The 53396-nt window shown below is 72.4% G+C and carries 52 protein-coding genes; 24 read left to right on the top strand and 28 right to left on the bottom strand.

Annotation, left to right across the window (positions count from 1 at the left end):
• Positions 1–133: 133 nt before the first annotated feature.
• The 3 genes from ACGFH8_RS33190 to ACGFH8_RS33180 form a co-directional block, all read right to left on the bottom strand.
• Complete coding sequence (locus ACGFH8_RS33190) at positions 134–3040, bottom strand: glycoside hydrolase family 9 protein (protein ID WP_393375144.1); 2907 nt, start codon at positions 3038–3040, stop codon at positions 134–136.
• Positions 3041–3347: 307 nt separating this feature from the next.
• The gene (locus tag ACGFH8_RS33185) at positions 3348–4400 is read right to left on the bottom strand and encodes a GNAT family N-acetyltransferase (protein ID WP_393375142.1); all 1053 of its coding nucleotides are present in this window, start codon (positions 4398–4400) and stop codon (positions 3348–3350) included.
• A gap of 89 nt (positions 4401–4489) precedes the next feature.
• Positions 4490–5191, bottom strand: coding sequence for an amino acid-binding protein (locus ACGFH8_RS33180; protein WP_393375140.1), 702 nt, complete (start codon positions 5189–5191; stop codon positions 4490–4492).
• A 150-nt stretch (positions 5192–5341) separates the two neighbouring features.
• Here ACGFH8_RS33180 and ACGFH8_RS33175 point away from each other — a divergent pair, with 150 nt between their 5' ends.
• Both ACGFH8_RS33175 and ACGFH8_RS33170 read left to right on the top strand, forming a co-directional pair.
• Positions 5342–6421 (top strand): phosphotransferase family protein, encoded by a 1080-nt coding sequence (locus tag ACGFH8_RS33175; protein WP_393375137.1) that lies wholly within the window; start codon positions 5342–5344, stop codon positions 6419–6421.
• Positions 6421–7632: an acyl-CoA dehydrogenase family protein gene (locus ACGFH8_RS33170; RefSeq protein WP_393375135.1), complete on the top strand. Its 1212-nt coding sequence runs from the start codon at positions 6421–6423 to the stop codon at positions 7630–7632. The genes ACGFH8_RS33175 and ACGFH8_RS33170 overlap by 1 nt, the downstream gene beginning before the upstream one ends.
• Before the next feature lie 91 nt (positions 7633–7723).
• Here the strand turns inward: ACGFH8_RS33170 and ACGFH8_RS33165 are convergent, their stop codons facing one another.
• From ACGFH8_RS33165 to ACGFH8_RS33140, 6 genes are all read right to left on the bottom strand, one after another.
• A complete protein-coding gene (locus tag ACGFH8_RS33165; RefSeq protein WP_393375132.1) occupies positions 7724–8770 on the bottom strand; it encodes a LacI family DNA-binding transcriptional regulator in 1047 nt (348 codons plus the stop codon).
• Positions 8771–8852: 82 nt separating this feature from the next.
• Positions 8853–10274 carry a GH1 family beta-glucosidase gene (locus ACGFH8_RS33160; RefSeq protein ID WP_393375129.1) on the bottom strand — a complete coding sequence of 474 codons (1422 nt, stop codon included), beginning with the start codon at positions 10272–10274 and terminating at the stop codon, positions 8853–8855.
• The gene (locus ACGFH8_RS33155) at positions 10271–11113 is read right to left on the bottom strand and encodes a carbohydrate ABC transporter permease (protein WP_393375126.1); all 843 of its coding nucleotides are present in this window, start codon (positions 11111–11113) and stop codon (positions 10271–10273) included. Before ACGFH8_RS33155 ends, ACGFH8_RS33160 begins: the two co-directional genes overlap by 4 nt.
• Positions 11114–11123: 10 nt before the next feature.
• Entirely contained in the window at positions 11124–12095 is a 972-nt protein-coding gene (locus ACGFH8_RS33150; RefSeq protein WP_393375124.1) for a carbohydrate ABC transporter permease, read from the bottom strand.
• A gap of 113 nt (positions 12096–12208) precedes the next feature.
• Positions 12209–13498 (bottom strand): ABC transporter substrate-binding protein, encoded by a 1290-nt coding sequence (locus tag ACGFH8_RS33145; RefSeq protein ID WP_393375122.1) that lies wholly within the window; start codon positions 13496–13498, stop codon positions 12209–12211.
• 214 nt (positions 13499–13712) lie between these two features.
• A complete protein-coding gene (locus ACGFH8_RS33140) occupies positions 13713–14276 on the bottom strand; it encodes a plasmid pRiA4b ORF-3 family protein (protein WP_393375119.1) in 564 nt (187 codons plus the stop codon).
• A 150-nt stretch (positions 14277–14426) separates the two neighbouring features.
• Between ACGFH8_RS33140 and ACGFH8_RS33135 the strand changes: the two genes are divergently transcribed.
• Positions 14427–15173, top strand: coding sequence for a pyrimidine reductase family protein (locus tag ACGFH8_RS33135; protein ID WP_393375118.1), 747 nt, complete (start codon positions 14427–14429; stop codon positions 15171–15173).
• 1 nt (position 15174) lies between these two features.
• On the opposite strand, the gene ACGFH8_RS33130 is transcribed toward ACGFH8_RS33135, so the two are convergent.
• Both ACGFH8_RS33130 and ACGFH8_RS33125 read right to left on the bottom strand, forming a co-directional pair.
• Complete coding sequence (locus ACGFH8_RS33130; RefSeq protein ID WP_393375115.1) at positions 15175–15912, bottom strand: hypothetical protein; 738 nt, start codon at positions 15910–15912, stop codon at positions 15175–15177.
• Positions 15905–16417 carry a SigE family RNA polymerase sigma factor gene (locus ACGFH8_RS33125; protein WP_393375113.1) on the bottom strand — a complete coding sequence of 171 codons (513 nt, stop codon included), beginning with the start codon at positions 16415–16417 and terminating at the stop codon, positions 15905–15907. The genes ACGFH8_RS33130 and ACGFH8_RS33125 overlap by 8 nt, the downstream gene beginning before the upstream one ends.
• A 234-nt stretch (positions 16418–16651) precedes the next feature.
• On the opposite strand from ACGFH8_RS33125, the gene ACGFH8_RS33120 reads away from it, so the two are divergent.
• The 9 genes from ACGFH8_RS33120 (at position 16652) to ACGFH8_RS33080 (ending at position 27404) form a co-directional block, all read left to right on the top strand.
• Positions 16652–18406 (top strand): ATP-binding protein, encoded by a 1755-nt coding sequence (locus tag ACGFH8_RS33120; RefSeq protein WP_393375111.1) that lies wholly within the window; start codon positions 16652–16654, stop codon positions 18404–18406.
• Positions 18407–18424: 18 nt separating this feature from the next.
• A complete protein-coding gene (locus ACGFH8_RS33115) occupies positions 18425–19573 on the top strand; it encodes an exonuclease SbcCD subunit D (RefSeq protein ID WP_393375108.1) in 1149 nt (382 codons plus the stop codon).
• The gene (locus ACGFH8_RS33110; RefSeq protein ID WP_393375105.1) at positions 19573–22047 is read left to right on the top strand and encodes an AAA family ATPase; all 2475 of its coding nucleotides are present in this window, start codon (positions 19573–19575) and stop codon (positions 22045–22047) included. The genes ACGFH8_RS33115 and ACGFH8_RS33110 overlap by 1 nt, the downstream gene beginning before the upstream one ends.
• A 37-nt stretch (positions 22048–22084) precedes the next feature.
• Entirely contained in the window at positions 22085–23044 is a 960-nt protein-coding gene (locus ACGFH8_RS33105; RefSeq protein ID WP_393375103.1) for a hypothetical protein, read from the top strand.
• A gap of 18 nt (positions 23045–23062) precedes the next feature.
• The gene (locus tag ACGFH8_RS33100; RefSeq protein ID WP_393375101.1) at positions 23063–23920 is read left to right on the top strand and encodes a spermidine synthase; all 858 of its coding nucleotides are present in this window, start codon (positions 23063–23065) and stop codon (positions 23918–23920) included.
• A gap of 125 nt (positions 23921–24045) precedes the next feature.
• Complete coding sequence (locus ACGFH8_RS33095) at positions 24046–24738, top strand: sigma-70 family RNA polymerase sigma factor (RefSeq protein ID WP_393375162.1); 693 nt, start codon at positions 24046–24048, stop codon at positions 24736–24738.
• Positions 24735–25511: an anti-sigma factor family protein gene (locus ACGFH8_RS33090; protein WP_393375098.1), complete on the top strand. Its 777-nt coding sequence runs from the start codon at positions 24735–24737 to the stop codon at positions 25509–25511. Before ACGFH8_RS33095 ends, ACGFH8_RS33090 begins: the two co-directional genes overlap by 4 nt.
• A 203-nt stretch (positions 25512–25714) precedes the next feature.
• Entirely contained in the window at positions 25715–26368 is a 654-nt protein-coding gene (locus ACGFH8_RS33085; protein ID WP_393375095.1) for a hypothetical protein, read from the top strand.
• 115 nt (positions 26369–26483) lie between these two features.
• Positions 26484–27404, top strand: coding sequence for a DNA-3-methyladenine glycosylase family protein (locus ACGFH8_RS33080; RefSeq protein ID WP_393375093.1), 921 nt, complete (start codon positions 26484–26486; stop codon positions 27402–27404).
• A gap of 4 nt (positions 27405–27408) precedes the next feature.
• Here ACGFH8_RS33080 and ACGFH8_RS33075 read toward each other — a convergent pair whose 3' ends face one another.
• The 3 genes from ACGFH8_RS33075 to ACGFH8_RS33065 form a co-directional block, all read right to left on the bottom strand.
• Positions 27409–27909: a DUF1990 family protein gene (locus ACGFH8_RS33075; protein WP_393375090.1), complete on the bottom strand. Its 501-nt coding sequence runs from the start codon at positions 27907–27909 to the stop codon at positions 27409–27411.
• Positions 27897–28325, bottom strand: a complete 429-nt coding sequence (locus tag ACGFH8_RS33070; protein ID WP_393375160.1) for an SRPBCC family protein — start codon at positions 28323–28325, stop codon at positions 27897–27899. The genes ACGFH8_RS33075 and ACGFH8_RS33070 overlap by 13 nt, the downstream gene beginning before the upstream one ends.
• Positions 28326–28420: 95 nt before the next feature.
• Positions 28421–28633 carry a hypothetical protein gene (locus ACGFH8_RS33065; RefSeq protein WP_355029384.1) on the bottom strand — a complete coding sequence of 71 codons (213 nt, stop codon included), beginning with the start codon at positions 28631–28633 and terminating at the stop codon, positions 28421–28423.
• Positions 28634–28768: 135 nt separating this feature from the next.
• Between ACGFH8_RS33065 and ACGFH8_RS33060 the strand changes: the two genes are divergently transcribed.
• Together ACGFH8_RS33060 and ACGFH8_RS33055 are read left to right on the top strand one after the other, a co-directional pair.
• Complete coding sequence (locus ACGFH8_RS33060) at positions 28769–29884, top strand: ATP-dependent DNA ligase (protein ID WP_393375087.1); 1116 nt, start codon at positions 28769–28771, stop codon at positions 29882–29884.
• 88 nt (positions 29885–29972) lie between these two features.
• Positions 29973–31514, top strand: coding sequence for an alpha/beta hydrolase (locus tag ACGFH8_RS33055; protein ID WP_393375158.1), 1542 nt, complete (start codon positions 29973–29975; stop codon positions 31512–31514).
• On the opposite strand, the gene ACGFH8_RS33050 is transcribed toward ACGFH8_RS33055, so the two are convergent.
• Positions 31441–31953: a potassium channel family protein gene (locus ACGFH8_RS33050; RefSeq protein WP_393375085.1), complete on the bottom strand. Its 513-nt coding sequence runs from the start codon at positions 31951–31953 to the stop codon at positions 31441–31443. The genes ACGFH8_RS33055 and ACGFH8_RS33050 overlap by 74 nt on opposite strands.
• A gap of 91 nt (positions 31954–32044) precedes the next feature.
• Between ACGFH8_RS33050 and ACGFH8_RS33045 the strand changes: the two genes are divergently transcribed.
• Both ACGFH8_RS33045 and ACGFH8_RS33040 read left to right on the top strand, forming a co-directional pair.
• Entirely contained in the window at positions 32045–32497 is a 453-nt protein-coding gene (locus ACGFH8_RS33045) for a GNAT family N-acetyltransferase (RefSeq protein WP_393375084.1), read from the top strand.
• A 25-nt stretch (positions 32498–32522) separates the two neighbouring features.
• Positions 32523–33005, top strand: a complete 483-nt coding sequence (locus ACGFH8_RS33040; RefSeq protein ID WP_393375082.1) for a hypothetical protein — start codon at positions 32523–32525, stop codon at positions 33003–33005.
• Between the two features lie 268 nt (positions 33006–33273).
• Here ACGFH8_RS33040 and ACGFH8_RS33035 read toward each other — a convergent pair whose 3' ends face one another.
• The 8 genes from ACGFH8_RS33035 to ACGFH8_RS33000 form a co-directional block, all read right to left on the bottom strand.
• Entirely contained in the window at positions 33274–33999 is a 726-nt protein-coding gene (locus tag ACGFH8_RS33035; protein ID WP_393375156.1) for an ABC transporter ATP-binding protein, read from the bottom strand.
• A gap of 11 nt (positions 34000–34010) precedes the next feature.
• Positions 34011–35006, bottom strand: coding sequence for an ABC transporter ATP-binding protein (locus ACGFH8_RS33030; RefSeq protein ID WP_393375079.1), 996 nt, complete (start codon positions 35004–35006; stop codon positions 34011–34013).
• Between the two features lies 1 nt (position 35007).
• A complete protein-coding gene (locus tag ACGFH8_RS33025; RefSeq protein WP_393375077.1) occupies positions 35008–37716 on the bottom strand; it encodes an FtsX-like permease family protein in 2709 nt (902 codons plus the stop codon).
• A complete protein-coding gene (locus ACGFH8_RS33020; RefSeq protein ID WP_393375074.1) occupies positions 37713–40907 on the bottom strand; it encodes an FtsX-like permease family protein in 3195 nt (1064 codons plus the stop codon). The genes ACGFH8_RS33025 and ACGFH8_RS33020 overlap by 4 nt, the downstream gene beginning before the upstream one ends.
• 228 nt (positions 40908–41135) lie before the next feature.
• Positions 41136–41300 carry a hypothetical protein gene (locus tag ACGFH8_RS33015; RefSeq protein WP_393375072.1) on the bottom strand — a complete coding sequence of 55 codons (165 nt, stop codon included), beginning with the start codon at positions 41298–41300 and terminating at the stop codon, positions 41136–41138.
• Positions 41297–41512: a helix-turn-helix transcriptional regulator gene (locus tag ACGFH8_RS33010; protein WP_278138146.1), complete on the bottom strand. Its 216-nt coding sequence runs from the start codon at positions 41510–41512 to the stop codon at positions 41297–41299. Before ACGFH8_RS33010 ends, ACGFH8_RS33015 begins: the two co-directional genes overlap by 4 nt.
• Positions 41512–41991, bottom strand: coding sequence for a DUF2975 domain-containing protein (locus ACGFH8_RS33005; RefSeq protein ID WP_393375070.1), 480 nt, complete (start codon positions 41989–41991; stop codon positions 41512–41514). The genes ACGFH8_RS33010 and ACGFH8_RS33005 overlap by 1 nt, the downstream gene beginning before the upstream one ends.
• 31 nt (positions 41992–42022) lie before the next feature.
• A complete protein-coding gene (locus ACGFH8_RS33000) occupies positions 42023–42667 on the bottom strand; it encodes a YdeI family protein (protein WP_393375067.1) in 645 nt (214 codons plus the stop codon).
• A gap of 161 nt (positions 42668–42828) precedes the next feature.
• Between ACGFH8_RS33000 and ACGFH8_RS32995 the strand changes: the two genes are divergently transcribed.
• Positions 42829–43566 carry a VOC family protein gene (locus ACGFH8_RS32995; protein ID WP_393375064.1) on the top strand — a complete coding sequence of 246 codons (738 nt, stop codon included), beginning with the start codon at positions 42829–42831 and terminating at the stop codon, positions 43564–43566.
• A 258-nt stretch (positions 43567–43824) separates the two neighbouring features.
• On the opposite strand, the gene ACGFH8_RS32990 is transcribed toward ACGFH8_RS32995, so the two are convergent.
• Entirely contained in the window at positions 43825–45072 is a 1248-nt protein-coding gene (locus ACGFH8_RS32990) for a DUF222 domain-containing protein (protein WP_393375061.1), read from the bottom strand.
• Between the two features lie 85 nt (positions 45073–45157).
• On the opposite strand from ACGFH8_RS32990, the gene ACGFH8_RS32985 reads away from it, so the two are divergent.
• A complete protein-coding gene (locus ACGFH8_RS32985; protein WP_393375058.1) occupies positions 45158–46006 on the top strand; it encodes an MBL fold metallo-hydrolase in 849 nt (282 codons plus the stop codon).
• Positions 46003–46485: a MarR family winged helix-turn-helix transcriptional regulator gene (locus ACGFH8_RS32980; protein ID WP_393375056.1), complete on the top strand. Its 483-nt coding sequence runs from the start codon at positions 46003–46005 to the stop codon at positions 46483–46485. Before ACGFH8_RS32985 ends, ACGFH8_RS32980 begins: the two co-directional genes overlap by 4 nt.
• A 26-nt stretch (positions 46486–46511) precedes the next feature.
• Here ACGFH8_RS32980 and ligD read toward each other — a convergent pair whose 3' ends face one another.
• The gene (ligD, locus tag ACGFH8_RS32975) at positions 46512–47546 is read right to left on the bottom strand and encodes a non-homologous end-joining DNA ligase (protein ID WP_393375055.1); all 1035 of its coding nucleotides are present in this window, start codon (positions 47544–47546) and stop codon (positions 46512–46514) included.
• A gap of 47 nt (positions 47547–47593) precedes the next feature.
• Between ligD and msrB the strand changes: the two genes are divergently transcribed.
• A complete protein-coding gene (gene msrB, locus ACGFH8_RS32970; RefSeq protein WP_357247712.1) occupies positions 47594–47998 on the top strand; it encodes a peptide-methionine (R)-S-oxide reductase MsrB in 405 nt (134 codons plus the stop codon).
• Positions 47999–48068: 70 nt separating this feature from the next.
• Here msrB and ACGFH8_RS32965 read toward each other — a convergent pair whose 3' ends face one another.
• The 3 genes from ACGFH8_RS32965 to ACGFH8_RS32955 all read right to left on the bottom strand — a co-directional run bounded on the left by ACGFH8_RS32965 (position 48069) and on the right by ACGFH8_RS32955 (position 49943).
• Entirely contained in the window at positions 48069–48677 is a 609-nt protein-coding gene (locus ACGFH8_RS32965) for a DUF305 domain-containing protein (protein WP_393375052.1), read from the bottom strand.
• Between the two features lie 63 nt (positions 48678–48740).
• A complete protein-coding gene (locus ACGFH8_RS32960) occupies positions 48741–49478 on the bottom strand; it encodes a lytic polysaccharide monooxygenase (RefSeq protein ID WP_393375049.1) in 738 nt (245 codons plus the stop codon).
• A 189-nt stretch (positions 49479–49667) separates the two neighbouring features.
• Positions 49668–49943 (bottom strand): isoamylase early set domain-containing protein, encoded by a 276-nt coding sequence (locus ACGFH8_RS32955; protein ID WP_393375046.1) that lies wholly within the window; start codon positions 49941–49943, stop codon positions 49668–49670.
• Between the two features lie 156 nt (positions 49944–50099).
• Between ACGFH8_RS32955 and ACGFH8_RS32950 the strand changes: the two genes are divergently transcribed.
• The 4 genes from ACGFH8_RS32950 to ACGFH8_RS32935 all read left to right on the top strand — a co-directional run bounded on the left by ACGFH8_RS32950 (position 50100) and on the right by ACGFH8_RS32935 (position 53268).
• A complete protein-coding gene (locus tag ACGFH8_RS32950; protein ID WP_355051720.1) occupies positions 50100–50360 on the top strand; it encodes a Prokaryotic metallothionein in 261 nt (86 codons plus the stop codon).
• A 242-nt stretch (positions 50361–50602) separates the two neighbouring features.
• Positions 50603–51544: a DMT family transporter gene (locus tag ACGFH8_RS32945; RefSeq protein ID WP_393375044.1), complete on the top strand. Its 942-nt coding sequence runs from the start codon at positions 50603–50605 to the stop codon at positions 51542–51544.
• 19 nt (positions 51545–51563) lie between these two features.
• Positions 51564–52019, top strand: coding sequence for a GNAT family N-acetyltransferase (locus tag ACGFH8_RS32940; RefSeq protein WP_393375041.1), 456 nt, complete (start codon positions 51564–51566; stop codon positions 52017–52019).
• Between the two features lie 118 nt (positions 52020–52137).
• Positions 52138–53268 (top strand): lytic polysaccharide monooxygenase, encoded by a 1131-nt coding sequence (locus ACGFH8_RS32935; protein ID WP_393375038.1) that lies wholly within the window; start codon positions 52138–52140, stop codon positions 53266–53268.
• Positions 53269–53396 lie beyond the last annotated feature (128 nt).

Genomic DNA, 53396 nt, shown 5'->3' with positions numbered 1-53396 from the left:
TCAACGACCGCCCCCGCATGACCCTGGGCTGGGCCACCCCAGGTGAGAAGATGACCCAGCTCCTCGGTGTTGCAACCACCAGTTGAGCCCGCCGCAGAACGGAAACTGTCCAAGATCTCGAACGTTCGGCGCCTCAGGCGATGGCGCAGGTGACGTTGTTGACGGTGAACGCCGTCGGTTTCGGGTTGGTGCCCGTGTGGGTGCCGTTGAAGCCGAAGTTGACCGACGCCCCCGGCGCGATCGTGCCGTTGTAGGACAGGTTCGTGGCGGTGACCGCGGCCCCGGTCTGGCTGACCGTCGCCGACCAGCCCTGGCTGACGGTCTGCCCGGCGGGGAAGCTGTACCGCAGGGTCCAGCCGTTCATCGCACTGGTGCCGGTGTTGGTGATCGTCACGCTGGCGGTGAAGCCGCCGGTGCCCCAGTCGGTGGTGGCGTACGCCACCGCGCAGGCACCACCGATCGGCGGGGCCGCGGTGGTCACCGCAACCGGCGCGGACGCCGCGGAGGTGTTGCCCGCCGCGTCCACGGCCACCACGTAGAACTGGTACGCCGTCGACGCGGTCAGCCCGGACAGGGCCACCGTGCTGCCGGTCGGCGAGCCGACGAGCGCGTCGGTCGTGCCGGCCTCGCGGTAGACCCGGTAGCCGGTGACCCCGATGTTGTCGGTCGACGGGGTCCAGGCCAGGGTGAGCCCGGTGGCGGTGACCGCCGAGGCGACCGGGGTGCCGGGCGTGCTCGGCGCGGTGGTGTCGGCCGAGCCGGTCGGCGGTGTGGTCACGGTGAGCACCGGTGAGGCCGCCGACCTGTTGCCCGCGCCGTCGCGGGCGATGACCGCGAACTCGTACGTGTGCTCCGGCAGCAGCGTCGAGATGGTGAGCGTGGTGCCGGTGACGGGCCGGTTCAGCACCGTGTCGCCACCGACCTGGATCTCGCGGACGTCGTAGCCGGCCAGGCCGCTGCCACCACTGTCGGTGGACGCCGCCCAGGTCAGGGTGACCGAGCGGGGCGCGAGGCCGGACGCGACGGGCTTGCCCGGGACGCTCGGCGCGGTGGTGTCCGGCACGACCGGCCCCGGCTCCTCGCCCCAGACGCGGGTGCTGCCGGAGTAGAGCGGCACCTTGCGGTTGGGGCCGGCGGTGGCCTGGTACGACGGGTCGTTCGTCGGGTCCCAGGTGCCGCCCTCCGGCACACCGATCTTGAACTGGACCTCCATCCGGTGCGCCGACTGGCCGGCCGGGGCGATGGTGTAGCCGGTGCAGTCGACCTCCACGTACCAGATGTCGCCGCTGAACTGCTTGGCCGTGGTCGGGGACGGGCAGCCCTGGGTGTAGCCGGCGGTGACCTGCACCGGGCCGGTGCCGTCGGGCCGGAAGTAGTACCGGAACTTCCCGTTCGTCAGGGCCCGGGCCGGGAACGCGGACTTGTTGTAGACCATCACCTTGAGCCCGGTGGCCCGAGGTTCGGCCTGCGCCACGGTGGTCTCCACGGTCAGCTCGTCGATGTCCGGCGTCTCGGCGACCGGGAAGTTCGCCAGCGGCGTGCCACCGTACTCGGAGGTCAGCCGGACCAGCGCGGACGTGAAGCCGGCGTTGTAGTCGGTGGCCACCTCGTTCATCACGTAGTCCGACCGGCTGTCGCTGTACGCGTCGTTGGCCGCGGACGGGCCACCGACAAGCGCGCCGTAGAGGGTGTGCCGGGTCTCGACGGGGAGGGTCTGGCTGTCCCACCAGGAGCCGTGCGCGGTGCGGTGGTGCGGGTTCTTCGGCGCGTTGGCGCCGAACCCGATGACGTAGCTGGAGTTGCGCGGGTTGTCGCCGAGCGCGTAGTTGATCTGCCGGACGGCGAAGTCGTGGTAGCGCGCCTTGCGGGTGGTGTCGGTGGTCTTGTCGCTGTAGACGAGCGCGGCGAAGGACGTGTTCGCGGCGTAGCGCAGCGCGCCCCAGGAGTCGAGCACCGCCATCCCGCCTGGCGAATACGGAACCCGCTGCCCGTTCACGCCGACGGTCCAGTAGTCCAGCCACCGGTTGGCGTCGTCGACGTACTTCTGCTTGCCGGTCAGGTTGGCCAGCAGCACGTACGCCCCGAACTGCTTGTTGTCCCAGGCGATCGTCCACTTGTAGGAGCGGGTGGTGGTCTGGTTCTCGGTGTTGAGCTTGTCGTACTCACTCTCGGCCTTGGCCAGGTAGCTGGCCTCGCCGGTGGCCCGGTGCAGCCAGATCGCGGCCCAGACCAGCTCGTCCTGCCAGCCGCTCCACGAGCGGTAGAAGCTCGTCGCGTCGGTGATGCACTCGTGGTAGGACTTCCGCACCGTGTCGGCGAAGGTGTAGAGCTGCCGGGCGTGGCCCAGCAGCTTGTCCGCGTAGGCCGCGTCGGTGGGCCGGAACACCATCGAGGACGCGGCCATCGCGGCCGCCGTCTCCCCCGCCAGGTCCGCGCCGCCACAGCTCGCATCGATCTTGTACGCGGGACGCGCCATCTGCATCACCTCGGCCGGACCCCACCACTTGTGGTCGTCGTCGCCCTTGCCGACCTGCCCGTAGAGGACGTTTGCCGACGGGTGCGCCTTGATGAAGTAGTCGTTGACGAAGCGCAGGTTGTTGAGCAGGTGCGGCAGTTGCCCAGAGGAGGTGTAGCCGGCGCGGTACTCGACCGCTCCCCACGCGAGCATGGTGGCGCTGAACGCCATCGGGAAACCGAACTTCACGTGGTCGCCGGCGTCGTACCAACCGCCGGTGAGATCCAGACCCGAGCTGGCGCCGTCGGTGAGGGCGCTGTCGCCGCGCCAGGAAACCCGGTTCCAGTCCGGCAACTTGCCGGACTGCTGCGCCTCGTAGAAGAGCAGCGACTTCTGCAACGCCTCGGCGTAGTTGTAGGTCGCGGCCGGCGCGGCGGCGGCGGGCCCGGTCGGCGGTGCGGTCACCGCGAGGGACGCGCCGGTGAGCAGCGCGACGCCGACGGCCAGCAAGCGCCGGGGCCAAGGCTGGTCGGCGACCGGTGACCGACCGGGATGGCCGCTGGACGGCCGGGTCAGGTGGCGCATGCGGGCTCCTGTCGGAGGTGCCGCCGGCGGTCGCACCGACGCGGGACGGCGTACGGGCGGCACGGCCACCGGCGACAACGAGGTGGCGGTGTGACCACGAGAGCCGTGGAAGCGCTCCCATGGATAACCGACAATGTAATGCGCCCGTCATCGATTTGTGAAGGGGTCCCGTCGGTGGATGGCGATGATCGCGCAGCTCTCCCTGGGCGCGTCCGACGCCGAACGAGCGGGAGCGTTCTGGGCCGCCGCCCGCTGCCTCAGACGACGCACGCCGTGGGAGTCGGCCGGACGGACGGTCAGAGGTCGGTCAGCGCGGGCGGGTCAGGGCCGCGACGGCGAGCGGGACGGTGAGGGTGAGCAGCGCGCCGTCGCGCTCCACCGAGCTGGGCCGGTCCAGCCGCCGCAGTGTGCGCAGCATCGGGGTGTTCTCCGCCTGGACGTGCAGCACCAGCGCCGCGTAGCCGGCGGCGTCGGCGTGCCGGGCCAACCGGCGCAGCAACGCCGAGCCGAGCCCCCGCCGCTGCCAGTCGTCACGCACCAGCAGCGCCACCTCGGCCTCGTCGCCCTCGCCGAGCAGGTTCGCCATGGCCACCACCGACTCCGCCGCGCCGTCGGCACCGGTGGTCGTGGCGACGAGCGTCAACCCTCGCCCCGGCTCCAGCAGACGACGCAGTCGGGCTGGCCGCGGCAGCAGCGCACCGCCCAGGTAACGCCGGTGCCGGCTCCGCGCGGAGCACGTCTCGTGCAGTTCGACGACGCCGGACAGGTCGTGCGCGCAGCCCGGCCGGACGGCCACCTCGGCCCCGTCGGGCAGCACCAGGGTGACCTGTTCCGCGGCCCGACGCGTCACGGTGGCGGCCAACTCGACGAGGGCCTGCGCCCGGGCGTACTCCGCCGGGGTGAAGGCGGGCGCGGCCCGGCGCAGCGCGAACGAGCCGCCCGCCGGATCGGCCAACGTCATGGTGGCGCCGGCGATCCCCTGGTCGACGCCCGTCGACGCGGGTCGCCAGGTGACCGAGTCGGCGCCGAGCAGGGTCCGCAATGCCTCGCCCGTGGCGTCCGGGTCGCGCACCAGCCGGTTGGCCAGCCCGAGCACCCGGGTCGGCTGGTCGGCCAGGCCGCGCGCCTCGCTGCGCGCCACCCAGCAGTCCCGGCCCCGACCGCGCTCGACGGCGGCGATCAGGCCCGCCTCGTCGAGCGCGTCCGGAGCGTCGACCAGGAAGTCGTCCACCGCGCCCTGTTCGGTTGGTTGCACCTGCACGGTGAGGATGTTGACCCCGCGCAACGCGAGGCTCGCCGTGAGCACCGACAGGTAACCCGGTCGGTCGTCCACCGTCGCTCGAATCCGCCACAACGTCATGGTTGGCTCCCTTCCCACCGCAGAGCCTCGTCGCCGGCTGTTGCCGCCCGATTGCCCGGCGGTGTCGCGCCCGGGAACTCGCCGGCCGGTCAGGGGCCGGCGACCACCGGCGGCGCGCCGACCAGGTCCAGCCGGTCGCCGAGGATCACCGCACTGGCCCGGACCAGTTGGGTGAGCCGGTCGACCTCGGTGCTGTGGAAGTTGGCGGCGCAGAGGGTGTCGCTGTATTCCCGGGCGACAACGAGCACCAGGCCCGCCCGGCCGAACGGCGCGATCGCGTGGTGGGTGCCGTCGGGCGTGGTCATCGCCCGACCGCGCAGCGGGGTCACCTCCGGCAACCGCAGAGGCACCGGGGTACGCCAGCTCGCGTGCCCCACCGTCGCCCCGCCGCTGCCGGACCGGGAGGCCCAGTCGACAGGCACCACGGCGGCGACGGCCCAGTCGGCCGCCAGCAGCCCGGGGACCGCGTCGACGAGGGTGGCCAGCCCGTCGGCCGGGTTGGCGGCGACCTGGGCCAACAGCTCCGCGTCCTGGCCGGTGGTGGTGGGCGCGCCGATCGCCCGCCACACGCCGTCCACCCGCACGCCCGGAATCGCCGCGAGGCCAGCCAGCAGCCGCTCCACCCGGGCGGCGCCCGGCCAGACGACAGTGAAGTCGTCCACCGCGCGTCCGCCGAGTCGTTCGAGGACCACCACCTGGACGATGTCCGCACCGGAGACGCCCAGCGTGCGGGCGACCTGGCCGAGCGTGCCCGGACGGTCCGGCAGGGTGACCCGAACTCGCAGCAACATGTCTGTCCCTCCGCTCGGCGGGCCGGCGATAAGCGGCCGGCAGGCTGCGATACAGCCTGCCGGTTGACCATTTCGTCCCTGTTGCCGAGGCATGTCCCGAGGGGAAAATCTGACCTTGACAACGTGAGCGAGCTGCCATCAACTAGTCGGATGAGTGATCCGGCCGTGAATGCGTCGCGACCGGGCGCCGTTCCCGCCTCTCCCGCCGGGCTCTCCCTGGACCGGCTCGCCGGCTACCTCGCCGAGCACCGACCCGAGCTGGCGGTCGGGCCGCTGCGGGCCGACCTGATCGCGGGCGGCAAGTCCAACCTCACCTACCTGCTGCGCGCCGGCGACCGGGAGGTCGTGCTGCGCCGCCCTCCGCTCGGGCACGTGCTGGCGACCGCGCACGACATGGCCCGCGAGTTCCGGGTCATCTCGGCGCTGGCGCCGACCGAGGTGCCGGTCCCGGGCGCGCTGCTGCTCTGCGCCGACCCCGAGGTGATCGGCGCGCCCTTCTACCTGATGGAGCGGATGCCCGGCGAGGTGTTCCGCGCCCGCGCGCAGACCGACCCGCTCGGCGACGACCGACGTCGGGCCCTCGCCATGGCGATGATGGACACGCTCGCCGCACTGCACAGCGTCGAGCCGGCCGCGGTCGGGCTCGGCGACTTCGGCCGCCCGGAGGGCTACCTGGCCCGGCAGGTCCGCCGCTGGGGTGGGCAGCTCGACCGCTCGCGCAGCCGGGAGCTGCCCGGCATCGACGAGCTGCGTGACCTGCTGGCGGCGACCGCCCCGGAGGGCGCGAACGCCGGCCGGATCGTGCACGGCGACTACCGGTTGGACAATCTCCTCGCCTCGGCCGACCCGGTGGCCGTGCACGCCGTCCTCGACTGGGAGATGGCCACCCTCGGCGACCCGCTCGCCGACCTGGGGCTGCTCCTGACGTACTGGGACGTGCTCGGTGGCAGCGACACGGCCGAGGGCAACCCGGTCGCCGACGGGCTCGGCCCGCGCGCCGGCTTCCCTACCGGCGGCGAGCTGCTCGACAGGTACGCCGGGCGCAGCGACGTGGACGTCGGCCCGCTGCACTGGCACGTGGCGCTCGGCTGTTTCAAGCTCGCGGTCATCTGCGAGGGCATCCACTACCGCCACACGCTCGGGCAGACGCTCGGCGAGGGCTTCGACCGGATCGGCGAGATGGTGGCACCGCTGGTCGCGCACGGGCTGACCGCTGCCAGGGAGCGGTGATGGACTTCTCATTCGACAGCCGGACCGAGGAGCTGCGCGACGAGCTGGCCCGGTTCCTGACCGAGCACGTCTACCCGGCCGAGGCGGTGCACGCCGAGCAGGTGGCCGCCGGTGACCCGTGGTCGCGTACCCCGGTCCTGGCCGAGCTGAAGGCGGAGGCCCGCAAGCGCGGCCTGTGGAACCTGTTCCTGCCCGACCCGCGCTACGGCGCCGGGCTGACCAACCTCCAGTACGCTCCGCTCGCCGAGTTGACCGGGCGCAGCCCGCACCTGGCGCCCGAGGCGGTCAACTGCGCGGCGCCGGACACCGGCAACATGGAGCTGCTTGCCGAGTTCGGCTCGGAAGAGCAGCGGCAGCGCTGGCTGATGCCACTGTTGGAGGGCGAGATCCGTTCCGCGTTCTGCATGACCGAACCGGACGTGGCGTCCTCCGACGCCACGAACATCGCCACCCGGATCACCCGCGACGGCGACGAGTACGTGATCAACGGACGCAAGTGGTGGTCGTCCGGCGCGATGGACCCGCGCTGCGAGATCTTCATCGTGATGGGCAAGACCGACCCCGACGCCGACCGGCACCGCCAGCAGAGCATGGTGCTGGTCCCCCGGGACACCCCCGGGGTGCACGTGCGCCGGGGCATGACCGTCTTCGGCTACACCGACGGCTCACACGGCGGGCACGCCGAGATCGACTTCACCGACGTCCGGGTGCCCGCGGCGAACCTGATCGGCACCGAGGGCACCGGTTTCGCCATCGCACAGGCCCGGCTGGGTCCGGGCCGGATCCACCACTGCATGCGATTGATCGGAATGGCCGAACGGGCCCTGGAGTTGCTCTGCCGCCGGGCCAACGAGCGGGTCGCGTTCGGCCGGCCCCTCGCGGAGCAGGGCGTGGTCCGGGAGTGGATCGCCGAGTCGCGGGTGCGCATCGAGCAGGCCCGGTTGCTGGTGCTGAAGACGGCCTGGCTGATGGACACCGTCGGCAACAAGGGCGCACACACCGAGATCCAGGCCATCAAGATCGGCACCCCGGCGATGGCGGAGTGGGTGATCGACAAGGCCATCCAGGGGTACGGCGGCGCCGGCGTCAGCCAGGACACTCCGCTGGCCGCCCTCTGGGCGCAGACCCGCACACTACGCCTGGCCGACGGCCCCGACGAGGTCCACCGCAACTCCCTGGCCAAGCGCGAACTCCGCCGCTGGGCCGGGTAACCCCCCTCGTTGATCATGAGGTTATTGCCCGCCACATCGGCGTGTCACGGCAACAACTCCATGATCAACGGAGAAACCCCGGGGGTGGGGGTCAGGCGCTGGCGCGGTGGACCAGCTGGGTGTCCAGAAGGATGTGTGTGGCCGACAGGTCCTCGCCGCGGATCCGGGCCACCAGCAGGCGGGCCATCTGCCGGCCCATCTCCTCCACCGGCTGGAAGACAGTGGTCAGCGGCGGATCCGCCCGCAGGGCGATCGTCGCGTCGTCGAAGCCGATCACCGCGACGTCCTCCGGCACCCGCCGGCCAGCCTCACGCAGCGTACGCAGCGCGCCGAACGCCATCAGGTCGGACGCGACGAATACCGCGTCCAGGTCCGGGCAGACGTCCAACAGTCGGCGCATGGCGCTCGCGCCGCTGCCCTCGCTGAAGTCGCCGTACGCGATCAGGTCGGGGTTGACGCCGGCCCCGGTGGCCTTCACCGCCTCGGTGTAGCCGGCCAGGCGGGCCAGGCCGACGCCCATGTCCTGGGTGCCGGCGATGGTGGCGATGCGACGTCGCCCCTGCATCGCCAGGTACTCGACCGCCTGCCGGGCCCCGCCAACGTTGTCCACGTCGACGAACCAGGCCGGTTGGGCGCCCGGTTGGAGCATGCGGGCGGGCCGACCGCCGAGGACCGCGGGCAGGCCGCGCTCCTCCAGCAGCGTCGGCAGTGGGTCGGAGTCGTGCAGCGACAACAGCAGTACGCCGTCGACGTGCTGGTTGGTCAGGTGGTGCTCGACCCGCTCCCGCTCCACCGGCGACTGCGCCATGGCCAGCCAGAGCTGCATCGGCGTCTCCAGCAGGCCGGAGCTGATCCCCCGGACGATCGCGGCGAAGAACGGCTCGGTGAAGACCCGCTCACCGGACTCGGACACCACGAGCGCGACGGAGTCGGTCCGCTGGGTGACGAGCGCGCGGGCGGCTCGGTTCGGCACGTACCCCAGCTCGGCGATGGCCTGTTGGACCGCGGCCCGGGCCTCCGGACTGACCTGCGGCGAGCCGTTGACCACGCGGGAGACCGTGCCCCGACCGACACCGGCGCGCGCCGCGACCGCATCGAGGGTCGGGCGCCCGAGCGACCGGGTGCGCTGCGTTGTCATCGTCTGCTCCTCCGACGGCGGGCGGACCCGGCGCCACCTGCTAGAGGTGGACGCCAGGACCGTCCTGATGGCTGGCCCGAGCCTATTGTGCGGCCAGACCGTTGCGCCGGATCACCGAGGCGTACCACTTGGCGCTGGACTTGGGGGTGCGGACCTGGCTGTCGTAGTCGACGTGGATCATGCCGAACCGCTTGGTGTAACCCCAGGCCCATTCGAAATTATCCATCAACGACCAGGCGAAGTATCCCCGCAGGGGAACTCCGTCGTTGATCGCTTCGTGCGCGGCGCGCAGGTGGGCGTCGAAGTAGGCCAGCCGATCGACGTCGTCGACCTGCCCGTCGACCACCGAGTCGACGAACGCGGAGCCGTTCTCGGTGACGTACAGCGGCAGGTCGGTGTAATCGTGCACCCGACGCAGCGTCTCGGCCAGGCCCGGGGCGTCGATCTCCCAGCCCATGTCGGTCACCGGAACGCCACGGGTGACGAACCGGACGTCCTCGCTGCCCGGCCAGCAGGAGGGCGCCGGGTCGGTCGCGGCGCCCTCGGTCGCCGCGGCGACCACGTGCCGGCTGTAGTAGTTGACCCCGACGAGGTCCAGCGGCGTGGCGATGGTCGCCAGGTCGCCGTCGCGCACGTGGCCGAAGTCGGTCACCGTGCTCAGGTCGGCCACCAGGTCCTCCGGGTACGACCCCCGCAGCAGCGGGTCGAGGAAGAACCGGTTGGCCAACCCGTCGATCCGGCGGGCGGCGTCCACGTCCGCCGGGGCGTCGCTGGCCGGGTCGACCGGGTAGAGGTTCACCGTCACGCCCACCTCGGCGGTCGGCCGGGCCGCCCGCAGCGCCTGCACGGACAGGCCGTGACCGAGCATCAGGTGGTGCCCGGCGCGCACCGCGTCCGCGCCGTCGGTGCGGCCGGGTGCGTGCACACCGGAGCCGTAGCCGAGGAACGCCGAGCACCACGGCTCGTTCAGCGTGGTCCAGTAGCGCACCCGGTCACCGAGCGCGTCGGCCAGCAGCGTCGTGTAGTCGGCGAAGCGGGCCGCGGTGTCCCGGGCCGGCCAGCCGCCGGCGTCCTCCAGCGGCTGGGGCAGGTCCCAGTGGTAGAGGGTCAGCCACGGCTCGATGCCGTTGGCCAGCAACTCGTCGACCAGCCGGCGGTAGAAGTCCAACCCCTGTGGGTTGGCCGCGCCGGTGCCGCCGGGCTGCACCCGGGACCAGGAGACCGAGAAACGGTACGACTTGAGGCCCAGCTCCGCCATCAGGGCGACGTCGCCGCCGAGCCGGTGGTAGTGGTCGCACGCGACGTCGCCGGTGTGCCCGGCGACGACCCGACCGTCGGTGTGGCTGAAGGTGTCCCAGATCGACGGGGTACGGCCGTCCTCGGCCGCAGCCCCCTCGATCTGGTATGCCGCTGTCGCGGCCCCCCACAGGAATCCGGGTGGGAAGGTCAGCCCGGGACGGTCGTCGAGAACGTCGACGGCGTTGGGGCTGGCGGGGTTGCTCACGACTTGACGGCACCTTCCATGATCCCGCCGATGATCTGGCGGCCGAACACGAGAAATACGAGCACGAGGGGGATGGTCCCGATCGCGGTGGCGGCGAACACCTGGGAGTAGTCGGTGTAGTAGGCGTACGACAGGAAGGAGAGCGAGACCTGCAGGGTCGGGTTCTCCGGGGTGAGGATGGCGTACGGCCAGATGAACGAGTTCCAGGTCTCCATGAAGGTCAGCAGACCGAGGACGCCGGCGGCGGGGCGCAGCGCGGGCAGCACGATGCTCCAGTAGATCCGGAACGTGCTCGCCCCGTCGACCCGACCGGCCTCGATCAGCTCGTCGGAGATCGCCTGGGTGGCGTACTGCCGCATCATGAACACGCCGAAGCCGGTGACCAGGAACGGCACGGTGACCGCGTAGAGGGTGTCGTACCAGCCCAGGTCCTGCATCATGCTCCAGAGCGGGATGAGCCCCATCTGGGTCGGGATCATCATGGTGACGATGATCGTCAGCAGGAGGGCGTTGCTGCCCCGGAACCGCAGCTTGGCGAAGGCGAACCCGGCCAGCGAACCGGTGAGCACCACCGACAGGGTGACCACCGAGGAGACGATGACCGAGTTCATCATGCCGGTGAAGAAGTTGGCGGCGTCGTTGTCGAGCACCCGCTGGAAGTTGTCACCGAACGCGCCGGCCGGGGTGATCGGTGGCGGCACGTCGTTGATCTGGTCCAGGCTGCGAGTGGCGATCACCAGCATGTAGTAGAACGGGTAGATCGACAGCAGCGCCGCCAGGACGAGCGCGACGTAGGTCAGCGGACTTGTGCGCCACAGGCGCTGGGAGGCCGAGGTCATCGATCTCTCCTCACTTCGCCGAGCGGCGGACGAGTAGGAAGTTGAACAGCGACACCACGACGATGATCATGAAGATCGCCCAGGCGACAGCGGCTCCGTAACCGGCGGTGCTCAGGTTCTCGATGCCCATCTCGTACATGTACATGGCCAGCGTCTGGAACTCCCGCTGGTCGCCGCCGAGGATGTTGCCGTTGGCGAAGAGCAGGGGCTCGGTGAAGAGCTGCATGCCGCCGATCGTGGAGAGGATGACCACGAAGATGAAGGTGGGCTTGAGCATCGGCAGGGTGATCTGCCAGAACTGCCGCCACGGGCTCGCGCCGTCGATCGCCGCGGCCTCGTAGAGGTCCTTCGGGATCGCCTGCATGCCGGCGAGCAGGATCAGGGTGTTGTAACCGGTCCACCGCCAGTTGACCATCGTGGAGATGGCGAACCAGGAGCTCCACCGCTGCCCGTCCCAGTCGACCGCGTCGACACCGACGAGGCTGAGCAGCCAGTTGAACAGGCCGAACTCCTTCTGGAACAGCATTCCGAAGACGATCGCGACCGCGGCCACCGACACCACGTTCGGCACGAAGATGGCCATCCGGAAGAAGGTCTTGGCGCGCAGGAAGGTCCGGTTGAGCAGGTTCGCCAGGAAGAGGGCGAGCAACAACTGCGGGATCGTCGACAGGGCGAAGATGCCCAACGTGTTGACGAGGGCGTTCCAGAAGTACTCGTCGGACACGAGCCGGGTGTAGTTGTCGAAGCCGATGAACGAGTGGTCGCCGATCATGTCCCAGTCGTGCAGGGACATCCAGACGGTACGCAGCATCGGGTACAACCCGAACACGCCGAAGATCAGGAAGAACGGGGCGATGTAGAGGTACGGCGAGTACTTGACGTCGAGACGGTTGAGTAACCTTGCCCGGCTACGTCGGGAAGAGACGTCGGGAGAAGGCGGTGCTGCTGGCGACGGCGGTGCCGTCGTGGCCGACAGGCTCATGCGAATTTCCTTTTCCGGCGAGGCCCGGGGGCCCTCGCGCAGGGCGCTACGCGGAGGGGACCGGCCGGTGGCGTCCGGGAACCCCCGAACGCCACCGGCAGGGAATCACTCACTCAGAAGGCACCCTGAGTCTTGGCGTCCTTGGTGAACTGCTCCCAGGCCTTCGCCTTGTCGGCCCGCCCGTTCTCGAACGCCCGCAGGGCCGGCTCGAACGCGTTCTCCTTCACCGCCTGGTGCTTCGGACCCAGGTAGGTCGGCTGGATCTTGGCGACGCTCTCCCCGAAGATCTTGCCGGTCGGCGCGTTGCTGAAGTACTCGTTGGTGTAGCTGAGGAACGCGTCGTTCTTCAGCGCCTCCAGGTTCGTGGGCAGCGGGCCCTTGAGCTTGAAGGCGTCCACCTGGCTCTTCGCGTTGGTCAGGTACTCGGCGAGCTTCGCCGCCTCCTTCGGGTACTTGCTCTGCTCCGGAACCGCGAGCCACGAGCCACCCCAGTTGCCGCCGCCGCCCGGAACGGCCGCGACATCCCACTTGCCCTTGTTGGCCGCACCGGAGTTGTCCGACACGATGCCGAGCATCCAGGACGGGCAGAAGGTGACCGCGAAGGTGCCCTGCTTGAAGCCACCCGACCACTCCGGCGACCAGGTCTGCGCCTTGGCGGAGATGTCCGCCATCGAGGTGGCGGTGTCCCACGCGTTCTTCACCGCGGGGCTGGTGTCCGCGATGATGTTGTTTTCCTTGTCGTAGAACAGGTCACCGTTGCCCTGGAACATCACACCGTTGGAGACGGCGGTGATCGAGTCGACGAACGCCTTGCCACCGCTGCCCTGCTTGTACTTCAGGCCGGCGTCGTGGAAGCCCTTCCAGTCCGGCCAGAGCGCCGACACCTGGTCGCGCTCGGTGGGCAGACCGGCGGCCTGGAACAGGTCCTTGCGGTAGCAGACGGCGAGGCTGCCGACGTCGGTCGGAAGGCCGATCAGCCGACCGTCCTGCGCCTTGCCCAGCTCCCACTTCCAGGGCAGGAACTCCTTGGAGTGGTCGGCGATCAGGGGGTTGAGGTCGGCCCAGTTCTTCGGGTTGGTCTTGAACTCGTTGAGGATGCCCTCTTCCAGGGCGGTGACGTCCGCCGCGCCCTTGCCGGTGGCCAGGTAGCGGACCAGCTTCGGCCGGTACTCGCTGAGCTGCGCGGTCTTGCGCAGCTCGACCTTGATGCCGGTGTCCTTCTCGTACTGCTTGACGAGCTCGTCGTAGCCGAACTCGCTGAAGGTGTCGACGACCAGCTTGGTCGGCTTCTCGCCGGCCGCCGGCTTGTCGTCGTCGTTGCCGCAGGCTGCGAGACCGCTGACCGCGGTGATCGCGGCCAGGGCAGCGGCCGCCAGGCGGGTACGCCGCGTGGTGACACTCATTCGCTGACCCCTCTTTCCGGTGGTGAGGCTGATGTGTGTGGTGGGGGGGTGCTCATCGCGCCACGCCAGGGTGTGTGAGTGACCCATGCCACCTCCGGGAGCGCTCCCATGAGATTGCCGACAGGTAACGGGGGTGTCAATAGGGTGTTGGGAGCGTTCCCAGATCGTTACCGCTCCACCGGGGCCCCCAATCAAGCCTCGGCCTGCGTCGATTTCAGCAGAAGCGGCGGAGCAGGGTGGTGGTCCGATCCGGGTCAAACCGGGACGGGTCAAATGTGGACCCGGCCCAGTCGCGCAGCGTCGCGTGCCGGGGATCGACCGGGCCGGCCGCGGCGCCGTCGTCGGCCAACGCGACCAGGAGCGCCTGGTAGCCCGGCGGCCCGCCGACACCCTCCGGCGGGCAGGCCCGCTCACCGTCCAGACAGACCGGGTACCGCTCGTCGGGGTCCGCGGTCAGCGCGTCCTCCACGACCAGGTCGTGCTCCCACCAGTCGCCGAAGTCGTAGGTGTAGGAGAACCTGCTGCCCTTGCCAAGCACCGCGTCCAACCGCACGTCCATCTCGTCGTGCAGCGCCAACTCCCCGTCCGGGTCGGGCTCGCCGTACGGCATGGCGTCGATCTCGAACGAGTGCAGGTGGCAGTCGCGCCACCCCATCGCGTGCTGCACCACCCGGTGCAGCCGGTCCAGCGTGTAGCCGGCCGGCACGAGGACCCGTCGCCACACCGGCGGGCGGACGCCGGCGAGGGACATCTTCAGCTGGAAGATCTGACGCGGCATCCTGTCCTGTCCTCCCGCGGCTTAGGCTGCGAGCATGATCTGCCGAGCGTGCCGGGCCCGGCGGCACGACGAGTGCCCGGGCCGGAACTGGTGCGACTGTCAGCACCGTACCGCCGAACCGACCCCTCCGGTCACCGGTCCGGCCGGCGAATGACCGTCGGAATTCCGATCCGACGGCTCTGGCCCGAGCCGTCGACGCAACCACTCGACGACGCCGCGCTGACCGCCCTCTACCACCGGGCGGACGAGCCCCGCCTGCGGGTCAACTTCGTCACCAGCCTGGACGGCGCGGTCAGCGTGGACGACTACTCCGCGGGCCTCTCCGGCCAGCCGGACAAGCGGGTGTTCGCGCTGCTGCGGATGCTCTGCGACGCGCTGGTGGTGGCCGCGGGCACACTGCGCCACGAGGGATACCGCGCGATCCGCCTCGACGAGCGGCGCCGTGCCTGGCGACGCGAGCACGGGCTGGCCGAGTACCCCACGCTCGTGGTCGTCTCCGGCTCGCTGGACCTGGATCCGGCGCAGGCCGCGTTCGCCGACGCGCCGACCCGACCGATCGTGCTCACCCACGCCGACGCCGAGCCGCCGCCCGGCCTGACCGACGTCGCCGACCTGCTGCGCCGCGGCACCGAGCGGGTCGACCTGGCCGCCGGCCTCGCCGAACTGCACCGACGCGGGCTCACCCAACTGCTCTGCGAGGGCGGCCCGCACCTGTTCGGCGCGCTCACCGCCGCCGATCTGGTGGACGAGTTGTGCCTGACCGTCTCGCCCCTGCTCGCGGGGCCGGGGTCGGGCCGGATCACCGCCGGCGACACCGCGCCGCCCCGGCACCTGCCGTTGCGCCACGTGCTCGCCGCCGAGGACGGCGTGCTCATGCTCCGCCACGCCCGCCCGTGACTCAGCCCGTCAGCACGGCACCGGGCTCCCACACGATCCGGTACCGCCGGCCATCCGCCACGGTGGCCCACACCTGCACGTCGTCGTACGGTTCGTCGGCGACCACCTCGACCACCGCGCCGTGCGGCGCCGCGCCGACCGGATGGCGCACCCCGTCGGCGACCACCTCGATCGTGCGGCCCTCGGGCGCCTGTGCCAGGACGACGAACCGGTCGCCCGAGCGGTAGGCGACCGCCAGCCCCAGCCCGCCACCCGTGGACCGGACCTCCGCGCAGACCTGGTCACCGTCGAGGCAGCCCAGGTCGTACGAGAGGTAGTCGAGTGCCCGGCGCGGGTCGCCGCCATCGGGCGCGATCCACACCTCGGCCGCCTGTCCCCCCGCCGTCGACTCCTCCGCCCGCGCGCCACGGCGCAGCACCACGAGCGTCTCCGTGCCGGCCCGACCCACCGCGACCACCCGCTCCGCCGTGGCGGGCGTGCCGTCGGCGCCGACGATGCCGGCCAGGACCCCGGGCTCGACACGGGGATCCACGACGCTGGTCCCCCGGCCGGCCGGTCGGTTCGCTGGCACCAGCGGGGTCGCGAGCGCCACCAGGACGGCAAGCGCACCCCCGCCGAGCAGGAGTCGTCGCCGTCGCCGGTTCCGGCTGCCGGCGACGACCCGGGTGGTGAAGCCCGCCGGCAACTCGACGTCGGCGACGGCGCGATCGAGCAGTTCGGCGACCTCGTGGTCACGCATGGTTCCCCTCCGCGACGTCGATCGGGATCGCGCCGGCGCCTTCCAGACCAGCCCGCAGTCGGCGCAGGCCACGGGACGCCTGGCTCTTCACCGACCCGGCGGAGCAGCCCAGTTCGGCAGCCGTCTCCGCCTCGGTGCAACCGAGCCAGTACCGGAGCACGACGACGGCCCGCATCCGGGGTGGGAGTTGACGCAGCGCGTCCAGCAGCAGTTCGCGATCGTCCACCCGACCCGACTCGTCCGGGTGAGCGAGGTCATCCGGCAGCTCGGCGACCCGACGTCGACTCCACGGTGAGCGCCAGCGGCTGATCAGGCGATTGGTCATGGCGCGGCGCAGGTAGGCCTCCGGCTGTCGTTCCCGCACCGTCCGCCAGCGTGGGTACGCCTGCACCAGGACCTCCTGCAACAGGTCCTCGGCGTCCGCTCGTTGTCCGGTGATCAGAACGGCGAAACGCAGGAGCCGAGGACCACTTGTCGAAACGAAGACGTCGAAGTCGTCACTCATGCGGGCTCCATGTCTGGATAACGCGGCCGCCGGCCCCGAGGTTGAGTGTCGGGCATCGGCGACGTACCCGAGTCACGCGGATCGCGACACCGTGTTCGCGGCCGGGCACCCAGCGTCAGCGGCGGGACGGAGCAGGGTGTCGTCCGACGCGTCGCGTGGCGACCTGTCGTACTCCTCGGGCAGGATGCACAGCATGGTTCCCGACCGTGCTGCCCGACCGACCCGAAACGCCCGATGACCGACGCCGACCTCGACAGTCCTGGCGAGGCGGTCGGGCGGGTGCTGGGCACCGCCGACGCCACCCCGTTGCAGTTCTGGACGGCCGTGGCGCCCGGCAGTTATCTCCAGCTCGACGACGTGGTGGTCACCCGGCGCGAGTTGCCCAACCGGGAGCCGGTGACGATCGCCGGCGTCGTCACCCAGGTCCGTGCTCGGCACGAGGGCGCCCAGTTCGACTCCGACGTGTTCGCCATCGCGGACGGCACGCTGCCCGCGCAGGTGCAGGAGGCGGCCGAGATCACCACGACGCGTGTCGATCCGGAGCTGTACGTGCCGCCGACCCCGGGCGCCGTGGTGCACCGGGCCGAGGGTGACGCCCGGGCGCGGGCGCTGCACTTCGACCGGATGGAGCGGCGCATCCCGATGGGGATGGGTCGCGACGGCGTCCCGGTCTACCTCAACGCCGACTTCCTCGACGGCAGCCGGGGCGCGCACGTCTCCATCTCCGGCATCTCCGGGGTGGCCACCAAGACCAGCTTCGCGACCTTCCTGCTCTACTCGGTCTTCCGCTCCGGCGTGCTGGGCGGCGACGCGGTGAACGCCAAGGCGCTGATCTTCAACGTCAAGGGCGAGGACCTGCTCTTCCTCGACCACCCCAACACCCGTCTCGACGAGCCGACCCGCGCGGCGTACGCGAAGCTCGGGTTGAGCGCCGGCGCCTTCCCCGACGTGCGGGTGTACGCCCCGCCCCGCGTCGGTGACGCGGCCGGCACGCCGGATGTGAGCAGCCGCCTCACCGGGGTCGACTCGTTCTACTGGACGCTCAGCGAGTTCTGCGCCGACCGCCTGCTGCCCTACGTCTTCGCCGATGCCGACGACGAGCGCCAGCAGTACACGATGGTGGTCCACTCGGTGGCCGCGCACCTGGCGCGTTACGCCCAGCCGGCCGACGGCGGGGTGAGCATCGACGGGGTGCGGCTCGGCTCCTACGGCGACCTGGTGGACCACATCGTCGACGCGCTCAACGACGACGAGACCCGCTCCGACTGGGCCGGCAGCGCGGTGGGGCTGGGCACCGTCAACGCGTTCGCCCGACGGCTGATCGGCAGCAAGAAGGACCTGGCCCGGCTGATCCGTGGCGACCTGGCCACCCGCCGCCCCCACTCGATCAACACCAGCGAATCGGCCCAGGTCACGGTGGTCGACCTGCACAACCTTCCGGACCGCGCGCAGCGGTTCGTGGTGGGTGTGACGCTCAAGAGCGAGTTCGAGCGCAAGGAGAAGTCCGGCACCGCCAAGCCGCTGCTGTTCGTCGTCCTCGACGAGCTCAACAAGTACGCGCCCCGGGAGGGCTCCTCCCCGATCAAGGAGGTCCTGCTCGACATCGCCGAGCGGGGCCGCTCGCTCGGGGTGATCCTGATCGGCGCGCAGCAGACGGCGAGTGAGGTGGAGCGGCGCATCGTCACCAACTCGGCGATCCGGGTGGTCGGCCGGCTCGACCCGGCCGAGGCGTCCCGCCCGGAGTACGGCTTCCTCCCGCCGGCGCAGCGGCAGCGGGCGCTGCTGGCCAAGCCGGGCACGATGTTCGTCAACCAGCCGGACATCCCGGTGCCGCTCTGCCTGGAGTTCCCGTTCCCGGCCTGGGCGACCCGGGTCTCCGAGGCGGGCCGGGCGCCATCGGAGACGCTGCGCTCGATCACGCAGTCCGCCGACCCGTTCGCCGTGGTGGGCTCCGGCGGCGGCAGCACCGACGACGACATCCCGTTCTAGGTAGGGGCCGGCACAGCCATGAAGATCCTGCACACCTCCGACTGGCACGTGGGAAAGGTGCTCAAGGGGCAGTCCCGGGCCGACGAGCACAAGGCCGTGCTGGCCGGGGTGATCGAGATCGCCCGCGCCGAGCAGCCGGATCTGGTGATCGTCGCCGGTGACCTCTACGACACCGCAGCGCCCAGCTCGGAGGCGACCCGGCTGGTCACCCGGGCGTTGACGGCGCTGCGGCGCACCGGCGCGGACGTGGTCGCGATCGGCGGCAACCACGACAACGGCCCCGCGCTGGACGCGCTGCGTCCGTGGGCCGATGCCGCCGGCATCACCCTGCGCGGCGGGGTGCGAGAAGATCCCGACGAGCACGTGATCGACGGCACCACGGCCGGCGGTGAGCGGTGGCGGCTGGCCGCGCTGCCGTTCCTGTCCCAGCGGTACGCGGTGCGCGCGCTGGAGATGTACGAGCTGACCGCCGCGGAGACCAACCAGACGTACGCCGACCACCTGGGCCGGGTGCTGGGGCGGCTCACCGAGAGTTTCACCGAGCCGGACCGGGTGCACCTCGTCACCGCGCACCTGACGGTGACCGGCGCGGCCACCGGTGGCGGCGAACGCGACGCGCACACCGTGCTGGGCTACGCCGTCCCGGCCACCGTCTTCCCGTCCACCGCGCACTACGTGGCGCTGGGTCACCTGCACCGGGCGCAGCGGGTCATCGGTCCCTGCCCGGTGCGCTACAGCGGCAGCCCGCTCGCCGTCGACTTCGGTGAGCAGGAAAACGTTCCCTCGGTGACGATCGTCGAGGTGACGGCCAGCACCGCCGCCCGGGTGTGGGAGGTGCCGGTGACCGCGGCGAGCGCGCTGCGCACGGTGCGGGGCACCCTGGCCCAGCTCGCCGAGATCGAGGCGCCGGACGCCTGGCTGCGGGTGTACGTGCGCGAGCAACCCCGCGCCGGTCTGCGCGAGGAGGTGCAGGAGCTGCTCCCCCGGGCACTGGAGATCCGGATCGACCCGGAGCTGCTGACCGCCCCGGGCAGCGGCGCCCGCATCGCGCAACGCTCGGGGCGTTCGCCGCGGGAGTTGTTCGCCGACTACCTGGACAGCCGGGGCCACGCCGACGAGGGTGTCCGGGAGCTCTTCGACGAGCTTTTCGAGGAGGTCGATCACTGATGCGTCCGATGCGGTTGGACATGGCCGGGTTCACGGTCTTCCGGGACGAGACCACTGTCGACTTCACCGACGCCGACTTCTTCGCGCTGATCGGCCCCACCGGTTCGGGCAAGTCCACGGTGCTGGACGCCATCTGCTTCGCCCTCTACGGCATGGTGCCCCGCTGGGGTGGCGCGCGGGGGTTGGCGAACGCGCTCGCGCCGTCGGCGACCGAGGCGCGGGTGCGGTTGGTCTTCGAGTCCGGCGGCGCCCGGTACGTGGCGACCCGGGTGGTCCGCCGGGACGGCCGGGGCAACGTGAAGACCGCGAACGCCGGGTTGCAGCTCATGCCGGCCGGCTTCGACGTGACCAAACTGGACACCGGGTTGAGCCCGGACGATCTCGGTGAGGTGGTGGCCGGCACCCCCGCCGAGATGGAGCAGGCGGTGCTGGAGGCGGTCGGGCTGCCGTACGAGCAGTTCACCAGCTGTGTGGTGCTGCCGCAGGGGCAGTTCGCGGACTTCCTGCACGCCAAGCCGGCGACCCGGCAGCAGATCCTGGTCAACCTGCTCGGCCTCGGCGTCTACGAGGATGTGCAGAAGAAGGCGACGGCGCGCGCCGCGCAGGCGGAGGCCCGGCTGGAGGCGGTCGACCAGGTGCTCGCCGGTTTGACCGGCGTGGACGACGAGGCGTTGGCCGAGGCCGACGCGCGGGTCGACCGGATGGTCGAGCTGGCCGGCACGGTGGCCGAGGCGGTGCCGGAGCTGGCGGCTGCCCGGGTCACCGCACGGGAGGCCGAGGCGGCGCTCACCGCCCTCGACGACGAGCTGGCCGTCCTCACCGGCGTACGCGCGCCGCGTGGGGTGGCCGAGGTGGCCCGCGCGGTCACCGCGGCGCGGGCCGACGCCGAGGCGGCGGCGACCGCGGTGTCGTTGGCCGAGGAGCGGGAGGAGAAGCTGCGCGGCGAGCTGGCCGCCGCCGGCGACGAGAGCGCGGTGCGACTGCAACTGCGGGCGTACGACGATCGGGACCGCTTGTCCGGCGAGGCCGACACGGTCCGCGCGGCGGTGCGGGTGGCGCACGACGAGCACGCCACGGCGGTGGCCGCGCTGGCGGTGGCCCGCGCGGCGGCCGAGCGGGCCGACGCCGAGCTGGAGGCGGCCTTCCGGGCACACGAGGAGGCGAAGGCCACCGACCTGGCGGTCAGCCTGCGGGTGCACCTGCACGCCGGCGCGGCCTGCCCGGTCTGCGAGCAGCCAGTGGAGCGGGTGCCGGCGGTGCCTGCCGATTCGGCGGTGGCGGCAGCGACGGCGGCGGGCAAGGCGGCGCGGGCCGCGACCAAGGCCGCGCAGGCGACCGTGCAGCAGCGGGACGCGGCGGCGCGTGACCTGGAACGCCTGCTGGTGCAGGCGCGGGCCCGGCAGGAGCAGGTGGACGCCCGACTGGCCGAGTTGGACGGGCAGCTCGCCGGCGCGGCCGAGCCGGCCGTGTTGCGCCGGGAGTTGGCCGAGCACGCCCGGTTGCGGCGCGCGCTGGAGGAGGCGGCGACCGCGGTGCGGGCCGGCCGCGAGGCCGCGCGCCAGGCCCGGGCCGGGGTGGATGCCGCCGAGGAGCGACTGCGGGCGGCGTGGCGTGCCTTCGACACGTCCCGGGACGGGTTGGCGCGGTTCGGCCCACCGGCGACCGATCGGGACGACGTGGCCGCCGCCTGGGCAGCGCTCACCGGTTGGTCAACCACGGAGGCGGATCGCCGCCGCGCCGACCGGGCGAGCCGGGCCGTCGCGGTCGCCGAGGCCGAGGCGGTGGCCGACGCGGTGCGGCGGCGCATCGCCGGCATCTTCGCCGACGCCGACGTGCCGGTCGGCGACGATCCGGTGCACGCGGCGACCGTGGCGGTGGAGCGGGCCGACGCCGACCGACGCCGGCTGCGGGAGCGCCGGGAGCAGGCCGGCACGCTGCGCGAGCAGCGGGCCGGGCACGAGCGGGAGGCGCAGGTGGCGCGCGCGCTCGCCGGGCACCTGCGGGCCAACAACTTCGAACGGTGGTTGCTGGCCGAGGCGTTGGACCTGCTCGTCGACGGCGCGTCGGGGATCCTGCGGGAGCTGTCCTCCGGCCAGTACGAGCTGGTGCACGACAAGGGCGAGTTCGTGGTCGTCGACCACCACGACGCGGGGCTGCGCCGGGGTGTGCGCACCCTCTCCGGCGGTGAGACGTTCCAGGCGTCGCTGGCGTTGGCGTTGGCGCTCTCCGAGCAGCTCGCCGGGATGTCGACCACGGCGGCGAGCCTGGAGTCGATAGTCCTGGACGAGGGCTTCGGCACGCTCGACGCGGCGACCCTGGACACGGTCGCCGCCACGTTGGAAAACCTGGCCGCCCGGGGCGACCGGATGGTCGGCGTGGTCACCCACGTGCCGGCGTTGGCCGAACGCATCCCGGTCCGCTTCGAGGTGCGCAAGGACGCGCGGTCCGCGCGCGTGGAACGGACCGGCCGGTGAGCGCGAGGAGCGCGACGCGGATGGGACGGTCCGGCCGGTGAGCGACGCCGCGTTCTTCGTCGACTCGTGGGATCCGGCGTACGGGGCGTCGTTCGAGGCGTCGGCCGCCGGGCCGGCCGCGCCGAGCAGCGCGCAGGTCGACGCGGACGTGGAGCTGCCCGCGGTGGACTGGCGGGCGATCGGGACACGGCCGGGGGTGCGGGCGCCCGACGTGGTGTTGCTCGTCGACGGGGTCCGCCGGATCGACGCGAGCATCTGGACGGCGGAGGCCGACGGGGTGTCGTTCCCCGGTCTGGCCGCCTCGTACGCGGCCGGGGTGGTTCGGTGCGACCTGGGCCGGGGTGCGGCGCAGTTGGCCGGCACCCGGGTCGGTCGGGGTCTGTTCACGGCGAGCCCGTCGGCGCAGGACGTGGTGGCCGGCGCGATCCGCTACCCGGTGCACCGGGTGGGTGGCACCGGTGAGTTGGCGAAGCTGCCGGCCGCCGTGCAGGGCCCACTGACCGCGCTGGAGGTGGCGGTGTCCGACGCCGCCCGGGTCGACGGTGACCTGCTGGTGGTGGACGGCCCGTTGCGCAGTCGCCGGCAGTTGCCGCGCACCCTGGGCTACATCAAGACCCAGCACAGCCAGTATCTGGATGCCCGGCTGACGGCCGTGGTGACGGGTATGGCGTCGGGTGAGCGGTCCCCGGTGTTCCGGCTGGGCACCGCCTGGGGTGGCTGGTCGTGGTATTTGCGGTTGCCGGTGGCGATCGGCGCACCGTGGGCGGGCATCGTCCGGGTGGAGTGTTCGGCCGACCTGCCCGTCGAGGCGGCGATCGAGCTGGCGGACCTGTCGCTTGTCACGCTGCCCCGCTTCGCCTCCACCCCGTACAAGGACCCGCGGGCCCCACAGAATCTGATCCCGATCGCCGGGTTGGAGCGTCGACTGCGTGCCCTGCTCGGCGATTCCCGGCTGCTGCACCGCGCGTTGACCGCCGCGGCCCGTGCGGCCCGTTGACCGCGGATACTTGTCGGAATGGGACGTAGGCGGGCGGCTGACCGGGTGGTCGAGCAGGTCGACACCGGGCAGGCCGAGCTGGTGCCGGACCCGGACCGGGCCGGCTCGTGGACGCTGCTGCTGGACGGCGCGCCGCAGTCGCACGTCGACCTGACCGATCCGACGCACCTGGAGTTCGAGTACGTGCGGCGGTTGGCCGCCGCGGTGGACCTGGTCGCACCGGCGGGTGCGCCGCTGCGGGTGCTGCATCTGGGTGGTGGGGCCCTGACCCTGCCCCGCTACGTGTCGGTCACCCGGCCCGGCTCCACCCAGCGGGTGGCCGAGGTGGACGGCGCGCTTGTCGAGCTGGTCCGCAGGGTGCTGCCGTGGCCGTCCGACGCCCGGCTGCGGGTCCGGGTGGAGGATGCGCGGGCCGTGTTGACCGCCACCCGGGACGCCAGTTACGACGTGGTGGTCGCCGACGTGTTCGCCGGTGCCCGTACCCCGGCTCATCTCACCTCGGCGGAGTACGCGGCCGAGGTGGCCCGGGTGCTCCGCCCGGCGGGCTGGTATCTGGCGAACCTGGCCGACGGTCCGCCGCTGCGGCACGCGCGTGGGCAGGTCGCCACGGTCCGCTCGGTGTTGCCGCAGGCCTGCCTGGTCAGCGACGCGGCGGTGTTGCGGGGCCGCCGGTACGGAAATCTGGTGCTTGTCGCCGGGCGGTCCGCGCCGCCGGTGCCGGAGCTGACCCGGCGCGCCGCCGGCGACTGGTTCCCTGGTCGGGTGGTGGCCGGCGACGAGTTGGACCGCTTCGCCGGCGGGGCGCCCGTGGTGCGCGACGCCGACGCCACCGGCTCGGATCCACCGCCACCGGGCCTGTTCTCCGTCCGCCGCTGACCGTCCACTCAACGACGGCGGGGAAAAATTTCCGCCGTTCGTTGATCCGCTCGGGGCGCTGCTGCGTACCACCGGGCGGCCCGCTTCGTGGGCCGGCGATGGTCACGGATACCCCGGAGGTCTGCATGCACGCGGTGGCGGCCGGTTGGCATGGCGACGTGGTCGGCGCGGACTGGATGTCGGCGCGGTCCTCGTCACGGCCGACGTCGTCTGCCCGGGGGGTCGACGCGCATGCGACGTCTCGCCAGAATGGTCCGGTGACGCCGCGACCGGCGCCCGGACGCCATCAGGCGACGACAACCGAGGCCAGCCACTCCGACCAGTTGATCCGGTTGCTCTACGCCGAGCACGCCGGCCCGTTGCTGATGTTCGTCATGCGTCTCACCGGGGGGGACCGGCAGCGCGCGGAGGACATCGTCCAGGAGACGCTGCTGCGGGCCTGGCGCAACGCGCACCGCCTGGGTACGCAGGGGCAGGGGTCGCTGCGGCCGTGGCTGGTCACGGTGGCCCGTCGGATCGCCATCGACGAGCACCGCAGCCAGGAGGCCCGGCCGCCGGAGACGTACGACCGGGACCTCACCGCGTTCGCCGAGGCGGACAGCACCGACCGGGTGCTGCGGACCATGACGGTGGCGGACGCGCTGCGTACGCTCAGTCAGTCGCACCGGGAGATCCTGATCTCGACGTACTTCCGGGGGCGGACGGTGCCGGAGGCAGCCGAGGAGTTGGGGCTGCCACTGGGCACTGCCAAGTCGAGGGTCTACTACGCGCTGCGCGCGCTGCGCACGGCTCTGCAGGAGCGGGGGGTGACAGAATGAGCCGGCCGGACCACATGGACGTCGCGGCGTACGCGCTCGGGGTGCTCGACGAGCAGGACACCGAGCGGTTCGAGGAGCATCTCGCCACCTGCTGGGCGTGTGCGGCCGAGTTGGAGACGATGGTGCCGGTGGTCGGCCTGCTCTCCGACATCGACGGCGAGACGATGATGGCGCTGGAGCAGACGGCGACCGACCCGGCGTTGCTCAACCGGACGCTGGGCGCGGTGCGGGCCGACCGGCGGCGTACCCGGTTTCGTCAGATGCTCGCGACGGCCGCCGCGGTGGTGGTCTTCGGCGGTCTGACCGGTTACGGCTTCGTCAACGTGACCGACAGCGACCCGGCGCCGCTCGCCGGTTCGACGCCGAGCGCGCCGGCCGAGCCGACGACGAGCGCGCCGACGGCCCCGCCGAGCGGCCCGGGTGTCGGCGGCACCGAGGAGGAGGGCGACCAGGTCGAGGCCACCGACCCCACGACAGGTGTGCAGACGACCATGTTCCTGGTGAAACGGGAGTACGGGACTCGGATCAATTTCGTTCTGCGCAAGCTGCCCGGGCCGCGCGTCTGCCGGTTGGTGGTGGTGCGGAAGAACGCCAGCACCGAGGTCGTTTCGACCTGGTCGGTGCCGGACGGCGGTTACGGCACCAACACCCGACCGCAGGGTCTGGAGTTGAGCGCGTCGACGTCGGCTCCGGTGGATGACATCAAGCAACTCCAGGTGCAGTCGGTGGACGCCAACGGTGTGGCGAGTCCGCTGGTCACGCTACCGATGTAGTCTCGCGTACCGATCGGCGCCGGCCTTTGTGACAATGGCCGGCGCCGATCTGTCGTTGCCGGAGAAGCCCCGCATCGGGTGCGTACGCATTCCCGCTCGAATCGGTTCAACCAATCCACGTGAAATTGACCACTGTGGTTACTTCAACCTTGACAGCCTGCCTTCCGTACCTATGGGTGAAACGCCAAGAATGAGGAGGGCACGTGGCACAGATGAAGCGGACCGTCATCGTCGCGAGCGCGATGGTCGCACTAACGGCCTGCGCTCCCGCAGGTTACGACGGGGCGAACTCGAGCGCGGCCGAGCCGGTCGCCGTCGCCGCGGCCGAGCCCAGCGCGTCGGTTGAAGCCGAGGCATCGGCGTCCGCGGAGGCGCCACCGGCCGCCGCCGACGCGCCGCCCGCGAACGTCGACCTGACCGAGAAACTGGTCGGCAAGAGCGTCGCCCGGATGGGCAAGGTGGTCACCGACCAGGACGGCTGGATCCTCTACCGCTTCGACAAGGACACCGCCGACCCGCCGTCGTCGAACTGCGTCGACAAGTGCGCCGAGGTGTGGCCGCCGGCGCTGACCGACGGCAACCCGCAGCTCGCCGGCGTCTCCGACGACAAGGTCAGCAGCGTGACCCGCCAGGACGGCACCCGTCAGCTCACCATCGCCGGCTGGCCGGTCTACCGCTACATCGGCGACAAGAAGCCCGGCCAGTGGAAGGGCCAGGCGGTTGGCGGCACCTGGTTCGTGGTCCAGCCGGACGGCAAGAAGAACCTCAGCTGCCTGCCCACCTCCACGCCGAAGCCGGTCGCGCCGCCCGCGGACAGCGGCGCCAACGACGCCGGGGGCTCGGGCTACTCGTACTGATCGCCACGGGCACAACTGTGGCCGGTCGCAGCCGGGGAGGGCGCGGCCGGCCACAGTTGTGCCCGTCGGGGCCGGCGGTGGCCGTGACCACGCCGCGACCTGGCAAAGTAGTGGGGTGACCGACACCGAACCCGCCGCGACCCGGGTGCTGCGCCCGCCGGTCGGCTACCGGCTGGCGGCGTCGGTCCGTGCGCTGACGTTCACCCCGTACGACCCGTGCGCCCGCGTCGTCGGCGACACCTTCTGGTGGGCCACCCGCACCCCGGACGGGCCGGCCACCCTGGCGCTCCGAGCGTCCGCCGGTGACCTGGTCGCCGAGGGCTACGGGCCGGGCGCCGCGCACGTGGTGGCGCGGGCCGACGCGATCGCCGGGCTGCACGACGACCTGACCGGCTTCGCCGAACTGGCCGGGGCGCACCCGCTGGTGGCCCGGCTGGCGCGGGAACACCGGGGGCTGCGGATGCCCCGCACCGGGCAGGTCTTTCCCCGGCTGCTGCGCGTGGTCTTCGAGCAGAAGGTCACCGTCAAGGAGGCGTACCGGGCGTACGCGGCGACCGTGCGGCACTTCCGGGAGCCGGCGCCCGGGCCGTTGCCGTCGCTGCTGCTGCCGCCCGAGGCCGCCGCGGTGGCCGCCACCCCGTACTGGGTGTTCCACCCGTTCGGCGTGGAGCAACGCCGGGCCGACACACTGCGCCGCGCCGCCGCGCTCGCCGACCGGTTGGAGCGCAGCGCCGACGCCGCCGACGCCACCCGTCGACTCACCGCCATTGCCGGCATCGGGCCGTGGACGGCCGCCGAGGTGGTCCGGGTCGCGTACGGGGACCCGGACGCGGTGAGCGTCGGCGACTACCACGTCCCGAACACGGTGGCCTGGGCGCTCGCCGGCGAGCCGAGAGGCGACGACGCCCGGATGTTGGCCCTGCTGGAGCCGTTCCGGGGGCACCGGGGCCGCGTCTGCCTGCTGCTGGGCGCCGCCGGCATCGGGGCGCCGAAGTATGGCCCGCGCGCCCCGATCCGCTCGTTCGCCCGGTACTAGCGCCTCAGCGCGCGCAGAGCCGGCGCAGGGTGCGGCCGAGCCACCACGCGTACGCGTGCTGCACGCCCCGGACCGCCGGGCCACCGGCACGGGTGAACCAGCGGCTCGGGCGGCTGAACGCGCGTACCTCGAACCAAACCGCGCCGTCGTCGTCGCGGCCGACCACGAACGCCTCCTCGCCCCGCTCCGGGTGCCCGGCCAGGGTGCCGTAGCCGAAGCCCGCGAGCCCCGGCGACTCCTCGCTCCAGATCACCCGGCACGGCCCCCAGATGCGGGCCGGGCCGACGCCCAGGCCAGCGCTGACCAGCACGCCTTCGGTGGCGCGGGGGGCATCGGTGCGCATCCGGACGCCGGCGGCGCGGTGCAACCGCCAACTGAGCACCGCCTCGGCCGCCGTCTCGAAGCAGCCGGCCGGCAACGGATACCTGTGGCGCAGGTGGTGGTACCCGCCGGGGAGCGGCAGGTGCCGGGTCGCCCCCACCTCCGGGTACGTCAGCTCGGCCACCGCTCGCTCCGCTGCTTGAGACCGTCGGCCTCCAGGCGCAGGTAGCGCCGGAGCAGGCCGCCGTACAGCCGGCCGATCAGGCCGGCCAACGGGCCGGACTGGTCGATGGCCAGCTCGACCCGGGTACGCCCGTCCGGCAGCGGCACCAGCCGGTGCTCCCCCCGGGTACGCACCCCGGGCGTGTCGGAGACCCAGGTGAACTCCCGTCCCTCGGTCAGCTCGGTGACCCGCCACACCGCCGGCCGTAGCTTCGGCTGGGTCAACCGGGCGGTCGCGCCGACGGCGAACGGCCCCGACTCCCCCCGCTCGACCCGGGTCACCGAGGTCGTCCACTCCGGCCAGCGCTCCACGTCGACGAGCACGGCCCAGACCTGCTCGGCGTCGGCGGCGATCTCGGCCGTGGCTTCGAACCGCATCACGTCCCCTCCCCGGCGGTGCCGTAGCGCACCACCCACGGGTGCGGACGAGGCCGCCGGATGGATCGTGACACCCGCGCGCAACCCCGGTGGGATCAGGCGGCTTCGCGGAGGTCGGCCAGGCTCAGCGGGGTACGCAGCCGCAGCAGTTCCTCCAGCTCAGGCACCGAACCGACCTCGCCGAGCACGTTCCGGCCGCCACCGAACCGCTGCGGGTAGCGGCGGGTCAGCCGGTAGCGGTAGCGGCCCCGGATCAGCTCGACGCTCACCCGCCACCGCCCGCAGCAGTCACAGACCCACTCGGACACCTCGCGAAAGTAGCTCTGACCTGCGGTTATCCGATTCGCCCGGTCGGGACGAGCGGCGCGTGGGCGGACACGCCACCACGGCACCCAGGGTGATCTGCCTCACGACTGTCGGTGCCGTCTGATTGACTGGTCGCCGTGGACCTGCCGATCAATCCTCCGGTCGAGCCGATGCTTGCCAAGAGCGTCGCCAAGCTTCCCACGGCGTCCGGCCTGACCTACGAGCCCAAGTGGGACGGGTTCCGGTGCATCGTGTTCCGCGACGGTGACGAGGTCGAGCTGGCCAGCCGGGGCGGCAAGTCGATGACCCGCTATTTTCCCGAGGTGGTCGATCAGGCCCGCCGGCAGTTGCCCGAGCGCTGCGCGGTCGACGGGGAGTTGATCGTCATCCGGCGGGACGGGCCGAGCGGCCAACCCCGGTTGGATTTCGAGCTGCTGGCCCAGCGCATCCACCCGGCCGCGTCCCGGGTGAAGCTGCTGGCCGAGACCACACCTGCCGATTTCGTCGCGTTCGACCTGCTGGCCATCGGTGACGAGGCGCTGCTCGACCAGCCCTATCCGCTTCGCCGCGAGCGGTTGGTCGAGGCGCTGGCCGGAGTGCGCCCGCCGGTGCACGTCACCCAGGTCACCACCGATCCCGACACCGCCCGCCGCTGGTTCGACGTGTTCGAGGGCGCCGGGCTGGACGGGTTGATCGTCAAGCCGGCCGACCTGCCGTACGAGCCGGGCAAGCGCCTGATGTCCAAGGTCAAGCACGCCCGCACCGCCGACGCGGTGGTGGCCGGCTTCCGCTGGCACAAGTCCGGTCCCGTGGTGGGTTCGCTGCTGCTCGGCCTCTACGACGACGCCGGGGTCCTGCACCACGTGGGGGTGAGCGCGTCGTTCACCATGGCCCGTCGCGCCGAGCTGCTCGACGAGCTGGCCCCCTACCGGGACACCGGCGGCGAGCACCCGTGGGTACACGGCGACCACGAGCGCGGCCAGCGCATCCCCGGCGGGGTGAGCCGCTGGACCGGCACCAAGAACCTGGAGTGGGAGCCGGTGCGCCCGGAGCTGGTGGTCGAGGTGGGCTACGACGCCATGGAGGGCGAGCGGTTCCGGCACACCGCCAGGTTCGTCCGCTGGCGCCCGGACCGCGACCCCCGGTCGTGCCGTTACGACCAGCTCGACAGGCCGATCCGCTTCGACGTGGACCAGGTGCTGCGCGGTGACCCGGCGGCCACCGTGGACCGGGCCGCCAGTGGCTCGGCGTAGCCTGGCCGTCGACCCGACCACGGAGGAGCACGTGATCCGCACCGCCCATCAGCCTCGGCCGTCGACACGTCGCCGGGTCCGTCGCACGCTGGCCGCCTTCACCGTCACGGCGTTGCTCACCGCCGGTTGCACGCTGCCGGCGTTCGCGCCACGCACCGAGGTGGAGGGTGCGGCCGCGCCGACCGGCAGCGCGCCCACCTGGCGGCCCTGCCCGGACGTGCCCGAGGATCTGGTCGGGCGCGGCGCACCGGACATGCGCTACGAGTGCGCCCGGATCGCGGTGCCCCGCGACTGGGGCACCGGCGGCGGGGCGAGCGCCGGCCCGGGCGCCGGGCAGACCTTCGAGATCGCCCTGCTGCGGGCCCGCTCCACCAAACAGCGCGACCGGGTCGGCTCGCTTGTGATCAACCCGGGCGGCCCGGGCGGCTCCGGCGTCGACACCGCCGTCTACCTCTCCTTCGGTCCCCAGTTCGGCGGGCTGCCCACCTCGATCACCGAGCGCTTCGACATCGTCGGTTTCGACCCGCGCGGGGTCTCCCGGTCCAGCCCGGTGAAGTGCATCTCCGACGCCGACCTGGACACCAGTTTCGGTTTCGACCCCGACCCGGCGAGCCAGTCGGAGTTCGACGACTTCGTCGGCCTGAGCCAGCGGATCGGGCGCGGCTGCGGCGACCGGTACGGGGACCAGTTGCCGTTGTACGGCACCGAGCAGGCTGCCCGCGACATGGACGCGGTGCGCGCCGCGGTGGGCGACGACAAGCTCACCTACCTGGGCTACTCCTACGGCACGCTGCTCGGCGCCACGTACGCCCAGCTCTACCCACAGCGGGTGCGGGCGCTGGTGCTCGACGGCGCCGTCGACCCGCAGCAGCGGCTGGTCGAGGGCTCGGAGAGCCAGGCCCGCGGCTTCGAGCGGGCCTTCACCAACTTCACCCGCTGGTGCGCGGCGAACGCCGCCCGCTGCCCGATCGCCCCGGACGCCCGCGCCGCGGTCACCTCGGCCATCGACAAGGCCAAGGCCTCCCCGGTACGCGGGGCCCGCGGGCGGGAAGCCACCGCCGGCTGGGTGTTCTACGCGGTCATCTCGTCGCTCTACACCGAATCGGGCTGGCAGGAGCTGGCCCAGGCGATCGACAAGCTGGCCGAGGGCGATCCGAAGGACGTGTTCCGGCTCGCCGACGCGTACGCCGGCCGCGGCGACGACGGGCGTTACTCGAACCTGTTCGACGCCAACCTGGCCATCAACTGCGCGGACGAGACGGAGAAGCCGAGCCGGGAGCAGATCCGGCAGTTGCAGTCCGAGTGGCGGGGGAAATATCCGCTGTTCGGGCCGGCGCTGGCGGTCGGCATGCTGAGCTGCGTCGAGTGGCCGGGCGGGCGTGACCCGTACCCGACTGGAAAGGCCAACGGCGCGCCGCCGATCGTGGTGGTCGGCACCACCGGCGACCCCGCGACGCCGTACGAGCAGACGCCACGGCTCGCGTCCATGCTGGGCGTCGGTCGGGTGCTGACCTGGGAGGGCGAGGGGCACACCGCGTACCCGCAGACGTCCTGCATCACCGACGCGGTCGACGCCTACCTGATCGACCTGACGGTGCCGCCGGAAGGGAAGCGCTGCCCGCTCCGCTGACCGGCTGGGTCGGCGGCAGCGGGGGCAGGTCGATCCCCTGCCGGGTGGCCAACTCCTCCAACAGCGCCCGCATCCGGCGTACGTCGGCCTTGAGCTGCTCCTGCTCCTCATGCTCGAAGGCGTTGTCGTCGACGATGAGCCGGCTCGCGAAGTGCGCGGTGATCAGCGGGATGACCAGCAGCACCATTGTCGAGATGAGCAGCGCGGCCAACGTCCGGCCCGCCCAGGTGGTCGGCGAGATGTCGCCGTACCCGACGGTGGAGGCGGTCACCACCGCCCACCAGACGGCGTCGGCCGGGCTACGCTCCTCGACCTCGCCGTAGATGACACCGGCTACCACGATCATGAGCAGGTACGAGGTGATCAGCGTGCGGGGCGAGTTGGCGAACCACACCAAAGCCCGGTATATCCACCGGAACGGCAGTAGCAGGAGCTCCATGCCGCCCCATGTTGCCCGTCGCCAGCAAGTAGCGCCGGCCCACGCTCGCCAGTGCCGGTTCGATCCCCGCCGCTGTGCCAGGATCACCGGCATGAGCGACGTGATCTACCGGGAGGCGGTCCGGGCTGACCTGCCCGCCGTCATCGCCCTGCTCGCCGACGACGTGCTGGGCAAGGCCCGCGACCTCACCGAGGTCGACGAGGCCTACGAGAGGGCGTTCGCGGCCATCGACGCGGACCCGCGCAACCAGCTGATCGTGGCGGAGCAGGCCGGCGACCTGGTCGGCTGCCTGCAGATCACCTACATCCCGGGCCTGGGTCGGCACGGCGCGGAGCGGTCGCTGATCGAGTCGGTCCGGGTCCGCTCGGACCGGCGCGGCGAAGGGCTGGGCCGGGGCCTGATGACCTGGGCGGTCGACCAGGCTCGGCAGCGTGGTTGCGCGCTGGTGCAGCTCACCACCGACAAGGCCCGCACCGACGCCCACCGCTTCTACCTGGGCCTCGGCTTCGTGGCCAGTCACGAGGGCATGAAGCTCGCGCTCTGACCGGAGCCGGACTATGTTCGCTGCCATGAGTGCGCCGGCGACGACCGACGGTGGGCAGCCGCGCGCGTCGTGGAATTGGGCGGGCCGCGCGCTCCTGGTCGTCGGCGTCCTGCTGGTCGTCGTCGCGTTCCGGCTGCCCGCCTGGCGGAGTGTCTACCCCGGCTGGACGGATGTCACCCCGGGCACGAGGCTGATCCACTATTCGCTGCCGTTCGCGGTGATCGCCGCCGTGTTCGCGGTGCTGTCGCTCGCCAACGCCGGTCCGTCCCGCTGGGTGTGGCAGCAGACCAGCCTGGGGATGCTTGTTTCCAACGTGCTCGCCTGCGGCAGCCTCACCGGCGTGTTCTGGTACCTCCAGGCCAATGACCCCTACGTCGAGGAGGAACCGCTCGTCACCGGGCCGGGCGTCGGGACCCTGCTGGCCCTGCTGGGCTGCCTGCTGATCCCGCTCGCCGGCGCCCTCCCCAACGGCCGCAGGGGCGCCGGCCGGGCCGACCAAGCGACGTAGGGAGACGTAACGACCGCCGAAACGCCACGCGGACGACGCACCCACCCAGTCGCACCTCGGCACCTGTAGAGCTGCCCCGGATCTGGGGCAGCGAGTCGCGCCAACGCCAGGCCGGCGAAAGGCCACCGCCCGGCCTACCGCGTGGTCCAGATCTGGGGCAGCTCTACAGGGAGCGAGCACACCCCTTCAGTCGCCGCCGACCGAGTCCGCAGCCCACGACCCACAGCCCACGGCCTTTGGCCCGGAGCCACAGCCGAGGGCGCAGCGGTCAGTCGTCGACCAGGCGACCGTCGCGCAGCACGAGCACCCGGTCGGCGAGGTCGATCAGGGCCGGGTCGTGCGTGGCCACCAGCGCCGTCATGCCGCGCGCGTGCACCACCGCGCGCAGCAGGTCCATGATGGACCGGCCCGTCTCCGAGTCGAGCTGACCGGTGGGCTCGTCGGCGATGAGCAGATCCGGTTCGTTGGCCAGGGCTCGGGCGACCGCGACCCGCTGTTGCTGCCCACCGGAGAGCTCGTACGGGCGTTGGGCCGCGTGCCCGCCCAGGCCGACCATCTCCAGCAGCACCGCGACCCGCTGCTCCCGCTCGGCGGCCGGCACCTGCGCCAGCCGCAACGGCACACCCACGTTCTCGGCGGCGGAGAGGATCGGCACCAGCCCGAACGTCTGGAACACGAACCCGACGGTGCCCCGGCGCAGTCGCAGCAGCTCCGCCTCGCCGGCCGAGGTCACGTCGTGCCCGGCCACCACCACCTGACCGCTGTCCGGGCGGTCGAGACCGCCGATCAGGTTCAGCAGCGTGGTCTTGCCGGCCCCGGACCGGCCCCGGATGGCGACCAGCTCGCCCCGGTTGGCGCTGAACGAGACGTCCCGCACCGCGTGTACGGCGTGCTCGCCCCGGCCGAAGGTGCGGCTCACCCCGCTGACCCGGACCACCTCGGCCGGTTGCGCGGCGGGTCCACCGCCGAGCCCGGCCGCACCGGTCACCACCATGTCCCGACCACTCATGCCCGTGCCCCCCGCTCGTCCGCGGCCCGGTCGCCGGGCCGTACCTGCACGTGATCCGGCTCCAGATCGAGCCGGACCCGCTCCTTCAGCGCGAGCGCGTCGACGAATGCGGCCGGTAGCTGCATCCGGCCGTTGCGGTCCAGCACCGCGTACTCCTCGCTGACCAGCTCGGTGTTGCCGTCCGCGTCGGTGCGGGCGGTTCGGCGTACCTCGGAGGCGGTCCGGCCGTCGCGGATCGCGACGGTCCGGCGGACCTGCGTGGCCACGGCGTGGTCGTGGGTCACGACCACGATTGTCACGCCCAGCTCGGCGTTGATGGTGCGCAGCGCCGCGAAGACCTCGGCGCCGGTCGCCTCGTCCAGTTCACCTGTCGGCTCGTCGGCGAACAGCACCTCCGGATCGTTGGCCACCGCCACCGCGACCGCACACCGCTGCTGCTCGCCGCCGCTGAGTTGCCCCGGCCGGCGGTCCGCGCAGTAGCCCACGCCGACCATGTCGAGCAGCTCCCGGGCCCGCTCCCGGCGGGCCCTGCCGCCGCGTTTGCCGGCCAGCTGCATCGGCAGCTCGACGTTCTCCAGGGCGGTGAGGTACGGCAGCAGGTTGCGGCCGGTCTGCTGCCAGACGAAGCCGACAAGTTCCCGCCGGTAGCTCAGCCGCCGCTTGGTGGACAGTGAGAGCAGGTCGTAGTCGGCCACCCGGGCGATGCCGGCGGTCGGCGTGTCCAGGCCGGAGAGGATGTTGAGCAGTGTCGACTTGCCCGAGCCGGACGCGCCGACGATCGCCACCAGCTCCCCCCGGTCGATGACCAGGTCGAGCCCCTGCAGGGCGACCACCTCCACCCCCTCGGTCTTGAAGATGCGCACCAGACCGTCGCAGACGATGTGTCCGCGCAGTCGGTCCTGGCCGCCGGCCCGCTCGGCGGCACGAAGCGCAGCCCGCTGTTGCAGGGAGGCCAGGTCGGGCACCAGTGAAGTCTGGGCAGTAGCGGTCATCTCAGCTCTCCTCTCCGAGCCGAAGCACCTCACCGAGGCGCAACCGGCGGTTGTTCAGGGCCTCGACGGCGACCGCGAAGCCGAGGGCGACGACCCCGAGCGCGAGCACCGCCGCCACCAGGCCGGGCTCGAAGGCCACCCGGACCGGCATGCCGCTTGTGAACGCGGACAGGCCGAGCACCGGGTTGAGCAGCAGGGGCAGCACCGCACCGACAAGCGCGCCGGTCAGCACCGACACCCCGACCAGCGGGGCCAGCTCGACAAGCAGCAGCCCGCGCCACTGCCGGCGGGACAGCCCGAGGGTACGCAGCCGGGACAGCACCTGGCCGCGGGCCCGCGCGCCGGCCAGCACGGTGAACGCGATGGCCAGCAGCCCGAGCACGGAGCCACCGACGGCACCGGCCAGGAACCCGAAGGCCAGTACGCCGTTCGCGCCGCCCGCGCCGAGATCCCGGCGGACGTCGGCCCGGGTGTCGACGACGACCCCGAGCGGGCGTGCCTCCCCGGTGACGGCGCCCTGCTGCTGGTACCTCAACTGTCCCTGGTCACCGACGCGGCGAAGCGCCTCGGCGTCCAGCCGATCACCGGCGACGAGCAGGCTGGTGGCCACGGGCGTGGTGGTGTGCGTGGGCAGCGCCTGCCACGGCAGGATGACGAACCGGTCGGTGTCCCCGGACAGCAGCGGGAAGCTCTCCTCGCTGCCGGCGACCCGGAACTCGTAGCGCTGGCCCTGCACCGAGATGAAGGCGGAACTGTCGAGTCCGGCCTTGGCGAGATCGGCGGCGACCTCCGGCGAGACGATCGCCGGCACCGGCCCCGGCTCGGACCGGGCGGTGCGCAGCGTGGCCGGTAGCGGCAGATCCACGGCCGATGCCCGGGCCACCGTGGCCAGTTCCGGGCCGTCGATCAGCAGCACGGCCGTCTCGCCGAGCCGTGCGTCGGTGCCGAGTTCGTCGGCCGCCAGCCGCTCGTCGGACGCGAACAGCACTCCGGTGGCGTCCGAGACCCCCGGCAGGCGACCCAGCTCGTCGATCGTGTCGGGGGCGAAGCGCTCACCTCGGATCACCGCGTCGGCGGGCACGATCCGTTCGGCCGCCCGGTCCCGGCTCGCGTCGACGCCGGCGGCGACGACCGCGCAGAACGCCGCGGTGCCGATCGCGAGCACCACGACGACAAGCGGGGCCGCGACCGCCGACCGGCCGGCCCGCGCCGTGCCGAGGAAGGCGACGCTGCCCCTCCTCCGCGCGGCCAGCCGGCTGACCAGCAACAACGGCCAGGGGTACGCCCGCAGCGCGAGCACCGCCGCGGCGATCGCGAGCAGCACCGGCACCGACACCAGCAGGGGGTCCACCTCACCGAGGGTGAGGCCACGTCGACGCAGCAGCACCGCGGCGAGCACGGCGAGCAGCAGCACGGACACCTCGACGGTGAGCCGGCGGGTCGACGGGCGCATCCGGACCAGGTCGCGGCGGGACGACCCGCCGGTCGGCACGGCCAGCGTGGCAAGCGGCAGGGCCAGGGTGACCAGGACGGTCGCGGCGATCGCGTACGGCGTGCTCGGGTCCGGGGCGCCCGGGAACAGGGTGCCCAGCCACCAGCCGAGCGCGGCGGCGACCGGCACCACGAGCAGCGACTCGGCGAGGCTTCGCCGGGCACCGGCCGTGGTTCCGCCGCCGCGCGCCCGGATCAGCACGAACTCCGTCCGGCGCCGCCGGGTGGCGAGGGTGGCGGCGAGCACGATCAACCCGGCAAGCGTCGCCAGTACGCCGGCCTCGATCACCGCCAGCAGGGTCCGCGCGGCGTTCACCTGGGCGGCGAACGCGCGCAACGGAATGTCGATGCCCTGGGCCAGCGACAGGTCTGCCGGTTTGCTCCGCTGCGCTTCCTGGAGACCGTCGATCAGCTTGTCCAACTGCCGCACATCGATCTTGTCGGCGTCCAACCGGTACCGCCAGCTGGACCGGATCGGCCACCCCGCCGCGGCCCGCTTGTCGAGTGCCGACTGGGCGACGAACCCGGAGGCGACGAACGGCTGACCGTCCCCCTGCGGCGGGATGATCTGCAGCATCGGCGGCAACCCGTCCCAGCTGCCACCCGTTCGGTCGACGGGGCGGAACAGCCCGACCACTGTCAGCGGGACGGCGTCGCGGAGCCGGTTCTGCGCATCGACCCGGCCGATGCGCAGTTGGCTGCCGGTGCGCAGGTTGAGTTTGCCGGCCACGTCGACGTCGAGCGCCACCTCGATCGGCCGGTCGGGAAGGTACGTCTCGCTCGGCCACGCCCCCTCGACGAGGGTGCTGGCGTCCTGGGCGTCGGGCATGCCCCGCAGACCCAGGTCGACGAGCAGGTTGCGGGCCGCGAGGTCCGGCCCGACCACCCGGCCCGGTTCCGCGTCCACGGTGTACCACCGCTGGGCCACCGCCGAACGCACCTGCGGCGGCAGGTCCGCGGCCAGCGCGTCGAACCGCTCGCGGGCGTAGGCAATCGCCGGCTTCAGGGCGGGGGCGGTCCCCACGCCCGTGGTGTACGAGAGATCCCGGCGTGCCGGCAGCTCGCTGGTGAGCTGAGCCCGAAGCCCCTCTTCGGCGAGCTGGTTGACCAGCCGGGGCACGCCGCTGATCAGCAGCGTGACCACGAGGGTCAGCACCGCCAGCAGCAGGAACTGCCCGCCGTACGCCCGGACCCGCCGGACCGCCGCGCCGACGCTCATCGTTCTCCCCCGATTCGCAGTTGCACCGCCGCCACCCGTTGACGGATGCCGGCGGCGATGAACGCGCTGAAGGCGAGCGCCGCCAGCAGCAGACCGACCGCGGTGAGACCGATCGGCACCCAGGGCAGCGCGAACGTCGCCGGGGGGATCGGCCGGCCAGCGGCCGGGGTGAGGATGACAAGGGGGGCCATGGTGGCTCCGACCGCGGCGCCGAGCAGCAGACCGACACCCACGCCGATGCCGGCGAGGAAGGCCTGTTCGGCCAGCAGCGCCCGAGCCAGCAGTCGGGGCGTCGCGCCGAGGGTGTTCAGGACCGCGAACTCGCTGAGCCGGCGTCGGGCGGTTGCCCACACGTCCACCATCAGGCCGACGATGGCGAGCAGCACCGCGCCGAGCGCCGCGGCGAGCATTCCGGTACGCGAACCCTGCCAGTACGGGTCGTCCGCCGCGGCGGTGATCTCCGCTTCGCGGTTGAGGACCGTGACTCCCGGCAGCTCGTCGGCCGCTCCGGCGGCGGCCGTCGCGTCGGTGGCGCCGATCCACCACTCCGGTGTCGGGCGGACCGTCCCACCGGAACCGAGAAGCACGTCGACCGCCGCCGGCAGGTCGAGCAGGACGCCCTCGCCGGTGGTGGTCGGCACGGATTCGAGTTCACCGACCAGGTGGGCCCGCAGCGTCACCCCGGAGAGCACCAGCTCGACGGTGTCGCCCACGCGAATGCCCAGCGCGTCGCGTACCCCGGGGGTCATCAGCACCGGGACGGCGGCGGCGGGTCCGCCCGCCACTCCCGGCACGACGACGAACCGGCTCGCCGGCCGATCCATCCGAGCCCCCTCGGTGAGCAGCTGGACGGGGCGGTCGGTGACGAGCCCGGCGCCGCTCGCCTGCACCAGCGTGCGCGGCCCACCGGGCCACGTCGCCGTCCAGTCACCGGGCAGCTCGGCCGGCCGGGCCGTGCCGCCGGCATCGACAAACGCCAACCCTTCCACCTGGAACCCGTAGGACATGCCGCCCGCGTTCCCGGTGTCGGCTTCGAAGCCCGCCAGCCGCAGCCGTGCTCCGCCCACGTCCGGCAGCGTGACCCTGAACCGGCTGGCCTGCCCGGTGCTCGGCGCGTCGACCGCCGGCAGCCGGAGGGCGAGGCCGTCGGCGGTGGTGAACAGCAGCGCCACCGCGATCCGGTGCGGCTCGGCGGTTTGCGTGAACGGCGTACGGACGGAGCCGGTGACGGCCCAGGTGCCCGCCGGCAGTTCGACTCCCCCGATGGCGGCGCGCGCCTGGATCATGCGCTGGTACTGCTCCGACACCGGATCGTCGCTGAGCCGGTCGGCGAGTCGGACGACCCCGGGGGCGCTGGCCGGGTCGATACCGATCACGGTCACCGGCAGGTCGTCCCGGCCGACCCGGATGTCGTCCCGCCACGCCGGCAGCACCCGGTTGACGCTCGGCAGCGCGGCGAGTTCCCCGGCCCGGGTGAGCGGGGCCGCCCCGGCTCGCTCGGTGACCCGCAGGTCGGCGCCGACCGTGTGCCCGGCCTGCTCGACCTGGGACCGCTCCCCCGTGCTGATCAGGGACCAGGCCAGAGTGCTGCCACCGACGGCGAGGGCGAGCAGCAGCACCGGGCCGGCGTGCGGGCGCCGACCGGCCTGCCACATGCCGAACATGGTGGCCGTCCAGGGCCGCCGGTCGACGAAGCGCTCGGCGAACCGGGTGACCGGTGGCAGCACCCGCAGTGCCAACACGGCGCCCGCCAGCACCCCGAGCGTCGGGGCGGCGATCAGCAGCGGGTCGAGTCCGAGCCGGCCGCCCGAGCCGGCCAGCGGCGAGGCGTACCGGCGTAGCTGCACCCAGGCGAGCACGGCGAGCGCGACGAGCACCAGGTCGACGCTGGCCCGCTGAACGCTCGCCGACCGGTTCGGGCGGGACCGGGCGGCCATGTCGGCCACATACGTGCCGGCGCCGCGCAACGTCGGCGCGACCATGGCCACCAGGCAGCCGGCCGCCGCGGCCGCGGCGGCAGCCCAGACCAGCGTGGCGTTGCCGCCGGCGGCGGACAACTGCTCGGCACCGCCGGGTCGGACGAATCGCAGTGCCACGGTGGCGATCACGGGCGCGAGCAGGACCGCGGGGGCGACCACAAGTGTCGCCTCGCGGGCGGCCAGGCCGGCCAACTGTCGGCGGGCGGCGCCGCGGGCACGCAGCAGCGCGGTCTGCGCGCGCCGGTCCTCGTGCAGCAGCGCGGCGACGAGCACCAGCGCGTACCCGCCGAGCACAAGGATGAGCAGCAGCGGGGTGGCCAGCGCGGAACGGCCGACCAGGTCGGCGCGACCGATCCGGTCCAGCAACTGCGGCATCTTGGTCACCGCCTGGGCGGAGGTGCCCATTTGGGCGGCTTCGGGCACCCCCGTGGACGCCTCGGTGAGGGCTTTCCGCACGGCGGGAAGATCGGCCACGTCGAGGCTGCCGAGTTCCGGTTCGACGAGCCAGGACGCCGACACCGAGCCGGGGAAGATGGTCGCGAAGTCAGCCGGGTCGAGGACGAACGGCCCGTACGACGTGCCGGACCCGGCGCTGCCCGTCCCCACCCCGGGGGCCAACAGCCAGTACGCCTCGGCCGGGTCGCGGGGCCGCCAGGTGCCGGCGAGCACCAGTTCGCTGCGCCGTTCGGTGGCCCGGTCACGCACCGGGATGCGTTGGCCGACGCTGAGACCCAGCGCACCCGCGGCCCGTTCCGGGAGGCTCACCTGGGTGGGGTTCGCCCCGGGGGTGGGCCACGCGCCGCCGGTCAGCTCCGCGTGCTCGGCGAGGCCGTCGAGGGTGGCCAGGTTGGCGAAGACGGGTTCGTCGCCGGTACGCGGCACGGATCCGAGCGAGCCGGTCAGCTCCCGCCCGGTGCCGTACCGGGCGACCGAGACGCTCACCGGGACGCCGGCCAGCCCGTCGGTGAACTCGGCGCGGACCGCCCCGTCGCGGGTGGCGAACTCGGCCGCGTCGCGCCCGCCCGACCCACTGACCAGGAGGCCGCGTTCCTCGGCCGGCGAGGCGGCCACCAGCGCCCGCTGCCCGGCATCCACCGCCCGACGGTTGTAGTCGGACAGCCCGGTGACCAACGCGACGGCGACCAGGGCCGCGATCACCGCGGCGACCAGCAACCCCCGCGCCTCTCGGGCACGCCTCCACACCAGCTTCATCCGACGCCTCCCCTGGCCCTGACGGGCCGACGACCATCAAGACAGGCCACCCACCGGGAAAGGTTCGCGCCCGTTACATGATCGTTATTACGGGAGGGATCGGCGCAGGCTGCCCGCGCCTCGGAAGACTGCCGGCTCGCGCCTCGGGACGGCTGTCGGCTCGTGCCTCGGGACGGCTGTCGGCTCGTGCCTCGGAAGGCTGCGGGCCCGCGCCTCGGGGACGGCTGGTTAGTTGCCGCCTCGCACGGTACGGATGCCGAACGCCACCGCTCCGAGGACGAGCACGACGCCCAGAAGCTGGAGACCCGGCGAGTCGTCGGCCTCCCCGAGCACGATGCCGGCGATGCCGACGGCGACCGCGAGAATGACGCCGACGGTCAGGACGTACCTCATGGGGTTTCCTCCTCGACCCACTCGAGCAGGTCTCCGGGCTGGCAGCCGAGGACCCGGCACATCGCCTCCAGGGTGCTGAAGCGGACGGCCTTGGCGCGGCCGTTCTTGAGCACCGCCACGTTGGCCGGCGTGAGCCCGACCCGCTCGGCGAACTCGCCGACGCTCATCTTGCGCTTGGCCAACTCGACGTCGATGCGGACGACGATGGGCATCAGATCACCGCCTCCATGTCGGTCCGCAGCGTGGTTGCCTGCCGCAGCAGCGCACGCATCACCACCATGAGGAGCCCGAGCACCGTGACACCCATCGTGAGCAGGAACAGCAGGATCGGCACGCCCGGGTCGTCCGCGTTGAAGCCGACGTAGAGGAAGACGCCCACGAGCACCACCCACGCGGCGCCGACGGCCCACACGATCAGGTCGACCCACCGCAGGGACGCTTCGGTGAAGATGCGGTCGTTCTTGACCAGGCTGAGCAACTTCCACGTCGACACGATGACCACCTGGACGCACAGCACCCAGAACACCGTGATGGCGGTCAACGGCCACCTGAGGTACGCGTCCTCCGGCGACTCCTGGGCCATGTGCGCGAACTGCCCGGGCAGCGAGAACGTCTGGAACCCGATCAGGACCACGAACAGCACCCCGAGGAAGACTCTGAGAGCGGCTACCGCTCGATGCTCTGTAACCATGCATCGAGTTTCGCTCGTTACCTATCGAAAGTCAATCGCCCTGCCGACTGTCGGCCTCGGTCTGCGGCGGCGTCGGACCGGGGGCCGGCCTGGCCTTCTGGGGGTGGACGGTCTCGTGGCGAGCCAGCATGGCGACGAACTCGGCGATCTTCCGCGCGCGGGTCTCCGCCCGCTTCACGGCGTTGAGCCGGTGGATGAGAGTGAACCGGTTGGTCTTGGTGAGGACGTCGAACATGGCCTGCGCCGCGGGCTCGGCGGCGATGGCGGCGAGAAGGTCGGCCGGCACCTCCGCTTCCGACGACGGAGCGTAGGCAGCCGACCATCGCCCGTCCGCCTTCGCGGCTTCCACCACGGTGCGACCCGCGGGCTGCATGCGCCCGTCCGCCTCCAGCCGGGCCACGTGGGCGACGTTGCGTTGGGACCAGGAACTGCGGGACCGGCGCGGGGTGTACCGGATCCAGGAACTCTCCTCATCCCGCTTCCGGGCCTGCCCGTCGATCCAGCCGAAGCACAGGGCCTCGTCCACCGCCTGCTGCCAGGTCACCGTCGTGACCGTGCCGCCCTTCTTGGTCAGGGCGAGCCAGACACCCGGTGACGTGGAGTGGTTAGCCGACAACCACGCGCGCAGGGCGTCGGCGTCCGCGACGATCAACTCATCCAACTCAGCGCTCACCATGCCGGCAGGCTAACCACCACGACCGACACCGACGCCACGGCCGACGCCACGGTCACGGCACGGCCACAGTCACGGCCGACGCCACGGTCACGGCCGACGCCGGCCGGCCCACCCGCTGGCCGCGTCCGCAGCCCTCTGACCGAGCACCTAGCATCGTCGCCATGGCAACGCGGCTCGTGCAGATCAACATGAAGGCTCGGAACGACTCCGCCCTCGGCGGTTTCTGGGCGGAGGCGCTCGGCTGGGGAATCTCCAGCGAGGGACCAGGCGTGACAAACCTCGAACCCGAGGGCTTCACCTACCCCGATCCTGTCGCCGTCTGCGTCGACCTCGTCGTCTCGGCGGAACCCAAGACGGTGAAGAACCGGGTACACGTCGACCTCGCCACCACCTCGGCGGCCCACCAGACGGAGCTGGTCACGCGCCTGCGGGATCTCGGCGCGACACCCGCCGACATCGGCCAGGGCGACGTGCCATGGACGGTCCTGGCAGACCCGGAGGGCAACGAGTTCTGCGTGCTGGAACCCCGACCGCGCTACCGGGACACCGGGCCGATCGCCGCCGTGGTGGTCGACTGCGCGGACCCGCGAGCCATGGCCAGCTTCTGGGACAGGGCCACGGACTGGACCCTGCACGAGGTGACCGACGACAGCGCGGTGCTGCGCTCCGCCCAGGGCGTCGGCCCCTATCTGGAGTTCATCCGTACGCCTGACGTGAAGTCCGGGTGGAACCGCGTCCATCTCGACGTCCGCCCGTACCCGGGTGACGACCTGACGGTCGAGGCGGCCAGGCTGCGGACTCTCGGCGCCACCGCCGTCGACCTGGGTCCGAACGAGGTCCCGTGGACGGTCCTCGCCGACCCGGAGGGCAACGAGTTCTGCCTCCTCACCCCGGCCTGACCCGAACCCGGCCACCCGCACCCGAACCCGGCCACCCGCGCGGCGCGGCCACCATTCATCCCCGCAACCCGAACCCGGCCACCCGCGCGGCGCGGCCACCGATCATCCCCGCAGCGCGGCCACCGGCCCCGCCCGGACGCTGCGACGCACCCGGGGGCGGCAGCGACGGATGGCCGCGTGGAAGGCCGGCGCGTCCGGGTCGCCGGATCCCCGCGCGGCCTCGCACCTCGCTGCCGGCTTCGGGCCGCTGGGCATCGGCTACGTCCACCGGTGGTAGTGGTTGCGGCGCGGGATCCGGTCGGGGTCGAGCCAGGCCGGCGGCACGAACTCCGGATGGCCGTCGCCCCCGAGCCGGACCGTCCACTCGGCGCGGTGCAGGTGCCGGTGGTGGTGGCCGCAGAGGAGCACGGAGTTGTCGAGACTGGTCGGACCGCCGTCGGCCCAGTGTCGAATGTGGTGGGCGGCGCACCACCGGGGTGGCCGGTCGCAGCCGGGAAAGGCGCAGCCGCGGTCGCGCAGCGCCAGCGCCCGTCGCAGCGGGCCGGTGACGAGGCGCCGTTGCCGGCCCACGTCGAGGACCTGGCCGGCGCCGCCGAGCACGGCGGGCAGGATGGCGGCGTCGCAGGCGAGCCGACGCACGGCCTCCGGGGTGAGGTGCGAACCGATGTCGAGGGCGCCGGCACCCAACTGCCGCGTCAGCCCGTCGTAGTCGGTGGTGACGACGAGCTGGGCCGCGTCGCCGCCGTGCTCGGGCAGGTCGCCGGTACGCAGCGCCGGCCGGCACACCTCGGCGAGGGCGTCGTGCCGGCGCTGGCCGGCGGTGCGGGTGTCGTCGGGCCCGCAGGGAGCGCTGAGCGGGTCGATGGCGGCGCGCACGAGCGCGGCGGTCTCCGCGTCGAGGGTGCCGCGCAGCCGTAGCCGCCCGCCGGACCGCTCGGAGACGGTGACGTGCCGGTCGCGGGCGGCCCGCGCGGCCTCGGCCCCCAGGGCCGCCGCGGCGGCGTCGGCGATCTCGGGTGCGACGTGGTCGAGGATCCGGCTGCCGAGCTTGCGCAACAGGGTGGGGTCGAACTGCTCGGCCCAGTCGACAAGCACGCCCACGGCCTTGTCGGCGACCTCGACCCCGGCGTGGGCCGACACGGTGGCGACCGCCTCGGCGATGACCCGGGCCTGCTCCACGCTGACCGCCCCGCTCGCCATCGCGTCACGCACGGCGGGAGGGGCCACGTCGAGCGAGGCGGCGAGGCCGACCAGTCGACGGGCGGCGGCAACGTCGAGTCGTAGGCGGTGACGCAACCAGACGGTCGTGGAGCACGCGCCCTGCGCGACCGCGGTGCCCCGACCGTCCAGCTCCCGGACGAGCGCCACCTGCGCCGCCGACAACCGCTGCTGAAGGCGGTGCGTGGCGTCGAGCGCCGCGATCAGCTCATGCTCGGCGAGCGCCCAGACGGACGCGTCGGCGCAGCTCGCCACCGCACTCTCCGCCTGAGCCAACTCATCGATCACCAGCAAAACTTAGAACAGGTGTACGACAACTTCACCCCACAGCATTCGTCTGGCTTCGGATCATCTGGTGTCATACGATCGTCCGATGACATCGCTCCCCGCCCCCGCGCCGTGGACGGACGCCCTTCCCGAGGCGACACCACCGGCCGGCATGGCGATCTACCAACTCCCCACGGGCACCTACGAGACCCGGGCGGCATTCGCCCTCCGTGGGGGCTCGTTCCGGGACAAGCGGCAGTTCGCGGCCACCGCCATCCTCGTGACGCACCCGTTCGGTGACTTCCTCATCGACGCCGGCTTCGGCGCCGACGTCGCCGCGCATGTCGCCATGCAGCCGCGGTTCGCCCGCGCCCCGTTCCAGGCGACCCGGACGGTGAGCCAGCAGTTCGACGACAGCGGTTACGACCGCACCAGGCTCAGCGGAGTCTTCCTGACGCACTCGCACTGGGACCACGCGAGCGGCCTGGACTCACTCGACCTCCTGGTCTGGATGAACCGGGGTGAGCTTGCGTACGCCGGCAGCGACAGTGACGGCAAGGTTTTCCGCGCCGTCTCCCCCGGCCACGAGATCCACGAATACTCCTTCGACGGCCCCGCCCATCTCGGCTTTCCCGCGAGCTTCGACGTGCACGGTGACGGGTCACTGGTGCTGGCGTTGGCCGGCGGCCACACGACGGGGTCCGTGGTCGCGTTCGTGACCCTCCCGTCGGGACAGCGCTACGCGTTCATCGGTGACCTGACCTGGCAGCTCGATGGCATCCACCGCAGAGTCGAACGACCCTGGCTGCTGCGTACCCTCGCCGACAGCGACCCCGCCCAGGTGCGACAGGGCATCCTGCGGTCGGCCGCGCTGACCGAGCTGATGCAGGTGGTCCCCGCGCACGACCGCCGCGCCTACGAGGGCATTCCGCTCCTCCCGGGAGCGGCGCGATGAGCGAGAGCACCGGAGGCGGCGCGATGACCGAGGGGCCGGCACCGACGCTCGACTCCGAGATCACCTGGCTGCTGCATCGCGCCGCCCAACGAATGCACGTGGTGACGGGCGAACAAGCCGAGAGGCACGGCCTGCACCTGCGGGACTACATCGTGTTGAGTGCGCTGGACAAGACACCCGGGCTGACCCAGGTCGAGTTGGCCAGAGCGCTCGGCCTCGACAAGACCACGCTCATGACCCAACTGGATCGACTCGAGCGGGCCAGTCTCGTCGTACGCCACTCCGATCCCCAGGACCGCCGCAGGCGCATCCCGGCGATCACCTCCGCGGGCGACGACGTACGGGCGGAGGTCGCCAGCGCCAGCGACGAGGCGGAGCGGAACGCGATGGCCGGCTTCAGCGCGGTCGAGATCGCACTGTTCCGCCGGATGCTGTTCACGATCATTGGCACCAGCACCGACCCGGGCTCCTGCCTCTGACGCCGAGGCTTCGCCGCTCAGCCCGCTCAGGCGTTGTCGTCCGGGGCGCGTTTGGCGCGGCTGGGCTGCACCCGCTTGGGTTCGCCGGGCATCTTCGGGTGGTCCGGTGGGTACGGCAGGTCGCCCTGGCCGGCGGCGGCGTCGCGGTCGGCCAACTCCAGCAGCGGCGTGATGTCCCACGGTGCGTCGTCGATGCCGGCGTGCGGGTCGCCGCGCTCGGCGAGCCGGGCCGGCACGGTGCGCAGGTCGAAGTCGTCCGGGTCGACGTCGGGCAGCTCGTCCCAGGTGACCGGGGTCGAGACGGTGGCCCGCGCGTTGGCCCGCAGCGAGTACGCGCAGGCGATCGTCCGGTCCCGGGCCATCTGGTTGAAGTCGACGAAGACCCGGGTGCCGCGCTCCTCCTTCCACCAGGCGGTGGTGACCAGGTCGGGGTTGCGGCGCTCCACCTCCCGGGCGAGCGCGATGGTGGCCCGGCGCACCTCGGTGAACGTCCAGCGGGGCTGGATCCGCAGGTAGACGTGCACGCCGCGACCACCCGAGGTCTTCGGCCAGCCGGTCGCGCCCAGCTCGTCGAGGAGCGCGCGGACCTCCGCGGCGGCCCGCGCCGCGTCGGCGAAGTCGGTGCCGGGCTGCGGATCCAGGTCGATGCGCAGCTCGTCGGGGCGGTCGACGTCGGCGGCGCGCACCGGCCAGGGGTGGAAGACGATGGTGCCCATCTGCGCCGCCCAGGCCACGTGCGCCAGGTCGGCCGGGCACAGCTCCGCCGCGCCGCGACCGCTGGGGAAGGTGATCTGCGCGGTCGTCACCCAGGGCGGCACCCCTCGGGTGGGCACCCGCTTCTGGAAGAACGCCTCACCCTCGACGCCCTCGGGGAAGCGCTGCAGCGTGGTGGGCCGCTCGCGCAGGGCGCGCATGATCCCGTCGCCCACCGCGAGGTAGTAGTGGAAGACGTCCGCCTTGGTGAAGCCCCGCTGGGGGAAGATCACCCGATCGGGACTGCTCAGCCGTACGGTGTGCCCGGCCACCTCGACCTCGGTGACCGCTGCCTTGGTGCCCGCCATCTCGCGACCTTATGCCACACCCCCGACGTTCGACGTACCGTTGACGGGTGAGTCTTGACGACAACGAGCTGCCCCGTACCGACGACGAGTGGCGGGTCCGGTTGACCCCCGAGGAGTTCCACGTCCTACGGGAGGCCGGCACCGAACGCCCGTGGGTCGGCGAGTACGTGGACACGAAGACCCAGGGGGTCTACCACTGCCGCGCCTGCGGGCTGGAGCTGTTCTCCAGCGACACGAAGTTCGACTCGCACTGCGGGTGGCCGAGCTTCGACGACGCCATCCCGGGCCGGGTGAAGGAGATCGAGGACCGCAGTCTCGGGATGGCGCGCACCGAGATCCGCTGCGCCCGCTGCGACAGTCACCTCGGGCACGTCTTCCACGGCGAGGGCTTCACCCCGAAGGACACCCGGCACTGCGTCAACTCGATCTCGGTCCGGCTGGAACCTCGCTGACCTGAGCAGACCTGACCTGAGCAGAGCTGACCCGAGCTGACCTGAGCCGTCCCGGCGCGCTGGCGCGTGCTCACGGCGTACCCCCGAGCAGCTCGACCTCGGCGGTCCGGGACTGCTCGATCCGCCGGGCCAGGTCGCGGACCTGCTCGTTTCTACCGACGCCGACCTGGGCTCGGGCCAGGTCGGCCGCCGCACGCTGGTGGTCGGCGAGCACCTCGCGCAGTGCCCGGTCGACGTCCGCGTCGGGCGCGGTCCGCAGCCGGTCGAGCGCGGCGGCGTCGCCGTGCCCGTCGTGCTGGTGCGCGCCCGCGCTGGCGCCCGGCCCGGCCGTGGGTAGCCAACCGCGCATCGCGGACAGCTCGTCGGCCTCGGTCGCCTCGATGGCGGCCGCCAGGGTGCGCAGCGCGTCGTCGCGCACCCGGTCCCGGGCCAGCGCGACGATCTGCAGGGTGCGTTCGCTGTGCCCGACCATCGTGGTCAGGAAGACCACGTCGATCCCGCTCATCGCGTCCCCGGCGACCGCGGACCCCGCGCCCCCGGATCCGGGCGACGCCGTCCCCACCGGGGACGCGGGGGCCGGTTGCGGCACGACCGGCGTGCTCGACGTGGGCGTTTCGCCGCAGGCCGCGGTGAGCAGCAGCGCGGCGGCAATTGACACCAGACGGGTACGACGGGGCATGCCGGGTGCTCCGTTCACGCGGGGACGGCGACACGGGTGCGGCCACCGGCCGCACCCGTGGGGTCAGACCTGTTGCCAGAGCGCGGGTACGTTCGGCGGCTCCCAGCCGGGAATCGCCGTGTGCGCCTGCCGGCAGCGGTACGTCCGTCCGCCGTAGGTGGCCTGGTCAGCGACCTGGTACGCCCGGCCCGCCGTCCAACTGCCGCCCGGGGCGGGCGTCGTGGTCGGGGTGGCGGTCGGGGTGGGCCGCGGGGTGGGTGACGCGCTCGGCGTGGGGCTCGGGTTCGACCCACCGCCGATCTGCACGTCGATGCAGGAGTAGAAGGCGTTCGCGGTGTCGGAGATGTTCCACACCGCGAGGATCTTCTGCCGTCCGGAGAAGCCGCCCAGGTTGACGGTGTGCGAGACCGTCGCGCCCGGCTGCTGGTTGTTGCCGTTGACCACGCCGACGCGGGTGTTGCCGATCCAGTATTCCCAGTTGCTGGTGGCGTGGCGGGCGGTGTTCACCCAGGTGAAGGTCAGCGAGCTGCCGACCGAGGTGGCCGGCCAACCCCGGCTGTCGTCGTTGAGGACGGCGAACTGGGCGATGCCGGCGTTGCAGCTGCGCAGCCCCTTGGGCCCCTCGACGCTCTGCGGCTCGTACCTGATCTGCCCGCAGTCGGGCACCCGGCCCTGCGCGCAGAGCGCCTGCCGGCTGGGCGGGGCGGAGACGTAGCCGTGCGCCTGCGCGGGAACGGCGACGGTGAGGGTGGCGGCGACAGCACCGGCCGCCACCAGCGGGATGGTGATTCTTCGACGCATCGGGGCGGCTCCTTCTCCGGGGTCCGGTGGGGTGCCCCCAACATAATTTAAACATTGTTAACAGTAAAGACTCCCATCGATAAATCCATCGATGCTGACGACTCTGCCGTCAGAACGCAGAGGACGACTCCGTCGTCAGAACGCAGCAGGACGACTCCGTCGTCAGAGCGGGACAGGACGACTCCGTCGTCAGAGGCGGAGCAGGCTGCCCCGGTCGTCGACCTGGTCGGCCGACTCGTCGTCCAACCAGAGGCCGCCGGCGGCGAGGTAGCGGAACACGTGCTCCCCCGGCGGGAGTCGCACGGTGACCGTCCGCAGGCCGTCGCGGCGGACCACCAACTCGTGTCGGCCCGGCTCCCAGTCGTTGAAGGAGCCGACGACGCTCACCGGGCCGGGCGGGGAGTCCCGGGGCAGGCAGAAGGTCACCCGGGTCTGGCTGCCGAAGAGTTTGTTGCGCTTGATCACTGTGACCCTCCGGGGGTTGCGGCGGTTCACCTGACACAACGGACAACACGCCGGAGCCGACACGCCGCACCGGTGGCCGGAGAGCGGCATTTCGGTCCGCGCGCGACCAGGTTTCCGGCATTCTGGGACGAAACGGCGCAATGAGGGAGGTTGACCATGGCCACGTGCGAGGTCTGCGGCAACGACTACTGGATGGCGTTCGAGGTGCACACCGTCAGCGGCGACGTGCACACCTTCGACTCGTTCGAGTGCGCGATCCACCGGATGGCCCCGATCTGCGAGCACTGCCAGGTCAAGATCGTCGGGCATGGCGTCGAGGTCAACGGCCGCTTCTTCTGCTGCGGACACTGCGCCCGCGCGGTCGAGGGCGCCGAGGGCGCCGAGATCCGCGACGCCGTCGGCGCACGCCCGGCCTGACCACCCACCCGGCCGGACCACCCGCCCGCGCGATCGCGCCGGCCGGCCGAAAGGCCGCGCCCGATCCCACGATCCTGCGGTACGGTCGTCGCCATGCGGCCGCTGCTGTGCGTTCTTCCCCCGCCGCGCTCCTGAACGGAGCGCCGCACCTGCCGACCGGGTGACCGACCCGGCTCGGCCCCCTGCCGTACGCGCTCCGTCGACGTCGTCCCCGTCAACGGCTCACCCTTCGGAGCGCCCCCGTGTCCCTCTCCCGTACCGTGCCGCCGGCCGCCCCGGCCACGGCCACCAGTCCGGCCCGCACCGGCCTGATCCAGATCACCGTCACCGGCGTGCTGTGGGGCACCACAGGCGTGGCGGTGCAACTCCTGCGCGACAGCACCGGGCTCAGCCCGGTGAGCATCGGGTTCCATCGCCTCGCGATCGCCGCTCTCGTCCTGCTGGCGTGCACCGCCGGTCGGCTCGGCACGCTCTGGTCCGCGGTGCGCGCGGCACCCGTACCGCTGCTGCTCACCGGCCTCGGCCTCGGCCTCTACCAGGCGCTCTACTTCGCGGCGGTGGCGTGGGCCGGCGTCAGCGTCGCCACGGTGGTCAGCCTGGGCCTGGCCCCGGTGCTCGCCGCGACCTGGGAGTCGGTGCGCGCCCGCCGGCTCCCCGGCCCGCTGCGCCTCGCCACGCTCGTCGCGGCGGTGGTCGGTCTCGCCCTGATCACCGGGGCGACGGCGGACCCCACCGCCGAGGTGCCCGCGCCGTTGCTCGGCCTGCTCGCGGCGGCCGGCTCCGGCCTCGGGTACGCGGTGACCACCCTGATCAGCCGGCAGGTGTCCCAGCACGTCGCACCGATGACGCTGACCACCATCTCCACCGTGGTCGGAGCGCTGACCCTGGCCCCGTTCGCCGTGGTCGCCGGGGTCGGCGTGCCGGTCCGCCCGGACACCGTGGCACTGCTGCTGCACCTCGGCGTGATCACCACGGCGGTGGCGTACGCGCTGTTCTACGCCGGGCTGCGCACCACCCCGGGCAGCGTCGCGGCCGTGGTGACCCTGCTCGAACCGCTCACCGCGGCGGCGCTGGCGGTGGCGCTGCTGCACGAGCCGTTGCCGCTCCCGGTCGTCGGCGGCGGCGTCCTGCTGCTCACCGCCGTGGCCGCCACCTACCTGGCACCTCGACCGCGCGTCCCCTGAGGCGGCCTACCATCGTCGGATGCCCTCGCAGACCACCGAGATCCGGACGGCGTCCTTCGCCGACCTGAACGCCCGCACCTTCCACGACCTGCTCAAGCTGCGCATCGACGTGTTCGTGGTGGAACAGAACTGCCCCTACCCGGAACTCGACGGGCGCGACGTCGAGCCGGGCACCCGCCACCTCTGGCTGACCGACGGCGGCGCCCCGCTGGCGTACCTGCGAATCCTGGCCGATCCGGACGGCGCCGCCCGGATCGGTCGGGTGGTGGTCGCCCCGGAGGCGCGCGGCGGCGGGCACGCCGGCCGGCTGATGAGCGCGGCGCTGGAGGTGGTCGGCAACCGGCCCTGCGTGCTGGACGCCCAGTCGCACCTGGTCGCGTTCTACACCCGGCGCGGCTTCGCGGTCAGCGGCCCGGAGTACGTCGAGGACGGCATCCCGCACACGCCGATGCGACGCGATGTCATTGACGACTGACGATCGAGCTGGCATGGTTCCGAGGAGAGCCGTCGCGGGAGCCAGCGAATAGGCGCGGGAGTGGGCAACTCCCGCCGGTCCGGGTGTCGTCGTCCGACCTCATCCCCCCGGGGGCTCCATGTCCACTCTCACCCGATCACGACGCGTGCTCTGGTTGTTAGCCATCGTGGCGACCAGCACGCTCCTGTTGACGACCGCTCTGAACACCATGCGGGCCCAGCCCGCCTCCGCGCACGGGTCGGTCGTCGATCCGGCCTCGCGCAACTACAGCTGTTGGCAACGGTGGGGCGCCGAGTTCCAGAACCCCCGGATGGCCACCGAGGACCCGATGTGCTGGCAGGCCTGGCAGGCCGACCCGCAGGCCATGTGGAACTGGAACGGCCTGTTCCGCGAGGGCGTGGGCGGCAACCACCAGGCCGCCGTCCCCAACGGCCAGCTGTGCAGCGGCGGTCGCACCCAGAACGGTCGCTACAACGCGCTGGACACCATCGGCGCGTGGAAGACCACAGCGGTGTCGAACAACTTCCGGCTCCGCTTCTTCGACGGGGCCAGTCACGGCGCCGACTACATCCGGGTGTACGTGACCAAGCAGGGCTTCGACGCACTCACCGAGCCGCTCGGCTGGGACGACCTGGAGTTGGCCGGTCAGATCGGCAACACGCCGGCCTCCCAGTGGAACCCGGACACCGGCGGCGTCTCCATCCAGATCCCGGTGAACGCGCCCGGGCGCACCGGTCGGCACATCGTCTACACCGTCTGGCAGGCCAGCCACTTCGACCAGTCGTACTACCTGTGCAGCGACGTCACCTTCGGCGGCACGAGCACCACGCCGCCGCCCACCACGCCCCCGCCGACGACGCCGCCGCCGACCACGCCCCCGCCGACCACGCCCCCGCCGACCACGCCTCCGCCCACCACCCCGCCGCCGAGCACCCCGCCGCCGGCCGGGGCCTGCACGGCGACGTACCAGGTCACCGGCCAGTGGTCCGGCGGCTTCCAGGCCGAGGTGAAGGTGAGCGCGGGCGGCTCGCCCACCAAGGGCTGGTCGGTGAGTTGGAACTACAACAACGGCCAGCGGGTCACCTCGTCGTGGAACGCGACGGTCAGCGCCAACGGCTCGCTCGTCACCGCACGCAACGCCGACCACAACGGCACCCTCGCCGCCGGCGCGAGCACCACGTTCGGGTTCCTCGGCTCGTGGAACGGCAGCAACCCGGTTCCGCTGGTCTCCTGCACGTCGACCGGTTGACCTCCGGCCGGGGGCGCCCCCCCGGGGGGGGGGGGGCCCCGCCCGCGGGGTTGGCCGGTGGTTAAAAACAAGGGGGAGCCACGGGGGTTTTAACAAGCCCCAAAAACCGGGGGGGCCGGGGCCCCCCC

It is taken from the genome of Micromonospora sp. NPDC049175, assembly GCF_043197345.1.
Taxonomy (GTDB): Bacteria; Actinomycetota; Actinomycetes; order Mycobacteriales; family Micromonosporaceae; genus Micromonospora.
The sequence above is the reverse complement of the archived record's forward strand: the minus strand, read 5'-3'. Positions and strand labels throughout refer to the sequence as shown.

Excerpts from the sequence above, each read along its gene's own strand:
- ACGFH8_RS33190 (WP_393375144.1), bottom strand. The coding sequence starts at position 3,040 with ATGCGCCACCTGACCCGGCCGTCCAGCGGCCATCCCGGTCGGTCACCG.
- ACGFH8_RS33185 (WP_393375142.1), bottom strand. The coding sequence starts at position 4,400 with ATGACGTTGTGGCGGATTCGAGCGACGGTGGACGACCGACCGGGTTAC.
- ACGFH8_RS33180 (WP_393375140.1), bottom strand. The coding sequence starts at position 5,191 with ATGTTGCTGCGAGTTCGGGTCACCCTGCCGGACCGTCCGGGCACGCTC.
- ACGFH8_RS33175 (WP_393375137.1), top strand. The coding sequence starts at position 5,342 with ATGAGTGATCCGGCCGTGAATGCGTCGCGACCGGGCGCCGTTCCCGCC.
- ACGFH8_RS33170 (WP_393375135.1), top strand. The coding sequence starts at position 6,421 with ATGGACTTCTCATTCGACAGCCGGACCGAGGAGCTGCGCGACGAGCTG.
- ACGFH8_RS33165 (WP_393375132.1), bottom strand. The coding sequence starts at position 8,770 with ATGACAACGCAGCGCACCCGGTCGCTCGGGCGCCCGACCCTCGATGCG.
- ACGFH8_RS33155 (WP_393375126.1), bottom strand. The coding sequence starts at position 11,113 with ATGACCTCGGCCTCCCAGCGCCTGTGGCGCACAAGTCCGCTGACCTAC.
- ACGFH8_RS33150 (WP_393375124.1), bottom strand. The coding sequence starts at position 12,095 with ATGAGCCTGTCGGCCACGACGGCACCGCCGTCGCCAGCAGCACCGCCT.
- ACGFH8_RS33145 (WP_393375122.1), bottom strand. The coding sequence starts at position 13,498 with ATGAGTGTCACCACGCGGCGTACCCGCCTGGCGGCCGCTGCCCTGGCC.
- ACGFH8_RS33140 (WP_393375119.1), bottom strand. The coding sequence starts at position 14,276 with ATGCCGCGTCAGATCTTCCAGCTGAAGATGTCCCTCGCCGGCGTCCGC.
- ACGFH8_RS33135 (WP_393375118.1), top strand. The coding sequence starts at position 14,427 with ATGACCGTCGGAATTCCGATCCGACGGCTCTGGCCCGAGCCGTCGACG.
- ACGFH8_RS33130 (WP_393375115.1), bottom strand. The coding sequence starts at position 15,912 with ATGCGTGACCACGAGGTCGCCGAACTGCTCGATCGCGCCGTCGCCGAC.
- ACGFH8_RS33125 (WP_393375113.1), bottom strand. The coding sequence starts at position 16,417 with ATGAGTGACGACTTCGACGTCTTCGTTTCGACAAGTGGTCCTCGGCTC.
- ACGFH8_RS33120 (WP_393375111.1), top strand. The coding sequence starts at position 16,652 with ATGACCGACGCCGACCTCGACAGTCCTGGCGAGGCGGTCGGGCGGGTG.
- ACGFH8_RS33115 (WP_393375108.1), top strand. The coding sequence starts at position 18,425 with ATGAAGATCCTGCACACCTCCGACTGGCACGTGGGAAAGGTGCTCAAG.
- ACGFH8_RS33110 (WP_393375105.1), top strand. The coding sequence starts at position 19,573 with ATGCGTCCGATGCGGTTGGACATGGCCGGGTTCACGGTCTTCCGGGAC.
- ACGFH8_RS33100 (WP_393375101.1), top strand. The coding sequence starts at position 23,063 with ATGGGACGTAGGCGGGCGGCTGACCGGGTGGTCGAGCAGGTCGACACC.
- ACGFH8_RS33095 (WP_393375162.1), top strand. The coding sequence starts at position 24,046 with ATGCACGCGGTGGCGGCCGGTTGGCATGGCGACGTGGTCGGCGCGGAC.
- ACGFH8_RS33090 (WP_393375098.1), top strand. The coding sequence starts at position 24,735 with ATGAGCCGGCCGGACCACATGGACGTCGCGGCGTACGCGCTCGGGGTG.
- ACGFH8_RS33070 (WP_393375160.1), bottom strand. The coding sequence starts at position 28,325 with ATGCGGTTCGAAGCCACGGCCGAGATCGCCGCCGACGCCGAGCAGGTC.
- ACGFH8_RS33050 (WP_393375085.1), bottom strand. The coding sequence starts at position 31,953 with ATGGAGCTCCTGCTACTGCCGTTCCGGTGGATATACCGGGCTTTGGTG.
- ACGFH8_RS33045 (WP_393375084.1), top strand. The coding sequence starts at position 32,045 with ATGAGCGACGTGATCTACCGGGAGGCGGTCCGGGCTGACCTGCCCGCC.
- ACGFH8_RS33040 (WP_393375082.1), top strand. The coding sequence starts at position 32,523 with ATGAGTGCGCCGGCGACGACCGACGGTGGGCAGCCGCGCGCGTCGTGG.
- ACGFH8_RS33035 (WP_393375156.1), bottom strand. The coding sequence starts at position 33,999 with ATGGTGGTGACCGGTGCGGCCGGGCTCGGCGGTGGACCCGCCGCGCAA.
- ACGFH8_RS33030 (WP_393375079.1), bottom strand. The coding sequence starts at position 35,006 with ATGACCGCTACTGCCCAGACTTCACTGGTGCCCGACCTGGCCTCCCTG.
- ACGFH8_RS33025 (WP_393375077.1), bottom strand. The coding sequence starts at position 37,716 with ATGAGCGTCGGCGCGGCGGTCCGGCGGGTCCGGGCGTACGGCGGGCAG.
- ACGFH8_RS33020 (WP_393375074.1), bottom strand. The coding sequence starts at position 40,907 with ATGAAGCTGGTGTGGAGGCGTGCCCGAGAGGCGCGGGGGTTGCTGGTC.
- ACGFH8_RS33015 (WP_393375072.1), bottom strand. The coding sequence starts at position 41,300 with ATGAGGTACGTCCTGACCGTCGGCGTCATTCTCGCGGTCGCCGTCGGC.
- ACGFH8_RS33010 (WP_278138146.1), bottom strand. The coding sequence starts at position 41,512 with ATGCCCATCGTCGTCCGCATCGACGTCGAGTTGGCCAAGCGCAAGATG.
- ACGFH8_RS33005 (WP_393375070.1), bottom strand. The coding sequence starts at position 41,991 with ATGGTTACAGAGCATCGAGCGGTAGCCGCTCTCAGAGTCTTCCTCGGG.
- ACGFH8_RS33000 (WP_393375067.1), bottom strand. The coding sequence starts at position 42,667 with ATGGTGAGCGCTGAGTTGGATGAGTTGATCGTCGCGGACGCCGACGCC.
- ACGFH8_RS32995 (WP_393375064.1), top strand. The coding sequence starts at position 42,829 with ATGGCAACGCGGCTCGTGCAGATCAACATGAAGGCTCGGAACGACTCC.
- ACGFH8_RS32985 (WP_393375058.1), top strand. The coding sequence starts at position 45,158 with ATGACATCGCTCCCCGCCCCCGCGCCGTGGACGGACGCCCTTCCCGAG.
- ACGFH8_RS32980 (WP_393375056.1), top strand. The coding sequence starts at position 46,003 with ATGAGCGAGAGCACCGGAGGCGGCGCGATGACCGAGGGGCCGGCACCG.
- ligD (WP_393375055.1), bottom strand. The coding sequence starts at position 47,546 with ATGGCGGGCACCAAGGCAGCGGTCACCGAGGTCGAGGTGGCCGGGCAC.
- ACGFH8_RS32965 (WP_393375052.1), bottom strand. The coding sequence starts at position 48,677 with ATGCCCCGTCGTACCCGTCTGGTGTCAATTGCCGCCGCGCTGCTGCTC.
- ACGFH8_RS32960 (WP_393375049.1), bottom strand. The coding sequence starts at position 49,478 with ATGCGTCGAAGAATCACCATCCCGCTGGTGGCGGCCGGTGCTGTCGCC.
- ACGFH8_RS32950 (WP_355051720.1), top strand. The coding sequence starts at position 50,100 with ATGGCCACGTGCGAGGTCTGCGGCAACGACTACTGGATGGCGTTCGAG.
- ACGFH8_RS32940 (WP_393375041.1), top strand. The coding sequence starts at position 51,564 with ATGCCCTCGCAGACCACCGAGATCCGGACGGCGTCCTTCGCCGACCTG.
- ACGFH8_RS32935 (WP_393375038.1), top strand. The coding sequence starts at position 52,138 with ATGTCCACTCTCACCCGATCACGACGCGTGCTCTGGTTGTTAGCCATC.